Source organism: Neorhizobium sp. T25_13, from assembly GCF_002968675.1.
Lineage (GTDB): Bacteria > Pseudomonadota > Alphaproteobacteria > Rhizobiales > Rhizobiaceae > Neorhizobium > Neorhizobium tomejilense.
Genome location: NZ_PVBI01000013.1, coordinates 1 through 56,493 on the forward strand (window position 1 = coordinate 1; position 56,493 = coordinate 56,493).

Sequence of the window (56,493 nt, forward strand, 5' to 3'; positions counted from 1 at the left end):
GAGCGGGGCCGTCCGGAAACGAGAAGCCGGAACCATCCGGACGGACGCATGGAGCGAGGAGGCGCCCATGACGTCGGTACTTGTCATGCTGCTATGCGTGGCCGCGCTTCTGGCGACAGCGGCGCTCGCGGTTTTCATGGCCCGATCGAAGCAGGCAACGCCTGCCATTTACGGCCTGAGCCTTTTCATCACGGCTGTCGCCTTTGTAGCCGGCCTGGTGCAGCTCGTCTGGCTGCCCACCGAGGTTTCGACCCTCGTGCTTCCCTTCAGCCTGCCTTGGCTCGGGGCGCATTTCAGGCTCGACCCGCTGGCCGCCTTCTTTCTTCTTGTCGTCGATCTGGGTGGTGCCTTCGCCAGTCTCTATGGCCTCGGCTACGGACGTCACGAACATGCGCCCCACAGGGTCCTGCCTTTCTTCCCCGCGTTCCTTGCCGGCATGAACCTTGTGATCCTGGCGGACGACGCATTCACGTTCCTGCTGTCCTGGGAATTCATGTCTCTGGCCTCATGGGCGCTGGTGATGGCGCATCATCGCGACGCCGAAAACCGTCGGGCGGGCTATCTCTACATCGTCATGGCGAGCTTCGGCACACTCGCCCTGCTGCTTGCCTTCGGCCTCATGGCCGGGCCGGGCGGCGCCTATGGCTTCGCCGCCATGCGGGCCACGGAACACACGCCGTTCACGAGCGGCCTCGTCCTTGTCCTGCTGCTGCTCGGTGCCGGCTCGAAAGCCGGTCTCGTGCCGCTGCATGTCTGGTTGCCCCTGGCGCATCCGGCCGCACCCAGTCATGTCTCGGCCTTGATGAGCGGCGTCATGACCAAGGTTGCCGTCTACGGTTTCATCCGCATCCTCTTCGATCTCGTCAGCACGCCGGTGTGGTGGTCGAGCCTCCTCGTCCTGCTGATCGGCAGCGGCACCGCCGTGCTCGGCATCCTGCATGCCCTGATGGAGCGGGATCTCAAGCGCATGCTTGCCTATAGCACGATCGAGAATATCGGCGTCGTCTTCGTCGGCCTTGGACTGGCGCTGGCGTTCAAGGACGCCGGCATGGAACTGGCGGCTGCGCTTGCCATGACCGCCGCGCTTTTCCATGTCCTCAACCATTCGTTCTTCAAGAGCCTCCTTTTCTTCGGCGCCGGTGCCGTCCTGACGCAGACGGGCGAGCGTGACATGGAAAAGCTCGGCGGCCTGATCCACCGCATGCCGGTCACCGCCTTTACCTTTCTGGTCGCCTGCGTGGCGATTTCGGCGCTGCCGCCCTTCAACGGCTTCGCGTCGGAATGGCTGGCCTTCCAGGCGATCCTGCAAAGCCCCGACCTGCCCCAATGGGCGCTGACCATTCTCGTGCCGGCCGTCGGCGGATTGCTGGCCCTGTCGGCGGCGCTGTCGGCGGCCTGTTTCGTCAGGGCGTTCGGCATCGCCTTCCTTGGTCGGCCGAGAACGGACACGGCCGTGAATGCCTCGGAAGCGGATCGCTTCTCGCTGGCGGCCATGTCCATCCCGGCGGGTCTGTGCCTGTTGGCCGGCATCCTGCCGGGGATCGTCATCGACGGCCTCGCGCCGGTGACGCAGCTTCTCGTCGGCGGCCGGATGCCGGCGCAAACCGACATGCCGTGGCTGTCGATCGTGCCGGTCACGGAAAGCCGCAGTTCCTATAACGGCCTGCTCGTCTTCCTGTTTATCGGGTTCTCGGCCTGGCTCGCCGCCGGTCTCGTCCACCGTTTCGCTTCGCGTACCCTTCGCCGGGTGCCGGCCTGGGACTGCGGCTTTCCGCAGATCGACGCCACGATGCAATATTCGGCCGGCAGCTTCGCCCAGCCGGTCAGGCGGGTCTTCGGGACGCTGGTTTTTCGCGCCCGCGAGCGGGTCGACATGCCGCCACCCGGTGCGCTGAGCCCGGCACGCTTTGCATTGGAGACCCATGATCTCGTCTGGGAAGGTCTCTACCTGCCGATCGCCGGCGCCGTGGGTTACGTGGCCGAGAAGCTCAACTATCTGCAGTTCCTCACCATCCGGCGCTATCTGAGCCTCGTCTTCCTCGCGCTCGTCTTCCTGCTTCTGGTGCTGGCGTTATGGTCCTAATGCGCGATCTTCTTGTCCAGGTCGTCCAAATGGCGCTCGTCGTGGCGCTTGCGCCGCTGCTGACCGGCTTCGTCCGCAAGGCAAAGGCGCGGCTCCTGCGCCGGCGCGGAGCATCGGTCATTCAGCCCTATCGCGACCTGTCGAGACTTCTGCGCAAGGAGGCGGTGGTGGCGGAAAACGCATCCTGGCTGTTCAGGATGGCGCCCTACCTGATCTTCGCGGCGACCTGGGTTGCCGCCGCGGTCATTCCCACCTTCGCGACAGGCCTCATCTTCAGCTGGACGGTCGATCTGATCGCCATCATCGGCCTGCTCGGCAGCGCCCGCTTCTTCCTGGCGCTGGCGGGCATGGATGTCGGCACCAGTTTCGGCGGGATCGGATCGAGCCGCGAGATGCTGATCGCCACGCTCGCCGAACCGGCGATGCTGCTGATCATCTTCGCGCTGGCCCTCATCGCCGGCTCCACCCAGCTTTCGACGATCGCCGCCTTCATGACGTCCCCGCAGGTGGGATTGCGCGTTTCGCTGGCCGTGGCACTGATCGCCATCATCATGGTCGCGATCGCCGAAAACGCCCGCATCCCGATCGACAATCCGGCGACGCATCTGGAACTCACCATGGTGCACGAGGCCATGGTGCTCGAATATTCCGGCCGGCATCTGGCGATGATCGAGCTCGCGGCCATGCTCAAGCTGCTGCTCTATCTCTCCATGATCGTCTGTATCTTCGTGCCCTGGAACCTCAAGGGCCCGGAGGCGGGATACGCGGCCTACCTCGCTGGCTTTGCCTCCTACGTCGTCAAGCTTGCGGTCGGCGGCGCGATGCTCGCGCTGTTCGAGACGGCGACGGCCAAGATGCGTGTCTTCCGGGTGCCGCAGTTCCTCGGCGCAGCGCTGATGCTCGGCCTGCTTGCCACGCTGCTCAGATTCGTATCGAGGAGCTTGTGATGCAGGGACCGGTCTATTTCGACATCGCCCACATGCTCGCCGGCGGCCTCGTCCTGGTCAGCATGATGATGCTCTACCAGGACCGGCTCTATGCGCTGCTCAACGTGTTCGCCCTGCATTCGCTGCTGCTCACCCTTTCGGTCGCCTGGCAGGCCTTCATCCAGGGCGCCCCGCATCTCTATGTCACGGCGGCGATCGCACTCGTCTTCAAGGTCGTCGTCATTCCGGTCGCGCTCCATCACATGATCCGCAAGCTCGGCATCCACCGGGAGATCGAGACGGTGGTCGGCATAGGCCCCACCATGCTGGCCGGCATCGGCCTCGTGGCGCTGTCGATCGTGGTGATGCTGCGGGTGACGCCCGAAGCTGACCCGCTGACCCGCGAGGACCTCGCCTTCGCACTCTCCGTCCTGCTGCTCGGCCTGCTGATCATGGTGACGCGGCGCAATGCCGTCAGCCAGGTCGTCGGCTTCATGTCGCTCGAAAACGGACTGGTGCTCGCCGCGACCGGCGCCAAGGGCATGCCGCTGGTGGTGGAGATCAGCGTCGCCTTCTCGATCCTGATCGCCTTCATCGTCATCGGCGTCTTCCTGTTCCGCATCCGCGAGCGGTTCGACACCGTCGATGTCAGGGCGCTCGACGACGTCAGGGGAAGGCGGCGGAAATGAACGCATCTTCCCTCTTCGCCTTCGATGCGGTCGCGGCCATTTTGGCGATCCCGGTCGTCGCGGCGGCGCTGCTCGCGCTCATGCCTGGCTACAAGGTGACGGCGCGCATCAACGTGGCGGCCAGCCTGCTGACGCTCGTCGCCGCTCTTTCCCTGTTCGTGACCGAGCGGCCGGCGCCGGGCCGGTACCTGCTGGTCGACGACCTCAACATCGTCTTCATCGTCCTCAACACCTTCGTCGGCTTCACGACCAGCCTGTTCAGCGCCAGCTATATCGCCCACGAACTGGAGACCGGCCGGCTGACGTCGGCGAACCTGCGCTTCTACCACGCCATGTACCAGATCATGATGTTCGGCATGAACCTGGCGTTCGTCTCGAACAATATCGGCCTGATGTGGGTGGCGGTGGAACTAGCAACGCTCACCACCGTGCTGATGGTCGGCATCTACCGCACCCATGAGGCACTGGAAGCGGCCTGGAAATACTTCATTCTGGGCAGCGTCGGCATCGCCTTTGCGCTGTTCGGCACCATTCTCGTCTATCTCGCAGCACAGCCGGTGGTAGGAGAAGGTTACGACGCCATGGTCTGGACCCTTCTCGTCGAGCGGGTCGCTGACTTCGACCCCGCGCTGCTCAACGTCGCCTTCGTCTTCCTGCTGCTCGGTTACGGCACCAAGGTCGGCCTGGCGCCGCTGCATGCCTGGCTGCCGGATGCGCATGCCGAGGGGCCGACGCCGATTTCCGCCGTGCTGTCGGGACTGCTCCTGAATGTCGCGCTTTATGCCGTGCTGCGCTTCAAGATCCTGCTCGCCGCCAGTCCGGAAGCGATCAGCCCCGGGCCGCTGATGATGACGATGGGGCTGGCGTCGCTGATCTTCGCGGCGTTCATGCTGTACCGGCGCCGCGACATCAAGCGTATGTTCGCCTATTCCTCGATCGAGCATATGGGCATCATCGTTTTCGCCTTCGGCCTCGGCGGCCCGCTCGCCAATTTCGCCGGGCTGCTGCATATGGTCATGCATTCGCTGACCAAGTCGGCGATCTTCTTTGCCGTCGGCCACATCGCCCAGATCAAGGGAACCCAGCGGCTTTCGGCGATCCGCGGCCTCACGGAAACCCATCCGGCCCTCGGCTGGGGTCTGGTGATCGGCGTTGCAGCCATTGCCGGCCTGCCGCCCATGGGCGTCTTCATGAGCGAGTTTCTGCTTGTCAGCTCCACCTTCGCGCGGCAGCCCCTGCTGGCCGTGCCGCTGGTGTTCGGGCTACTGGTGGCGTTCGGGGCCTTGCTGCTGCGGCTGACGGGCGTCGCTTTCGGCCAGCCGCGCGGCAGCCGGAAGCCGGCCGAAGCCTCCTATCTGCCGATGTATTCGCATCTCGTGCTGGTCCTGATTGCCGGCATCTATCTGCCGCCGCCGCTGGTCGCCTGGTTCCAGCATATCGCCAACCTGCTCCGATAAAGGACTGTTCGTCATGCCGGCCCTGATCGCCATCGCCCCGGAGAGCCGTTTGGTCCAGCACCATTGTCCATGGCCGCGTGTCGTCACTGAGGCGGCGGGCTGGATTACCGCAGCCGAGACCCTTGCGGACAGGCAAAGGACATTGCTCGGGCTCTGGGGAGAAGCCGATGCCGTGCACATGGCGCTGTTCGACGAGGCCGACGGCACCGCCGGCGTCATCAGCCTGGAAGGGCTCGAAGGCAATTATCCTTCGGTGGCTCGCCGTCATCCTCCCGCTCTTCGGCTGGAGCGGGCGCTCCGGGACCTGACCGGCCTCGAACCGGAGGGCCTGCCTGACAGCCGGCCGTGGCTCGACCATGGCCGCTGGAACCTGCGCTTCCCGCTGGGTGAGAAGGTCATCGGACTTGCGGAAGCTGCACCTTACGAATTCCTGCCGGCGGAAGGCGAAAGCCTGCACCGGATCCCGGTCGGTCCGGTGCATGCCGGCATCATCGAGCCGGGACATTTCCGCTTCACGGCCAACGGCGAGACGGTCGTCCGCCTCGAAGAGCGCCTCGGTTATGTCCATAAGGGCATCGAAGGCCTGATGACGGGGGCCGATCTCGGCAGGGCACTCCAGCTTGCCGGCCGGACTTCGGGCGACAGCGCGGTCGCCTATGCCTATGCCTTCTCGCGGGCGGCCGAAGCGGCGCTCGGGCTCGACATCCCGCCGCGAGCAGTCTGGCTCCGGGCGCTGATGGCCGAGCTGGAACGGCTCGCCAATCATCTCGGCGATATCGGCGCCATCTGCAACGACGCCGCCTTCTCGCTGATGCTTGCCCATTGCGGCGCGCTGCGTGAGCGTGTGCTGAGGGCCGCCGATGCCGCTTTCGGCCATCGCCTGATGCGCGATCGCATCGTGCCCGGCGGCGTTGCCGCCGATCTCGACGAAGCCGGTGCGGCGAGCCTGCGCGCGCTGCTTGCCGAGATCCGCAGAAAGTTTCCGGCGCTGGTGGATCTCTACGACAATACCGCTTCTTTGCAGGACCGGATGGTGGGCACAGGCATTCTCGCGCCGGATCTGGCCCGTCTTTACGGCGCCGGGGGCTATGTCGGGCGTGCGTCGGGTCGCGCCTTCGATACCCGGCGCGCGCTGCCCTATCCGCCCTACGATGCTCTCCGCTTCGATGTGCCGGTACTCGGCCAAGGAGACGTCAATGCGCGCATCTGGATCCGCATCCGTGAGGTCGAGCAGGGGCTTTCGCTCATCGAACAGATTCTCGGCCAGCTGCCGCCCGGCCCCGTACGGCATGACGTAGCCGACAATGGGGGGACGCGCGAAGGCATGGCCGTCGTGGAAGGTTTCCGCGGCGATATCCTTGTCTGGCTCAGGCTTGCCGGCAACCGGGTGGATCGCTGCCATCTGCGTGATCCTTCCTGGTTCCAGTGGCCGTTGCTGGAAGCCGCCATCGAAGGGAACATCGTTGCCGATTTCCCGCTCTGCAACAAATCCTTCAACTGCTCCTATTCCGGCCACGATCTCTAACGGAGGCAGACAGCCATGCGCAGGCTCCTTTTCGAAAGTCTGATTCGGCCGCCGCTCACGGAAGCGGCCCCGCGACAATCCGATGCGGCGATAGAGGAGCTTGCCACGGCCGTCGACAGGTCGGCCCGCCGCCGGCTTGGCCGCAGCCTGTCGATCCGCGCCGTCGACGCAGGCTCCTGCAACGGCTGCGAACTGGAAATGCACGCGCTGAGCAACGTCTTCTACGACATCGAGCGTTTCGGCATTCGCTTCGTCGCCTCGCCGCGGCATGCCGATGTGCTGATGGTCACCGGTCCGGTGACGCGGAACATGGCCGAGGCGCTGGAACGGACCTACAACGCCACGCCCGGCCCCAAATGGGTCGTGGCGCTCGGCAGTTGCGCCCGCGACGGCGGCTGCTTCGCAGATAGCTATGCGGTCGTCGGCGGGGTTTCCAAGGTCGTGCCGGTGGACCTTCATATTCCGGGCTGCCCGCCGCCTCCGACAGAGATTCTGAAAGGCCTGCTTGCGTTGCTCGATCAGGCTGACAAGGGAGCACGCGTTTCGTGAGGATACTCCAATGGCTCGACGCCTTCAGACCACAGGGAGGATGACAGGTATCCGGAAGGGACCGGTCGCGGCGCTGTCTTCCTGGTTCGCCGCCGTCCGGAACTTGCTGTGGCCGGAGCAGCCTCCGCGTCCGCCCCGGCGCCGGGAACCGGCAGCCGAACCACCGGACCCGGCCACGCGGCATGCGATCGACCGTGTGGAGAAGGTTTTTCTCCGGGATTTCAAATGGGTCTTCCGCAGGATGCCGCAGCCGGACACAGGCATCGATGCAAGGGTGGAAATTCTCGACGGAGGCAAGCCCACCGGCCGTTGCATGGCCCTGCAGATCCGGTCCGACACATCCTGTATCCGCGGGGAAGGCGGCTATATTCACCAGGGCAAGAAGGCTCATCTGAATTATTGGGCGAAACATGCGCTGCCGGTCTATGTGATCGTCGTCGCTTCGGAAGATCTTCCGATTGTCTGGCAGCGCATCGAGCAGCCTTTCTGCCGGGAAACGCAGACCGAATGGTCGATCGCCGTCCCTGACACAAATGCACTGGACGCCTCGGCGCGGCTACGCTTTGAAGAAGCCGTTCCCGCCGATCCGGAATCTGTCATGCGCTCGCTCTTCGCGCTCGACCGCCCCCTGATGGAAGAACTGCAAGACAGGACAGCATTCTTCCTTTGGGACGAATGGCTCGGCCCGCCTTCGACCTTCGGCAATTTGCGTATTGTCATCGGCGACGACCCGGAAGAAAAGCCGGATGTGGAACTGGCCTACCATCTCCATGCCGACGGTCTTCACGATATCATGACCACGCTTTTTCCCTGGGTCAGCTATACCTATGTTGCGCCGATCTCCGAATATTCCGAAGAGATTGCCGTGCATGTGCTGGAGGCAGAGCTGCGCCCGGAAGCCTATGCCTATATCGAGGCCGAGAACTTTCTGGAGGCGGGCTACCCTCAGGAAGAGGAACCCCCGATCCCGGCCCCTGAGGATTTCATGACGGCTGAAGAGGAACGGGAGTTCTGGCGCAGCCGCGGAACATCCCGCAGCCCCCAGGACCGGCAGGATTAAGCGTGGTTCGACGCAATCAGACGGATGGCTTGGCCAAGGCTGGCATCGGCACGCTTAGGATCGCTAATCCCTGTAGCTCTCATCCTCGTCATCATCGCGCAGATCGACCAAGTCATCTTGTTGGCGAGGGCGATCGCAACGACATGCGTGCCAGCCATGAGTTCTCGGGAGACGTTTTGCGGCATGCCCAACGAATCACAGCCATCGCGACGATGATTGGAAGCCGCCGGATGTCGTGTTGGCCATCTTCGACGTTCGGCCGAGCACCTGTTTTCCACCGGATTCGTTCCAGGTTGCCGGCTACGTGATCTATCGTTGCGTTATTGGCAGGCCTGACCATCGCTCACAACTAATTGGAATCCATCTGCTTCTTGGGTGCCAGGATCGAAATGAGCTTCCAGCCGAGTAGTAGAGCGGCAAGGGCAGATAGGATCAGCCAGGTCACGTTGCCGAGGAGGTCCGCGACCATCTGGACGCTTTTGCTGAATGCAAGTCCGAGCCCCATATAACCGGCAACCCAAACCGCCTCGCCCAAGATACCCCAAGTTGAGAACCTGATCCACGAATAGCCGTTCATACCCGCAAACACATTGATCCAGGGACCAAGGGGGCTGAGCAACCAGCGGCTCAGGAATATGCCTGCATCTCCCCATCGATTTTCAAATTTCTCGGCTCCTCGGAGCGCTTTCTTCAGCCACCCGGTCTTTTCCGCGGTCTCGAACAAACGGGTCGAGGCCATGCGGCCCAGGAGATATCCGCCCTGATCACCTGCGGCAGCGCCGGCAAGTCCCGCTGCGAAGAAAGGCAGAAACGTCAACTCCCCTTGCTCGACGAAAGATCCGATAGCGAGCATGATGAGCGAGGTGGGGAAGGGCACTCCGAAGCAGTTCACCATGAGGATCAAGAACAGGGCGACAGCGCCTTGTTCATTGACGAGGATGACCAGTTGCTCCGCCATTCTATTGCCCTGTGCGAACGCCGCCGGTTTCAGAAGCCTGCTTGCGATCGGCGGCGATGGCTGCTTCGAGAGCCTTTCGTGCCTCCTCGAATGATTTGCCTTGCTCGGCGGCGACTTCGCTCAGGGGACGTCGGTCGCGGATGCCGATCGGAAGCCCCAGCGCGGTCTGAAGAACGACCGGGGAGACCCCATAAGAATGAGCCACATAACCGAGCGGCATCCATCCTTCGATCGGCTCGTTTTGGTGGGCCGACCAATAGATCGTACGGACAACGAGACGCACCGCAAGTACGCCGGAAACGGTTGCAGCCAGCAGGAAAGCTGAAAGCAAGACCACGAAAAGTTTCCGTTCGCGAGGACCCTTCACAGATATCACCCAATCGGCTTGCGCAGCGTCAATTGAAGCCGCGCAAGCGCTATCGATTTTCGTCCCGTAGCTGGACATATCCGGTCAAGACTGCACATACGCCGTTCAGAACCCGCGGTCGCGGCGATGTTCCCAAGGGCTGACATAACCATCCTTGTCCGCATCGGCAGCCTTGTGGCGAGCTTGTGCCGCGTCCATGAACTCAACTTTGCTGACGGCGTCGTTCTTGTCCGGATCTATCTCGGCGAAACGGGCTTCCCGTCTCGCTTGCATCGCAGACTGGCGCTGCTGGTTCCAACCCCACTGGGCCCCCATTCGCACGGCAAGATATTCTTCCTTGGTGATCTGGCCGTCGTCATCGGCATCCATCGCGATGAAGACGTCGTCTGCCGTTGCGGCCGCCTCGTCATCGCTGATCCTGCCGTCGTCGTTCTGATCAATGATCTTACCACGGCCGAAGCCGGGAAACCGGCCACCGGACCCATCCATCACGCCTGGCCCCAAGTGCCAGCCGTTCCAACCACCGTTCCATTGCGCAAAGGCACCGGTAGCGGCAAAGACTGCAAACGCGGTAACGGATACGCGGATGACGTTCTGGACGTTCATGTGCTTTCTCCTTGGTATGTTCCCCAAAAGAAGAAATCATCCGTACAGTCACCACATTGATGTTGATCAACCACCGGGAAGCCTGCCCGCCTGTACGTATTCTTTGTTTGCGATTGATCTGAATCGCAAAGCAAAGCAGCGATGTTTCGCCATCGTCTCCCCGATAACCCCAATAAGGAGACTCGAAATGAACGGCCATCCCTCGGTCTGGCCGCGCCGCGAAGATCTTGCTCAATCCCTCAGCAGGTCAATCAGCTAGGTCAATTTGAACGACGTCGTCGCCGTTGTCGACGCCAATGAGCCGGCGATCCAACTTTGTGATTTCCGACACTCTACGGCAAAATCCGGTTTCGTCCTGGGGACGTTGCGCGTCGTGTCCTCGAGGGCACTCTGACCCCAGAAAAGGGTCAGGACATGCTCGGCATTGAAGACGCCACCGAAATGCCGAGCTTTGTTTCTGCCTGGACGGGCGTGGGTTGGCCCGCGGCCAATACCACTAAAAAGCCTGAGATTCACTCGTTGCTTGGCTCTTTAAAGGCCTGTGGACAATGCACGGTTTTAAGCTGCTGACTCTATGCTGACCCTCAGGGGTGAAAATCAGTGCGTGCAATGTCTCAGGAAATCGTCATAATGTACTGAATTTATTAGAAATATTTATTGGTGAGAGCGTCGGGGTTCGAACCCGAGACCTACTGATTAAAAGTCAGTTGCTCTACCAGCTGAGCTACGCTCTCCCGCGGCCGCGGATGAGCGCGTCCTTGAAAGTGCGCGGAACATAGGCAGGTGACCCCTTGCGGTCAACCCGCAAAAACAGCAAAAATGCGGCTATCTGACGCTTTTCCGCCGCCGTGCGAAAAGGTGATTGGCATTCGCCGCGTTCGGCCATTACCTCAAGCGCAAGACGCGGGCTCCCGGAAAGCCCGCCATTCGGAGCCACACGTGTCGATTGCCGAAATATCCCTGCTGAGCGCCCTTCTTGCCGGCGCATTGTCGTTTCTCTCTCCTTGCGTGCTGCCGCTCGTGCCGCCCTATCTCTGTTATATGGCGGGCATTTCGGTCGAGCAGTTCCGCGGCGGCGGAGCGGCGGTTATCGATTCGGGGAGCGGGACACGGCGGGCGGTGCTCAAGTCGGCATTGTTCTTCACCCTCGGGTTCGCCACCGTCTTCGTGGCGCTCGGGGCCGGCGCCTCGACGATCGGCGTGCTCTTGCGTCAGCATCTCGATCTCCTGTCGAAGCTCGGCGGCCTGATCATCATCGTCATGGGGCTGAATTTTCTGGGGGTTTTCCGGATAGGCCTTCTCGCCCGCGAAGCACGCTTCCAGGGCGGCGGCCAGCCGGCGACGCTCTCCGGCGCCTATGTCATGGGACTTGCCTTCGCTTTCGGCTGGACACCCTGCATCGGCCCGGTGCTTGGCGCCATCCTCGGCGTCGCCGCATCCCGCGACACGGTCGGCGAGGGAGCGGCATTGCTCGCCATCTATTCTTTGGGCCTGGCTGTGCCGTTCTGGATCGCCGCTGGCTTTTCCGGCGCGTTCATGCGGTTCCTCACCCGTTTCCGCCGCCATCTCGGCATGGTCGAGAAGGTCATGGGGGTCTTCCTGATCCTCACCGGGCTCGCTTTCATCTTCGGTTTCGTCACTTCGGCCGCAATCTGGTTCCAGCAGACCTTTCCAATCCTGATGCAAATCGGCTAACGGAAAAACGTCTTCCAATATGGCCCGCTCATTCGGGCAGGGAACCGATGGCCGATATCATTGCATTGCTGCTGCCCTTCTTCGGCCTGATCTTCATCGGTTATCTGGCCGCGAGAGCGACGAAACAGCCGGCCGAAGCGCTCGGCTGGATGAATACGTTCATCATCTACGCGGCTCTGCCAGCGCTGTTCTTCAAGCTCGTGTCCCGCACCCCGGTCGAGCAGCTGACCCGCGCCGACTTCATCTTCGGCGAGATCGGCGCGACCTACCTGGTCTTCTTCGTTCTCTTCCTGATCGGCTTCTTTTTGCGTCGCAATTCGTTTGCCGATTGCACCATCCAGTCGTTTGCCGGCGCCTACGGCAATATCGGCTATATGGGACCCGGCCTGGCGCTGCTGGCTTTCGGTGAGGCGGCAGCGGTGCCGGTGGCGCTGATCGTCTGCTTCGAGAACGCCGCGCATTTCATCGTAGCACCTGCGATGATGGCGGTGGCCGGCGGCGACAAACGCCCCGTCAGCCATGTGGTCGGCGATATCGTCCGGAAAGTCGTGCTGCACCCGTTCATCATCTCGACGGCGCTCGGATTCTGCTTCGCTGCATTTGCCGTGCAGCCGCCTGCTGCCTTCCAGCGGCTCATCGACTACCTCGCCCAGGCGGCGGCCCCTTGCGCGCTTTTTGCCATGGGGGTGACGCTGGCGCTCCGGCCGATCAAGCGCGTGCCGGTGGAGATCAGCTATATCACGGTCTCCAAGCTGATCGTGCTGCCGATGACCACCTATGCGGTCCTGTCGCTGATCGGCAATTTCGATCCCGTTTGGATCTATTCCGCGACTTTGCTTTCAGCGCTGCCGACGGCGACCAACGTTTTTGTCATCAGCCAGCAATACGGCGTCTGGCAGGAGAGGGCGTCGGCGAGCATCCTGATCATTACGGTCGCATCGGTGGCAACGCTGCCGGTGCTGCTTTACCTCATCAACTCAGGCGCGTTACCGCCGGATCTCTTTCCGTAAGGCATCGACGACGGCACGCAGGCCACGACCCGGTTCGATACCTTCCCGCATCAGCAGATTGCGAAGCGGCGGCGCGTAGCTGAGGATGTGCAGGCCGGCGGCGCGCAGCATCTGGACGGGCAGGAAATCCGACAGCAGCGAACGGTTGAGGAGATCGACGCCGACCGTGCGGCTGACGATGTCCGGGCCGCGGCGCCGGTTGAAGCGATCGCCTGCATCCGCAGGGACCGGACGGTCGCCGGTTGCGGCGAGCAGGTCCGAAAGCGCGATGATGTCGCGCAGCGACAGGTTGAGGCCCTGCGCTCCGATCGGCGGAAAGGCATGCGCGGCCTCGCCGATCAGCGCCAGCCGGCCCTTGCCGAACCGCTCCGCCATCAGGCTGGAGAGCGGCCATGCCTGTGCCTTGCCTTCGACCTTCACCTTGCCGAGCATCGACTGCATGCGGTCTTCGACCAGCCGCGACGATTCCTCGGTCGGAAGTTCGACGAGACGGCGGGCTTCATCCGGCTTCACCACCCAGACGAGGCTGGAGCGCAGGCCGGGCAGGGGAACCTGGGTGAACGGTCCGCTTTCCGTATGGACCTCGGTCGAGACATTGCCGTGCGGCAGACTGTGGCCGAAGTTCAATACCACCGCCGACTGGGGATAGGACCAGCGGCGCACGCCGATGCCGGCCGTCTCCCGCGCTTTCGACTGGCGGCCATCCGCACCCACGACGAAATCGGCGCTGGCAATCGTGCCGTCCGACAGCGTCAGCATCACTCTCTCGGCCGAGAAATCGAAAGTCTCGACGGTTTGGGCGACGTTGGTAATATTGCGTTCTGCTGCCACCGCCGCATCCAGCGTTTCCGACAGCGCCCGGTTCGGTATGTTGTAGCCGAAGGCGTAGAGGCCGACATCCTGCGCCCGGAACTGCGCCGTCGGCGCGCGCAGCAGCCGCTTGGTACCGTCGACGATCTGCATGACCGAAAGCGGCGCGGCGGAAGGCGCGATGTCCTCCCAGACGCCAAGTCGTTCAAGAAAGCGAATGGAGTGGTCCATCAGTGCAGTCGTACGCTCGTCGGTTTTCTCGGAGGAGGGCGCGATCATCGCCACTTTGCGGCCGGCACGCGCGAGCGCCAGTGCGGCAACCGATCCGGCCAGTCCCCCGCCCACCACGGCGATCTCGAAATGCTGCATGTCCGTCGTCCTGCTCTGCAAAATGTACTCTCGATTATCTAGAGCTTCGTGGCGGGCATATCCATGGGGCACGGCAGCGCAGCATGGAAAAAGCAATGCTCCATGTCTTGCGGCGGGGCCAAGCCGGTTGCAATGCGCGGTGATTGGCCGCATATCTCGCCGGATAAGGGAAAGGCGGGACTGACGCGTGATCAGACGAATCTTCAATTACAAAAAAGTTCCGTATGCCGAAATTCGCGCCTTCTCGGTTCACCTGCTGACGGCATCCGGTTCGTTCCTGGCTTTCCTCGGGGTCGTCGCGGCAGCCGAGCATCGCTTCGTCGACATGTTCTGGTGGCTGGGGCTGGCGCTCCTCGTCGACGGCATCGACGGACCGATCGCCCGCAAGGTGCGGGTCAAGGAAGTCCTGCCCAACTGGTCCGGCGATACGCTCGACAACATCATCGACTACGTGACCTACGTGCTGTTGCCTGCGTTCGCGCTTTACCAGAGCGGCATGATCGGGGAGCCATGGTCCTTCGTTGCCGCAGGCGCGATCGTCGTCTCGAGCGCGGTTTATTATGCCGACATGGGCATGAAGACGGACGAGTACTTTTTTTCCGGCTTTCCGGTCGTCTGGAACATGGTCGTGTTTACGCTATTCGTCATCGATGCAAGCGCCACGGCGGCTCTGGTCGTGGTCTCCGTATCGGTTGTCCTCACCTTCCTGCCGATCAACTTTCTGCATCCCGTCCGCGTCAAGCGGCTCCGCCCGCTCAATATGGCCGTCGGCCTCATCTGGTGCGCGCTCGGCGGCTATTCGCTGCTCCTGCATTTCGATACACCCGACTGGGTCGTCTACGGCGTCGTATTGAGCGGCATCTACCTCTATTGCATTGGCGGCGTTCTGCAGCTTTTCCCCAGTCTCGGAAAATAGTTGGGCGTTCCGGAAACGCCCTTTTCTTTAGTGTTGTGCGAAGCAACAAAAACGGTATCAATATCAGTCGAATGTCCGGAGGGATCGCCGGATGTCGTCAAAGTCAATACGTCGCGTTGCCCTGAAAAACCTCGAAGAAGGTAGGTACGCGGTGAACGAGGGGGTTCAGTGACGTTATCCGAGGGTCCGGCGACCGTTCCGCTTCTGTCGGTTCGAGGTTTGACCAAGCTTTTCGGCAGCTTCGCGGCTTGCAACGCGATCGATTTGGATATCGCTCCCGGCGAAATCCACGCATTGCTCGGTGAAAACGGCGCCGGCAAATCGACGCTGGTAAAAATGCTCTTCGGTGTGCTGCAGCCAAGCGCCGGCCAGATACTCTGGCAGGGCGCGCCCGTGACGATCGCCTCGCCGGGCGAGGCCCGCCACCTCGGCATCGGCATGGTCTTCCAGCATTTCTCGCTGTTCGAGGCACTGACGGTCGCGGAAAACATCGCGCTGTCGCTCGACCCGAAGATTTCGCTCGCCAGGATCTCGGACGAAGCGGCGTCGCTTTCCAAGGCATATGGCCTGCCGCTCGACCCCCAGGCGCATGTGGCGGACCTGTCCGTCGGCGAGCGCCAGCGCATCGAGATCGTCCGCGCGCTGCTTCAGAACCCCAGGCTGATCATCCTCGACGAGCCGACTTCGGTCCTGACCCCGCAGGAGGCCGACCGGCTGTTCGAGACGCTGTTCAAGCTGAAGGCCGAGGGCCGGTCGGTTCTCTATATCAGCCACAGGCTGGAGGAGGTGCGCCGCATCTGCGATCGCGCCACGGTCCTGCGCCATGGCAAGGTCACCGGTGCCTGCGATCCGAGCCACGAAACGCCGGCCTCGCTCGCCCGCATGATGGTCGGCTCCGACGTTGCCGAAGTCCATCGGGACAATGCGGCGGCACTCGGCGATATTCGCATCGAGGTCAGCAATCTTTCTGTTCCGGCGCGCACGCCCTTTGCAGTCTCGCTGAAGAACGTCGCCATGAAGGTCCGCGCCGGAGAAGTGCTGGCGATCGCCGGCGTTGCGGGCAACGGACAGGGCGAACTCTTCGATGCGCTTTCGGGCGAATATCCGGTCGCCGAAGACGGGGCGATCCACATCCGGGGCAAGGCGGTCGGCCGCACCGGAATCAACGGCCGCCGCCTGCTTGGCGCCGGCTTCGTGCCGGAAGAGCGCCACGGCCACGCCGCCGTCTCCGCCCTGGCGCTTTCGGACAATCTCCTGCTCGCTCGCAGCCAGTCGGACAAGAAGGCCTTTCTGTCCGGCGGCGCGTTTTCCGTCATCCGCTTCGACGCCATTCGTTCCGCCACGCGCCGCATCTGCGAGGCGATGGATGTCCGCAAGAGCGGCGAGGATCCGCAGGCGGGCTCGCTCTCCGGCGGTAATCTCCAGAAATTCATCGTCGGGCGCGAGCTTGACCGGCAGCCCTCGGTGCTCGTCGTCAACCAGCCGACCTGGGGCGTCGATGCCGGTGCCGCAAGCCGCATCCGCCAGGCGCTGATCGATCTCGCCAGATCGGGCTCGGCGGTCGTGGTGATCAGCCAGGATCTCGACGAGATTTTCGAGGTGGCGACGAATATCGCCGTCATCTCCGAAGGCAGTCTCTCCAAGGCCTATCCGGCCGGCACGCTGACCTTGGAACGCATCGGTCTGCTGATGGGCGGTATCCACGAAAGCCATCCCATTCCGGAGACGGCGCATGCGCATTGAGCTCCAGAAGCGCGCCCGCGTCTCGACGCTGTTCTCGGTCCTCTCGCCGCTGCTGGCGCTGGCGCTGACGCTGCTTTTCGGCGCCATCATGTTCTGGTTGCTCGGCAAGAACCCGGTCAGCGCGCTCTACAGCTTCTTTATCGAGCCGTTGCTGGAAGTGTGGTCGCTGCACGAACTGGCGATCAAAGCGGCTCCGCTGATCCTGATCGCGGTCGGCCTGTCGGTATGCTACCGGTCCAACAACTGGAATATCGGCGCCGAAGGCCAGTTCACCATCGGTGCGATCACCGGTTCGATCCTGCCGGTTCTCTATCCCACTTGGCATTCGCCGCTGATCCTGCCGCTGATGCTGATCCTCGGGATGATTGGCGGCGCGCTTTATGCCGGCATACCGGCGCTGCTGAAAACCCGTTTCAACACCAACGAGATTCTGACCAGCCTGATGCTGGTCTATATCGCCCAGCTTTATCTCGACTGGCTGGTCCGCGGCCCATGGCGAGATCCACAGGGCAACAATTTCCCGATCACGAAGAGTTTCCAGATCGAGGCGGTACTGCCGGAGATCCTGTCGTCCGGCCGCGCTCACTGGGCCTTCATCTTCGCCATCGTCGCCGCCGTGGCGCTCTGGTTCATGATGCGCTTCATGCTGAAGGGCTTCGAGGTCTCGGTGCTCGGCCAGTCGGAGCGGGCAGGGCGCTTTGCCGGCTTCTCCGCCCGCCGCATGGTGTGGTTTTCGATGCTGCTGTCGGGTGCGCTTGCCGGGCTTGCCGGCATTTCGGAGGTCTCCGGCTCGATCGGCCATGTCCAGCCGGTCATCTCGCCGGGCTACGGTTTCACGGCGATCATCGTCGCCTTCCTCGGGCGGCTCAACCCGCTCGGGATCATCGCTTCAGGCCTCGTGCTGGCGCTGACCTATCTCGGCGGTGAGGCGGCGCAGCTGTCGATCGGCATTTCGGACAAGGTCAGCCGCGTCTTTCAAGGGTTGCTGCTCTTCTTCGTGCTCTCCTGCGATACGCTGATCCACTACAGGATCCGGCTGATCTTTGCAGGCGCGAAAACGGTGGAGGTGAAGGGCTGATGTTCGAAGCAATCCTTCTCACCGTCATCACCGCATCGACCCCGCTGGTTCTCGCCGCACTCGGCGAACTGGTGACCGAGCGCTCCGGCGTGCTGAACCTCGGCGTCGAGGGCATGATGATCATGGGGGCGGCCTGCGCCTTCGTGGCCGCGCAACTGACCGGCTCTCCTTATATCGGCATCCTCGCCGGCATTCTGGGCGGCGGGATCTTCTCGTTGCTCTTCGGTTTCCTGACTCTGACGCTGGTGGCCAACCAGGTCGCCACCGGCCTTGCGCTCACCATCCTCGGTCTTGGGCTTTCCGGCCAGATCGGCGAGGCCTTCGTCGGTCAGCCGGGCATCAAGCTGCAGCCGATCGTCTTTCCGTTCCTTTCGGACATCCCGTTTTTCGGTCGCGTCCTCTTTCGTCAGGACCTGATCTTCTATGTATCGATCGCGCTTGTCGTCGGCATCAACTGGTTCCTGTTCAGGAGCCGGACCGGGCTGAAGCTGCGGGCGATCGGCGACAGCCATGCCTCTGCCCACGCGCTCGGCATCAACGTCATCCGCACCCGATACCTGGCGGTCATGTTCGGCGGCGCCTGCGCCGGACTTGCCGGCGCCCAGCTTTCGCTTGTCTATACACCGCAATGGGTGGAGAACATGTCGGCCGGCCGTGGCTGGATCGCGCTCGCGCTCGTCGTGTTCGCCTCCTGGCGGCCATGGCGGGTTCTGGCCGGCGGGTACCTGTTCGGCGCCGTCGGGATCGGCCAGTTGCACGCGCAGATCGTGGCGCAGAACCTCGGCATCGTCATCCCGTCGCAGTTCCTGTCCGCACTTCCTTATGCGGCGACTATTGTCGTGCTGATCATCATTTCGCATAATCGTCGCACGACGCTCATCAATACGCCGGCCTCGCTCGGGAAACCCTTTGTCCCCGACCGGTGACCGCGGAACCAAAAACAAAACGTCTTCAAGCCAATAGAGGTTAGGAAATGAAGAAACTGATTATCGCCCTTGCCGCATCGGCCGCCCTGATGGGCGGTTTTTCGACCGGCGCCGTGGCTCAGGAGAAGAAGAAGGTCTGCTTCATCTACGTCGGATCTAAGACGGATGGTGGCTGGACCCAGGCCCATGACCTCGGTCGCCAGCAGCTCGACAAGGCACTCGGCGCCAAGATCGAAACGCCCTTCCTCGAAAACGTGCCGGAAGGCCCGGATGCGGAACGCGCCATCGAGCGCATGGCCCGCTCCGGCTGCTCGCTGGTCTTCACGACGTCCTTTGGCTTCATGGATGCCACCGTCAAGGTCGCCGCGAAATTCCCCGATGTGAAGTTCGAGCATGCGACCGGCTTCAAGGCTGGACCGAACCTCGCGACCTACAATTCGCGCTTCTACGAAGGCCGCTATATCCAGGGCCAGATTGCCGCGAAGATGTCGAAGAAGGGCGTCGCCGGCTACATCGCCTCCTTCCCGATTCCGGAAGTGGTGATGGGCATCAACGCCTTCGAACTGGGCGCCAGGTCGATCAACCCGAACTTCAAGCTGAAGGTCGTCTGGGCCAATACCTGGTTCGACCCGGGCAAGGAAGCCGATGCCGCCAAGGCGCTGATCGACCAGGGCGTCGACATCCTGACCCAGCACACCGATACGACCGCTCCGATGCAGGTCGCCGCCGAACGCGGCATCCTCGCCTTCGGCCAGGCCTCCGACATGATCGCGGCCGGCCCGAAGACGCAGCTGACCGCCATCGTCGACACCTGGGGCGCCTATTACATCAAGCGCGCCCAGGCACTGCTTGACGGTACCTGGAAGTCCGAGCAGATCTGGGATGGCCTGAAGGACGGCATCCTGACCATGGCGCCCTATACCAACATGCCTGACGACGTGAAGGCGATGGCGGAAGAGACGGAAGCCAAGATCAAGTCGGGCGAACTGCATCCGTTCACCGGCCCGATCAACAAGCAGGACGGCACCGCGTGGCTGCCTGCCGGCGAAAAGGCGCAGGACGGCGTCCTGCTCGGCATGAATTTCTACGTCGAAGGCGTGGACGACAAGCTGCCGAAGTAGGAAAAGCGGCCGGAAACGATCGCGGTATCGTTTCGACGACACGCTTATCTCAGCGACCGGGAATGGTCGGCGTAATAAAAAAGGGCGGTCCGTGGACCGCCCTTTCTGTTTCGACCTTTGGGCTGTCAGGCAGCCAGCGAGGCGATGTCGATGACGAAGCGATAGCGCACGTCGCTCTTGATGACGCGTTCGTAGGCTTCGTTGATGTCCTGAATATTGATCTTCTCGATTTCGGACGTGATGCCGTGCTCGCCGCAGAAATCCAGCATTTCCTGAGTTTCCTTGATGGAGCCGATCATCGAGCCCGAAAGGCTCTTGCGGCCGCCGATGACCGAGAAGGCATGGACCGGGACCGCATGTTCCGGGACGCCGACGAGCACCATCGAGCCGTCGAATTTCAGGAGGCCGAGATAGGCATTCCAGTCGATCGCCGTGCCGACCGTGCAGATGATCAGGTCGAACGTGCCGGCGAGCTTGGTGAAGGTCTCGGCGTCGCTGGTGGCGTAATAGTCCTTGGCGCCGAGCCTCAGGCCGTCTTCCTTTTTCGACAGCGTCTGGCTGAGCACCGTGATATCGGCGCCCATGGCCGCGCCGAGCTTGACGCCCATGTGGCCGAGGCCGCCCATGCCGACGATCGCGACCTTCATGCCGGGACCGGCCTTCCAGTGGCGCAGCGGCGAATAGAGGGTGATACCGGCGCAAAGCAGCGGGGCGCCGGCGTCGAGCGGAATATTGTCAGGGAAGGAGAGGACATAACCTTCCTTGACGACGATCGCATCCGAATAACCACCATAGGTCGGCGTCGTGCCGTCGGCCTCGACGTCGTTATAGGTCTGGGTGAGGCCCGGCAGGAAATGTTCGTAGTCGAGATCGCGGGTGGCGCAGCCGATGCAGGAATTCACGAAGCAGCCGACGCCGACACGGTCGCCGACTTTGAACTTGGTGACACCAGCGCCGACGGCCGAAACGACGCCGGCCACTTCATGACCCGGCACCATCGGAAAGCGGGAATTGCCCCATTCGTTGCGGGCCTGGTGGATGTCCGAATGGCAGACGCCGCAATACTGCACCGAGATGACGACGTCGTCGTCATTGGGTTCGCGGCGCTCGAAGGTGAAAGGCGTCAATGGTTTCGACGCGTCGGTCGCGGCATAGCCTTTTGCAATAGCCATGGGAGCTCCATTCATCTGTTGGGGTTGGGAGGGAATTGGACGCGCGGACTATGCCTCCGGACCTCGCAACGGCGTTAGAGCGATCCTGCGAGCTTTTTGCACGATCCTGCAAAAGTGATCGCTCGCCTGTTGGTTTCAGGAGCAAGTCGGCATAGGAAAAGCGGTCACCTGCTCATTCCGGAGGCTCCATGACACTGCCCTTCAATCCCTATCACGAGGCGGCCTCGATTGCCGCGCGGCACGTTCAGAAGGATGGGGAAGTGTTCACGGCCGTTGGAAATCTGATGCTCAGCCGGCGGACGGTCCCAACCGCACCGCTCTATATGGACTACCGGCCCTGCCTCGGTTTGGTCCTGCAAGGCACCAAGAGCGTCAAGCTGGGGGACGAGATGATCGCCTACGGCGTTGGCGATTACCTTCTCACCTCGATCGAATTGCCGGTGACCTCGCGCGTCACTGTCGCAAGCCCGCAGGTGCCGCACCTATGTTTCGCGCTTGCCATCGATACGGACCGCCTGTCCGCGCTGCTGGAGCGGGTAGACGTTCCACGGCCTGGTTCCGACACGGATGCCATGCGCGGTATCGTCTCCAACGTCGCGCCTCCGGAATTGCTCGATGCAGCCACGCGGCTGCTTCGCCTCCTGGACCGGCCGGCTGACATAGCGGCCATGGCGCCGCTCATCGAGCAGGAAATCCTCTATCGCGTGCTTTGCGGGCCCGACGGCGCACGGCTTGTTCATATCGCGACCGCCGAAAGCCGCAGCAACCGCATCGCCCGCGCCGTCGCCTGGCTGCGCGCCAATTTCCACCGCACGCTGCGGATCGAGGACCTTGCGGACCATGTCGGCATGAGCCCGTCCTCGCTGCACCATCATTTCAAGTCGGTGACCGCGATGACGCCGGTGCAGTTCCAGAAGAAGCTGCGCCTGCATGAGGCGCGGCGGCTGATGCTGCTGGAGGGCCTCGATGTCGGCAGCGCCGGCCACCGGGTCGGCTACCAGAGCCCGTCGCAGTTCAGCCGCGAATACAGCCGGCTCTACGGCATATCGCCGCTGCGTGACGTGGGTGCGATCCTGGCCGCGGCGGAATAGCGAGGCCTAAAACCCTCGGGGATCAACCGGGGAATTTCAGCGCCTTGTCGTTGCGGCACTGGGCGAGCTTGAGCTGCTTGAACGAATAGATTTTGGTGATCTGTCCGTCGCCGTCCGTATCGACCTTCATACAGGCGCAGGCGTAACCGTAGCTGCCGTTGGTGCGGACATAGTCGCGCTCCGAAATGTCCGGGATGAGATCCATGCCTTCGGGCTCGTCTTCGCTTCCCTGGGTGCGGATCGTCCAGGTGGCCTCGGCGTCGTCCAGCCACCAGTTGCCGGGCGTCGGATTCTGGATCCAGCCGCAACGGTTGTCGGCGGCATGGGCAACAGCGGCAAGGGCAAGAAAAGCGAAGGCGGCGATGGCGCTGTATACCCGGTTCATGAATGTCCTCCTGATCGTTCGGGCGATTGTATCGGCTCCGGGAACGTCTAGCTTAAAAACCTTCATCGTTGATGATCGGACCTTAAAAGAACGGGCTTGACGGCGGCGGCGGATGCTTTATACGAGCAGAACCGTACCGTACGGTACGCAAAAGGATTTAAAACCGTGAGAGCCGACACCTCCGACATGCCCGAATTTTCGCCGCGCCAGAACGCCGTTCTGGAACAGGCGCTTCGGCTGCTCGTGGAAGGCGGCGAGAAGGCGCTGACCACCTCCGGTCTTGCCCGCGCCGCCAATTGCTCCAAGGAAAGCCTCTACAAGTGGTTCGGCGACCGCGAAGGCCTGCTGGCGGCGATGATCGCCCATCAGGCGAGCAAGGTGCGCACCTTCGAACGTTCCGGCGAACGGCTGACCGCCGATCTCCTGCGTGACCATCTCGAACTTTTTGCCCGCGATCTGCTGGTCGTCCTGGCCGGCGACGTTTCGCTGGCGCTGAACCGGTTGGCGATCGGCCAGGCGACCCGGGAAGGATCGAAGCTCGGGAAGCTTCTGCTCGAACACGGCCGCCGGCAGATCGACCGCCGCGCCATGGCGCTGATCGACCAGGGAAAAAGGGCAGGGCTGCTGCGCTTCGACAATGCGGATGCCGCCTATCACACGCTTTACGGCCTGATCGTTTCCGACCTGCATGTGCGCATGCTGCTCGGCGAGCCCGGCCTCAAGGACAATGCGCGCCAGGCGGAGAGGGCGGTCGGTGCCTTTCTCACGCTGCACGGCACGCAGAAACAATCGGCGGACGCGCTCGGCGTCTCCGCTGGACGATGACAATCATCAACAGACCTCACGCATAGGGAAGGAAAAATCGATGCGCGTTTATTATGATCGGGATGCCGATATCAACCTCATCAAGTCCAAGAACGTTGCCATCATCGGCTACGGTAGCCAGGGTCGCGCGCATGCGCTGAACCTCAAGGACTCGGGCGCCAAGAACGTCGTGATCGCACTCAAGGCCGGTTCCGGAACGATCAAGAAGGCGGAAGCCGACGGCTTCAAGGTGATGACCGTTGCCGAAGCCGCCAAGTGGGCCGACCTGATGATGATGGCGACCCCGGACGAACTCCAGGCCGACATCTACAAGGCCGAAATTGCCGGCAACATCCGCGACGGCGCCGCAATCGCCTTTGCGCACGGCCTCAACATCCATTTTGGCCTCATCGAGCCGAAGACCTCGGTCGACGTGGTCATGATCGCACCGAAAGGCCCGGGCCACACGGTTCGTGGCGAATACCAGAAGGGCGGCGGCGTTCCTTGCCTCGTTGCCGTTCACCAGAACGCTTCCGGCAACGCGCTTGAACTGGCTCTCTCCTACGCCTGCGGCGTCGGCGGCGGCCGTTCGGGCATCATCGAAACCAATTTCCGCGAAGAATGCGAAACCGATCTCTTCGGCGAACAGGTCGTTCTCTGCGGCGGTCTCGTCGAGCTGATCCGCGCTGGTTTCGAAACCCTGACCGAAGCCGGCTATGCGCCGGAAATGGCCTATTTCGAATGCCTGCACGAAGTGAAGCTGATCGTCGACCTGATCTATGAAGGCGGCATCGCCAACATGAACTACTCGATCTCCAACACGGCCGAGTGGGGCGAATACGTCACCGGTCCGCGCATCATCACCGAAGAAACCAAGGCCGAGATGAAGCGTGTCCTGAAGGACATTCAGACCGGCAAGTTCACCTCGGACTGGATGCAGGAATACCGTGCGGGCGGCTCGCGCTTCAAGGGCATCCGCCGCATGAATGACAGCCACCAGATCGAGGAAGTCGGCGCCAAGCTGCGCGGCATGATGCCCTGGATCGGCAAGAACAAGCTGGTCGACAAGAGCGTCAACTAAGCTTTCAAGTTCGGGGGTGGAGCTTAACGTTCCGCCCCCGGTTTCTGAACATAGGTGACATGCGGCAGATGTTCGAAATGCCGGTCGCAGGTCAGAAGATCGGCATCGAGGAGCCTTGCCGTCGCGTAGATGATGGCATCGGCGGCCGAGAGCTGAAAACGGCGGGAAACTTCGGCCGCATCCAAGGCAATTTCGGTGCCGAGTTCAACAACGAGGCATTCGGTTGTATAGGAAATGAAGCGGTCGGCAGATTCCTCGCCCTTCTCCCGCATCAGCCATTTGCACATTTCCATTTGAACGATCGTCGGCACGACTATTTCGTGCACTTCGGGAATCTCGTCTGCCAGACGTGAAGCCAGAGGACTGTCGATCAGCCATTCGATCCATGCCGAGCTGTCGACCACGCGCATCAGTACCGATCGTCCCTGTCCCGGTAATTGCTCGTGTCGGCGCCCTTTGCTATTCCTCGCAATTCGTCTCGTGTCGGCACCGGGACGAGAACGACGCTCTTTCCTTTTGGAACGAAGGCAAATTGCTGCCCAGCTTGCCAGTTATGCCTTTCACGGATTTCCTTGGGTATGGAAATCTGGAATTTGGACGACAAGGTCGCAACTGCCATGATCTTACCTCCGGCGCATCGATCGCTTATTGGTAAGATAGGTCGGTTCGTGGTAAAGCACAATGGTCCAAAAAAACTGCAGCAACCTCGATAGGTCAGTCTTGCTGACCTATCGAGGTTTGTGTAAAGTTCGGACAAAGAAAATTGAAATAAGAGGAAACATCCCGTGCTTGATTGGGAACAAATCTTTGCGACGCGCTCCAGCCGCATGCGCGCCTCTGAAATCCGCGAACTGCTGAAGCTGCTCGACCAGCCTGATATCATCTCTTTCGCAGGCGGCATTCCCGATCCGGCGCTGTTTCCGGACGTGGCCTTCAAGGAAGCCTATTCGGACATTTTTTCCAGTGCCCAGGTGGGGGCGGCGCTGCAGTATTCGGTCAGCGAAGGCTATAAGCCGCTGCGCGAATGGATCGCCAGCGACGTCGCCAAGATCGGCATCGACTGCACGCCCGATAACGTGTTCATCACGTCCGGATCGCAGCAGGCGCTCGATTATCTCGGCAAGCTGTTCCTGTCGCCGAACGACACGGCGCTGGTCACCTGGCCGACCTATCTCGGCGCGCTTTCGGCCTTCAATGCCTACGAGCCGAATTACGACCAGCTGTCGCTGAACGGCAATCGCACGCCGGAAGCCTACCGCGACACCGCGGCCAAGACCGGCGGCGCCGTCAAGTTCGCTTACCTTTCGGCCGACTTCTCCAATCCGACCGGCGAGACGGTTGACCTGGCCGGCCGCGAAAAGCTGCTGGCGCTTGCCGACGAACTCGACATCGCAATCCTTGAGGACGCCGCCTATCAGCACCTGCGGTATGACGGCGAGGCCATTCCGCCGATCATGGCGCTCGACATCGCCCGCCGGGGCGGTATCGAAAACACCCGCACGATCTACAGCGGCAGCTTTTCGAAGACGCTGGCGCCGGGCCTGCGCGTCGGCTTCGTGGTCGCGGCGATGCCGGTTATCCGCAAGCTTGTTTTGATGAAGCAGGCGGCCGACCTGCATTCCTCGACGATCAACCAGATCGCCATCGAGCACGTCGCCTCGCGCGGCTTTGACGCCCAGGTCGCCAAGATCAGGTCCGTCTACAGCAAGCGGCGCGATGCGATGTTGGCGGCACTCGACAAATACATGCCGAAGACCGCCACCTGGACGCGCCCGGAAGGCGGCATGTTCGTGTGGGTGACCTTGCCGGAAGGCATGGACGGTGCCGAGCTGCTGGCGAAATCGATCGCCACGGAAAAAGTTGCCTTCGTTCCAGGCAGGGCGTTCTACGCGGACGGCAGCAATGCCAATACGCTGCGCATGAGCTTCTCCTGCGCTGACGAGGCGATGATCGACGAGGGTATCAAGCGGCTCGGCCGCCTGATCTCCAACGCGATCCGCGCTGCTGCCTGAGCCTTCGAAAGCCTTTGACGAAAAAGCCTGCCGCAGAACGGCAGGCTTTTTTGTTGGTGCATAATGCTTTCCGCTGTCCGGCTAGTCGGCGGCAAGCACGATCAGCATGTCGCTGTCCGAATAGGTGGTCACCTCGGACCGGGGCGGATTGACCACCACGCCGCCGAGATTTCTGAGGTCGGCATCGCCCGGCCGCTGGCGGCGGTGGCCGATGGCAATTTCGCCGCGGCGAAGGGCCGCGAGCGCCACCGTGAAGAAATTCACCGGCTTCGAGATGTCGACATAGTCGCTCATCGGCCGCATGTAGATCTCGGAGCCGGCCTCATCCAGAAGCTCGTTGAAGATTGCCGCCATGGATTCGTTTTCGGATGCCTGGGCCAGCATCAGGCTGACCAGCTTGTTGCTGACGACGAAATCCTCGGCGCGGGTCACTTCCGCCAGCTCGCGGTTGCGCACGTCGATCATTTCGCTGACCACGCTGATGTGCTTGCCGGCCTTTTCGCCGATCTTGCGGAGCTGCAGCAGGGTGATCAGCGTGCGGGTGTCGGCCGATTGCGCCATCATGCTGTCGCTGTAGCCGAGAACCAGGACGTGGTCGTAGGACGGGATATCGAGTGCATCGAGTGCCGAACGGCTGCTGGTGTCGATCACCCGGTGATCGACCGCGAGCAGTGCCTTGTCGAGGTGAAGTGCTGCAATCTCGTCTTCGAATTCCGGCGTGTCTGCGGCGATCATCAGCCGCGAGCCGGGGGCCACGTAACGGACGAGTTCGGTCGCGATGATCGGGCCACGGCGGTTCCAGCCAAGGATCAGCGTGCGTTCGGCAGTCTTGCCGCGTTTGACGATGGCCTTGATGGTATTCTTGTCGATGCCCATGTCGCCGGACCAGGTTTTGATCGAGTCGTCGTCCTCGGCGATGATGACCGCGCGGTCGCCGGCGACGATCACCTGGTTCGGGTCCGGGTTGAGGCGGATTGCGCCGTCCTTGTCGCAGAGGCCGATCAGCGTGCTGTTCTCGTAAGCGAGCACCGCATTGCCGAAGGACTTTCCGACGAGGCCGGGCTGTTCGAGCGTGTAGATCTCGCAGCCGTCGAAATCGAGCAGTTCGGAATAGACCGCGCTCAGGCCCGCCTGCCGGCTGGTATGGACGACGATGCGGGCGATCAGGTCGTCGGCGAGCACCAGTTGCATCTCGCCGCCGCCGACGATCCTTGCTACTTCGGCATTGTCGGCGCCGCGGATTTCCGCAGCGATCATGTATTTCTCGGGCCGCCGGTTGGGATCGTTGACCAGCGCAAGCACCGTCTTGATCACCTGCGGGTCCGCGTCCTCACCTTCCGGTGACAGCACGATGATCGACCGCGACGTCTGCGGGTTGACGATGCCGAGATCGTAGAGATCGGTCGGATCACCGCTGCGGCAGATGATCTTGGTGTTCTTGCGATCGACGACCTTGGTGGCGATCTCGTCTTCCATCTCCACCTTGTCCTTGTTCGCCATGATGACGATGCGAGGATTGCGGCGGCTCTGGTTGGCGATGATGAGTTCCGAGATGACGTCGAAGATCGAGGGCGACCAGTTGAGGATGATCGTGTGCTCGGTTTCGAGTACCCGCGAGCGGCCCTTGCGCAGCTCGTCGAGCTTTTCCTCGAGGCCGGACGAGATGACGCCGATCAACGCGGAGAAGACGAAGATGCCGGCGAGCGTGACCAGCAGCATGATGATGCGGAAGCTCCAGCCCTGGTCGGCGCCCATGGTGCCGGCATCGAAGGTGCGCATCAGCGATTCCCACGTGCCTTCGATGAAGCCGAGCGATTCTGCGCCTTCCGGAGCGATGCCGGTTATGGCGAGTATCGCGCCGGCGATCATGATCACGATCAGCGATATCAGCGCCAGCCAGCCGATCAGCGCGATCGCGCCGCCCGCCATGCTCTTGTCGAACCCATAGCGCAGTCGTGCGCCCCAGTTGTCCCGGCTTTTCATTCAGTGCCCCCGAAATATACCCTGGAGCACGAGATGGCAGGATTTGGTTGCGAAACAATTGAAGTAGCGGGGTCCGGCAGTGCCGTTGTGCCGGAATGATCGAATAACAGTAAATTTAGTCTTCGTATTTCGGTCGCCGCTGGTAAAACATGCTGGAAGATCGGCGTTGCCCCCAGCCTGTCACATGGCTGTCAAGCAGGAATGCTTATCGTCCGCAGCTTATGTTCGAACAGGGACGCTCCGATGAAGAACCTTCTTTCCGCTTTCACCGCCCTCGTGGCTTTCGGCATGATTGCCGGCGCCGCCGAGGCCGCCGATCTCGTGCTCTATACCAGCCAGCCGAACGAGGACGCCCAGGCGACTGTCGACGGTTTCAAGGCTGCCAATCCGGGGCTCGACGTGCAGTGGGTGCGTGACGGGACGCCGCAGATCATGGCCAAGCTCAATGCGGAGATCCAGGCCGGCAATCCGGCAGCCGACGTTCTGCTGATTGCCGACACGGTGACGCTCGAGCGCATGAAGCAGGCAGGCCAGCTGATGGCCTACAAATCCCCGGAAGCCGCCAATTACGACAAGGCCCTCTATGACGCCGACGGCTTCTACCATTCGACCAAGCTGATCACCACCGGCATCATCTACAACACCCAGGCCGCGATGAAGCCGACCAGCTGGGCAGACCTTGCCAAGCCGGAAGCCAAAGGTCTCGTCACCATGCCGAGCCCGCTCGCCTCGGGTGCCGCCCTCATCCACGCACAGACGCTTTCCGGCATCCCCGGCCTCGGCTGGGACTATTACAAGAACCTCAAGGCAAACGGCGCGATTGCAGCCGGCGGCAACGGCGCGATCCTGAAGTCCGTCGCTTCGGGCGAAAAGGCCTACGGCTTCGTCGTCGACTACCTGCCGATCCGCGAAAAGGCGAAGGGCGCTCCCGTCGAATTCGTCTTCCCGAAGGAAGGCGTGTCTGCGGTGACCGAGCCGGCAGCGATCCTTGCCTCCACCAAGCATGCGGACAATGCCAAGAAGTTCATCGACTACGTGCTCTCGCAGAAGGGCCAGGAAGGCTTCCTGAAGCTCGGCTACATCCCGGCTCGTAACGGCATGGCCGTACCGGCCGGCTTCCCGGCGCGCGAGACGATCAAGGTCCTGCCGATCAATGCCCCCGAGGCGCTCAAGAGCTCCGAGAAGGACGTCAAGGGCTTCGCGGATATCTTCGGCATCAAAGGCTGATATAAGCGCCATATGACGCGACCTCAAAAACAGGGAAACAGCCAGCCACGCTGGCTGTTTCCTTTTGTCGTAACCGTGATCTTCTGCCTGAGCGTGCTGCCGCTCGGTCGGCTTGCCGCGACCGGAATCATGTCCGCCTTTCGGGGCGGGGCGAGCGAACTTCTGTCCGACCCGGGCCTGTGGCGGTCGGTCTACGATACGCTGTCCACCTCTTTCTTCGGCATGATCGCAGCCGTCGTTCTGGGCGGCGGCTTCGCGCTGCTGCTGACGCTGTTTGACATCCGGGGCAAGGCTCTCCTCGGTTTCCTGCTCATGCTGCCGACGATGATCCCGCCGCAGGTGACGGCGCTTGCCTGGATCGGCATGACCGGGCCTTCGAGCGCGCTCCTGAAAGCGATCGGGCTGGCGCCGCCTCTCGGTTCACCGCAGCCGCTCTATTCGATCGGAGGCATCGCGCTGCTCTACGGCGTACAGAATGCGGCCTTCGTCTACCTGTCGCTGCGTGCCGGGCTGCTTGCGCTGCCGCGCGACGCGGTGGAGGCGGCGAGGCTTTCCGGCGCATCGTCCTTTCAGGTGCTGAAGGACGTCATCCTGCCTTTGTCGCTGCCGGGTCTCGCGGCAGGCGCGGCGATTGCCTTCGTTTCCTGCGTCGGCAATTTCGGCATTCCGGCAATCCTCGGCATTCCCGCCGGGATCTATACGCTGCCGACCCTGATCTATTCGAAATTCGCGGCTTTCGGTCCCCGCACGTTCGCGGACATTTCAGTCCTGTCCGGCCTGATTGCGATCCTGTCGGTGATCGGGCTGATGGTCGAGGCACGGGTATTGCGCGGCCGTGACTATCGCGTCATCGGCCTGTCGGGGCAGGTGGCCGTGTTCCGGCTCGGCACGTGGCGCTGGTTTGCCGAACTCCTGCTCTGGCTGACGATCTTTCTGATACTCGCCATGCCGCTCATCGCTCTCGTCGCAAGCTCGCTGGCGCCTGCCTACGGCGTGCCGCTCAGCCCGGCGACCATTACCATCAAGGCCTATGAGGAAATCCTGTTCCGCCAGGCCGCGACGCGCATTGCGTTCACCAATTCCCTTTCGCTGTCGCTCGCCACCGCCTTCGGTCTCCTGGTGGTGACGGTGCTGACCGGCTATTTCCTGGTGCGCAGCAAGAGCCGGTTCGTGGGCCTCATTTCGGCGCTCGCGGAAATCCCCTATGCGCTGCCGGGCATCGTGCTGGCTGTCGCCTTCATCCTGCTGTTCGCGGCGCCAATTCCGGTAATCGGCATCTCCATCTACGGGACGATCTGGATCATTCTGATCGCCTATTTCTCGAGTTTCTTCGCCGTCAGCCTGAAGCCCGTGGTCAGCGCCTTCCGTCAGCTCGATCCTTCGCTCGAGGAGGCGGCGCGGCTTTCCGGAGCAGGGTTCGCGCGCCGGCTCGTCGATATTCTCGTGCCCCTGGTGGCACCGGCTGCGGGCGCCTCGGTGATCCTCGTGTTCCTGATCGCCTGTAACGAGCTGACAGTCTCGGCGCTCCTCTGGTCGGCTGGCACCCAGACGCTTGGCGTGCTGATCTACAATCTCGATGACAGCGGCAGCTTCAACATCGCGGCTGCACTCTCCGTCCTTGTGGTCATCATGGTGATCGCGATGATGGTGGTGCTGGAACTGATGGCGAAACGACTGCCGAAAGGTGTGGTACCGTGGCGAAGCTGATCCTCAACCGCCTCTCCAAGACGTTCGACACAGGCGGCCGTGCAGCCGTCAACGACGTGTCGCTGACGGTACGCGAAGGCGGCTTCCTGGCGCTGCTCGGGCCTTCCGGTTGCGGCAAGACGACGGTGCTCAGGATGATCGCCGGTTTCGAACAGCCGAGCGACGGCTCGATCCTGCTCGGCGAGCGCGTTCTGGCGGACGCAGCCGAGATGGTGCCGCCGGAACATCGCAACATGGCGATGGTCTTCCAGTCCTATGCGCTCTGGCCGCATATGAGCGTTGCGGAAAATGTCGGTTACCCTTTGAAGGTGCGCGGCATTCCGGGCGAGAAACGTGCACGCAAGGTGACGGAGGCGCTTGCCGCCGTCCGCCTCGAAACCTACGCGGACCGCCGTCCGGCGGATCTTTCCGGCGGCCAGCGGCAGCGCGTGGCACTTGCCCGCTGCCTTGTCACCGAGCCGGACGTCGTGCTGCTCGACGAGCCGCTCGCCAATCTCGACCGGCACCTGCGCCAGGAGATGGAAGAGACGTTTCGCGAGTTTCACGCCCGATCCGGTGCGACGATGATCTATGTCACCCATGACCAGGCGGAAGCGATGGCGCTTGCGACCGATGTCGCGGTGATGTCCGAGGGCCGGCTGCTGCAGGTGGCGACGCCGGAGGAAATCTATGCGCGGCCGGAGGGCCGGTTGGTCGGCGGCCTCGTGGGGCAGGGGGCGATCCTCTCGCTACCGTCACCGTTCGGTGACAGGCGGCTTTTCGACTGGCCCGCCATGCAGGAGATCCTCGCCGGACTGGCGCAGGAGCCGCGTGCCGACATCCTCGTCCGTCCGCAGGACGTCGAAATTGCGGCGGAAGGACAGGTGGCCACCGTCCTCTCGGTGCTGTTCGAGGGCGAACGTTATGCGCTGCGTCTCGCTCTGCCGGACGGACAGGCGTTGCGCGCTTTCAGCCGCCAGCCGGTCAAGGTCGGCGATCGCCTGTCGATCGTGATCCGCGCTGCCTGGAGATTGTAGCCAGGCGTCGCCGTGGTTATGGTGTTGGCCAAGAAAAAGGAATCCCTCTCATGTCGCTGCGTCTCGGCACCTTCAACATTGAAAACCTGATGACGCGCTTCGATTTCTCCGGCTGGCGCAATCAGCTCCGGCAGGACCGGGTGCTTCGGCTCTACGACGTGCAGGACAAGGCGGTCTACCAGCAGCTCGAGCAGGCCCGGATGATCGCCGAGACCGACGACACGCGGCAGCTTTCGGCGCTGGCGATCGCGGAAGCGGACGCCGACATCCTCTGCCTGCAGGAAGTCGACAGCATGCCGGCCCTGCAGGCCTTCGAATACGGATATCTCTACCGCATGGTCGGCAACGGCTATCGTCAGAAATATCTGGTCGAGGGCAATGATTCGCGCGGCATCGATGTCGCCGTCCTGATGCGCGAGGAGACCCGCAGCGGCGAGAAGATCGAGGTACAGGACGTGCGCAGCCACGCCATGCTGACCTATCAGGACCTCGGCCTCTTCAACGACGAACTGGCGCTCAGCAACCAGGCGCATGACAAGATCTTCAAGCGCGACTGCCTCGAACTGGAGCTGACGATCGGGTCCAAGCCGTTCTCGCTCTTCGTCGTGCATTTCAAATCCATGGGCAATGCCCGCGACGGCCAGGACGGTCGCACCGGCACGATGGCGATCCGTGTGGCGGAGGCGAAAGCGGTGCGCCAGATCGTCGAGCGCCGCTTCGGCGAGGGGCGGACGGCTGACAAGAACTTCGCCATCTGCGGCGACATGAACGATTATCAGGAAAAGATACAGGTGATCGGCACCCGCCGCGAAGGATACCAGTTCGAACCGCGGCGCGAAGAGGTGAGTGCGCTGAATGTCTTCACCGACGACGGCTTCGTGGTGAACCCGACTACACGCCGCGACGTGATGGATCGCTGGACGCTTTATCATGCGCGCGGGCCGGAGGAGCAGCACCTCTGCCAGCTCGATTATATCTGGCTGTCGCCGGCGCTCGCCGAGCACAACGCCGATAGCGTGCCGGAAATCATCCGTGGGGGCCAACCCTATCGCACCGTCTTTCCGCCGGGACAGGAGGTGGAACGGTTTCCGCGCATCGGCTGGGACCGGCCGAAGGCATCGGACCATTGCCCCGTCGTGATGTCGCTGGAGCTTCGATGACCATCCAGACGATCAGCGGCTGGCCGCCTGAAAATACCGTCTTCGAGGTCAAGGCTTTCGATCTTTCGGTCCTGCCCGGAGCGCATCCGATCTATCTCGCGCACCGGGACGAGATCGAGGAGAACTGGGCGCGGGAATCAGCGGCTAATCCGCATCTCTTCAACGGCCAGATGGTGCTGCAGAACAGGCTTTCGTTTCGCGATGGCGTGATCATCGGCGAGGCGCACGTCATCCCCTATTCGACGCTTTTATGGTGGCGGAGACAGCCCGATCCGACCGGCGCCTTTCACCTCTTCGGCTTCGCCGTGCCCGTCTCGTCCGATGGGGCGATCATCGCCGTCCGGATGAGCGAAAGGACCGCCAATCCCGGCCAGGTCTATTGCGCCGCCGGTTCGCTCGATCTTCTGGACATCGTCGACGGCAAGCTGGATCTCGAGGCCAATATGCGCCGTGAAGTGCGAGAAGAAACCGGCCTCGATCTCGCCGAAGCAAAGGCCGACCGACGGCTCTTCGCCTGCTACGGCGGACACCGAGTCGTGGGCTTCCGCTTCTATCGCTTCGACCTTACGGCGCAGGAGATGCTGGCGCGCATTGCCGACCACATGGTGCATGACGAGGAAAAGGAGATTGCCGGAGCCGTGGCGATCCGCTCCGCCGATCGCGGCGCGCATCCCTACAGCCCGTTGATGTTCCCGATTCTCGACCTGTTTTTCGGTCATTCGAAGGGCTGAACAGGGTTGCTTTGAGCCGACCGGTCGGGCAGTTTGGCGCCATCGAAACACGGGGAGGTGTGGTTGGCCCGTCGCTACAGCATCTATGACGTCTTCACCGACAGACGACTCGCCGGCAATCCGTTGGCGGTGATTGTCGATGGAGACGACCTTGTCGACGACAAAATGCAGGCGATCGCCAGGGAGATGAATCTCTCCGAGACGGTGTTCGTCCAGTCTTCCGCGAATGCAGCCTATGCAGCCCGCCTGCGCATCTTCACGCCGGGCCGGGAATTGCCTTTTGCGGGGCATCCGACCATCGGAACGGCAGTGGCACTCGCCGAACTCAATCACAGGTCCGGACACGGCGCTGGACAGCCCGACATGGATCTTGTCTGCGTGCTGGAGGAAAATGTCGGCCCGGTGCGCTGCGCCGTACGGCTTCGGGCCGGCGAGGCCGGATTTGCCGAATTCGACCTGCCGAGAAAGCCGGTGCAGATCGAGCTTCCGCTCGACCGGCAGGGGCTTGCCGATGCGCTGAGCGTCAAATCGACGGATATCGGTTTCGAGAACCATGTCGCCTCCATCTGGAGCGCCGGCGTGCCCTTCCTGATGATTCCGCTGCACAATCTGGCGACGGTGCAGAACCTCGAATTCGACACGGCATTGTGGGAAAAGTCAGCGCCGTTCGTCGAGGGCGCGCTTGCATCGGCATACGTCTATTGCCGCAGCGGCGTGAACCATCAGGCAAAGTTCCATGCCCGGATGTTCTCGCCGGACATGGGGATTTCCGAGGATCCGGCCACGGGCGCTGCCGTTGCCGCACTCTCCGGCGCGATCCGACATTTCGATGCGCTCCCGGACGGCCATCACCCGGTGCTGGTGGAGCAGGGGGTGGAGATGGGGCGTCCGTCCCTGATCCATCTGCATATCGACGTGAAGGAGGGAGAGATCGCCAGGGCCCGCATCGGCGGCCAGGCGATCAAGGTTGCGGAAGGCACGCTCTATCTTTGAATTTCGCTGCTTGTCGATGATTGCGATATTGTGACGCAGTAAGACTTTGAAACTTTTCGTTTTTGCGTCGCTATCGAGCTGCGGAGAGGTTTCCGTCAGGCGCAAGATCCGACTTGGCGGATTTTTTGCCCGCTCGGGCGAATAATTTTCACCGAGCCGCTGGACAAGCCGAAAGATCCCCTTTATACGCCCCTCACACCACTGGCGAGCACGCCTCGCACAGATGGTTCGGGTGATTAGCTCAGTTGGTAGAGCAGCTGACTCTTAATCAGCGGGTCGTAGGTTCGAGCCCTACATCACCCACCATTCTTTCCAACGATATCAATTCGTTGTGCATCAACATTAAAGATCATCTTTAAGTCCAAAAATCATGCTGTGATCACAGAGGCCCCTCTGAAAGATCATATGCAAAAGCGTTTGCACGCGTAGATTTGGCGTTCCGAATTTCTATGGATAACACCTTTGAAACACCCCATCGGTGAAGCAAGGGGTCTTCGGCGCAAAGCCGAGAGCGGCCGACGACCTTGGTGACGTTGGCGAGAAAATGCTCGCAGTAGGCGACATCGTCAGCGGCTGGAGAGCAGTGGTCGAAGTTTCCAGGGAAGTTGGTGCCTTGTCGCCGGGAGGCTCCAGCGGCAAGGCTTTGGATCCAACGATCATCTACGGCAATGTGTATCGAACTGCGAAACGCCGGCAGTGCGTTTCCTGCGTCCGGAGCAAACCGCCGGCGGAAATGTCCTACGAATATACGGTCGTAGTGCGGTCGATGTACCCCATTTCAACGAATCTGGATTTGATGACGTCGGAAATCTTCTGGAGGCGGGTAAGTTGACGCCACGACGAAGCTGACACGATCAACGCAAGTGCAGGAAGGACCAGGACAATCAACCACCAGCCGGCCAGGAGAATGTAGACGCACAAGAGCGCAAACAGCACGGTTGCAATCTTCGAGAGCAGCAGCAGTCCTGTGGAAACTCCGCGCTCAATCCCGTAGGTGTTTTCACTGGCATAGCCAAGAACAAGGTTCCTGAAGTGGTGACCTGTAGACTTGCCGCCGAGGATGACCGGCTTGTCAAGCATCTGTCCCTTTTCGTGCATGAAGGCAATTGTAGCGATCGGGGGCTTGGCGAGGTTCAGAGCGACTGCGCTCGTCAAGAGCTTCGGAGTGACCATCAGCGAGACTGCGACATCGTTCAGCCGGACTTTGGAGCCGTCGGCACGCTGCAATTCGATGTGTGTGTAGAACCGGCTATTTCCATATGAGCGGTTTTCACCGACTTCGATGATCTCACCGGTCTCGAAGATAACGTTCTTCATCCGAGAATTCCTTCAGGCTTGATAATTGTATAATGTTGAAATTTACTGCAATCCGTCACTCGGACAGATCGAAAACGAGCCTGGCATTCGGACCTTTGTCGCTGTATCCGACGACGTTGCAGCCTTCCCTGACAGGCGCCTTGCCCAAAAGCGTCAAATTTCCGCCTTGGTAATGGCCGCTGACGAGGTACGGCGCCGGAGCGCAGCCTTTCTTATAGGTGTAGGCGACCCCCGAGAACCACTCGTTGGGGACCTCCCAGCCACGGACAAGCACGGTGTCTTCCGTGATCGTTCCGGCCAGAGATGGTTTGGGCTCTGCATAGACGATGATGTGCTGGCGCTGATGGTTGAACATCACCGACTTGTTGTGGCCGATGTGTTCTCCATACTTTTCGTCGTTCGGGCCTAGCTTAAACGTCTGGTCGACCGGAATGGTTTTGTAAGGCCATCCCATCGGACATAGCGTAAGCCACAGGCCGCCGAATTCGCGACCTCGATCGGCATCCGACATACCGAGACGCTTGCCTGTCGCAGCGTCTTTGACGCTGACATACCCCTGAAAATTCTGGTTCTTAGTCTCGGGGCCGTCGAAAAGGTAGTGCTTGCCATCGGTCCAGAGATCGCCCGTCTCGCAATTGGCGGTGGCTTCGTAGACATGATCAGCGGACGATTCAAGCGCGTCGGATACGCAGTTCTTCTTCCCAGGATACCAGTTCTCACACCACGATTTTGCCGACTCCGGTGTGACCTTCGCCTTCATCGTGGACTTTGTCCCGCCGTAATCGCTGGCCTCGGTGATGATCGCGGTGGTCGTCTGCTTGAATAAAGGGTACTCATCGCCGATCGGCGCGGGCGGCATTGAAGGGATGGTCGCGGATAAGAAAATCGCGGCGGACAAAAGTGGCATGGCAATGTTTTCCGGATTGAAGATGGTCGTCGATAGCGGCGACCATAGACCGGAAAAGCTGCGGAAGAATTTCGCGTATACCTAGAAATCTTTGCCGACGATTATCCGCGCATCAACCTTTCCGAACTCGTTGTAACGTTTCCGCCAAAACGCAACAACGGCCGCACTTGTTGCCGCTCTCCGCCGGCAGGGCTACTTTCATCTCCAATCCTGTTTCTTTTGCTCCCCCGGCGGGAACTCCGGCGCCTGATCGGCATTTGGTCTGAAAGACGAAATGGGAGCGCGGTCATGAAGCTAATCCTTTTGCTTTTGGGCAGCCTTGTCCTGCTCGTTCTGGTGTTCCTGAGCGGCGTGATCATCACCGCGAACGTGATCGCCGTGCCCGAACCCCATAAGTTCGCCCATATGGATACGCCGGACCTGTGGACGTCAAAACCGAAGGCCGTCGACACCGCCGGCCCGGATTATAAGCGCCTGCCCACCGCGACGCCTCCGGCTTCGGTTGCAGCCGATACGCGGGAAACGCCTGCTGTCCAGCAGACTGCCGCAGGGGTAGCCGTCGACAATACAGTGACCGGGTCCATCAATCCGCAGCAGCCGGCCTCCGTGCCGCAGCCGCAGGCCACCTTGCTGCAACCACAGGACGAGCGCAAAGCCATGGTCGATCCCGCGCAGGCGGACTGGTGCTTCGCGCGGTACAAGTCCTACCGCATCGAAGACAACAGCTACCAGCCCTTGAGCGGCGGCCCCCGTCGGCAATGCCGGGCACCAGGCGCTGCCACGACCGGGACTGTTGGCGCCGCACAGTTGCCTGACCGCCCGCAAGCCCCGCCGATGCAGGACGAATTGCAGCCGCTTCCGGAGATGCTGGCTGCCCGCGCCAACCAGCGAGCCGGCGACGGCGAGGCAGGTTATGCACAGTCGCAGGCGATCGATGCCGACGTTCCGGCCGGATCCCATGAGGAATGGTGTTTTGCCCGTTACCGGTCCTACCAGGCCGAGGACAACAGCTATCAGCCCTTCGCCGGCGGCCCGCGCCGCCAATGCCAATCGCCTTTCGGCTGATCACCAGCTCAGGCGGCGCGTTGGACGAGGGTCTTCGCCATCATCATATGCACGCCCTTGCAGCCGTTGACGGTCTGGGTGATGCGCAGGTCGCCGGCGAGGCTGCAGAGCGTATAGGCATCTTCCCGCGACAGGCCGCCTTTTTCGCCGAGCAGCACGATCATGTCGCGCAGCGCCATGACGGCGCATTGGTCGAGATCCGGATCCATGCCCATGGTGATGTAGTGCGTCGGCGTTTCAGCCCGTGGATAGACGAAATCGAGATCGTCGCGCACGGTAAGCTGGAAGGTGCCGCGCAGTGCCGTCTCGATCGCGGTGATGCAGACCTCGCCGTCGCCCTGCGCACCATGACCGTCCCCACAGGAAAACAGCGCGCCCTCGTTGAAGATCGGCAGATAGAGCGTGGTGCCGGCAACCAGTTCCTTGTTGTCGATATTGCCCGCGTGCGAACGCGGCATGATCGAGGTGATGCGGCCCCAGTTTGGCGGCGGAGCGACGCCCATGACCCCGAAGAAGGGCGCCAGCGGCAGGTCGAGACCCCAGGGCAGGCGGCCGACATTCCTCTGTTTGTCGAGCGGGATGGTGATCATCCGCGGCGTCTCGAAATCATAAGGGAGCGTGCCGGCAAGCGGGCGGATGACGTTATAGCCCCAGTCCTGACGCAGCTCGACGTCGAGGATCTTCACCTCCAGGACCTGGCCAGGCTTGGCGCCGCGCACAGCGACCGGTCCGGTGAGGATATGGCCCTGCATGATCGGCCGGCAGTTTTCGTGAATTTCGAGATGTTCGGGAAGGATGGTGAACCCTTCCTTGGGCAGAACTTCCGCAGGGCCGGAGACCGTGTCGATCACCACCGTGTCACCGCTGTCGATCGTCAGCACCGGCTCGCGGGCGGCGTCGAAATAACCCCAGGCGCAGGTTTTGGAAGAGGCGGAGACGTGATGTTTCATGGCCGGGCTCGCTTGTCTGATCCGGGGAGAGACTAGCCGATTTTACATCGCACGCCAGTCCGCAAATCGAGCCCGGCTTCCTCTCCGCGCTTTGGCGCATGAGCCATTCTCGAACCCTTCTCGCTCACACCGTTCCGGCGGTTTCCGGCCTCGTCGCTGCGATGCGGCGTTCGGTCTGGCGCAGGCAGAGCGCCAGGACTAGGCCGAGGCCCGTTGCTGCGGCAATGTAGAACGGCGCGCCCTGCCAGCCGGATGCCGCAACGATCGAGGCGAGCAGCATCGGTCCGAAGACCTGGCCGATATTGGACCCCTGCATGACGAAGCCGCTGAACGTTCCGACGAGGTCGCGGCGCGGCGCATAGACGGGCAGCGAGCCCATGATGGTCGCCGGCAGGACACCGCCCGACACCGCGTAGAGCACCGAGGCTCCGTAGCGCATCCAGAGCGGAAAATCATGGCCGAAAACGACGAAGGCGGTCAGCGTCAGCATCACGCAGGGTCCGGCGATCAGCACCCAGCGCGGGGCGCCCCAACGGGCGAAGACGCCGCCGACCACGTTGCCGACGCCGTTCGCGAGCACTGCGAGCGCGGTCATGATGGACGCAGCCGTCAGGCCTGTTCCCATTTCCTCGATCAGCAGTGTCGGCAGGAAACCGAAGACGGACATGAAGCTGGCGCTGTAAGCGGCAAAAATACCCGACAGTATCCAGGACATCGGTCGGGAGGCTGTGAGGCCGACGGCCGTCAGCAGCGAGGTTGTCGGATGTCCCGTAGCCCGCGGTTTCGGCACCTTCATCGTCAGCAGCGCGACCATCGGGACGACGCTGAGCAGGGCGGCGAAAATCCACGAACCCTGCCAGCCGAAGCTCGGCAGCAGGAAGGGTGAGATCATCATCATCACCGCGACGCCGACTGGCATCCAGATACCCCAGAGCGCAAAGGCAAGGCCGATGTCGCGTAGCTCGACCGAAGCAGCAATCAGGCCGGGGGCGGCGACCGAGACCATGATGAGGCCGACGCTTTCGAGCACGCGGCTGGCGAAGATGACGGTTTCCGACTGGGTGACGGCGCCGATCAGGCTGCCGGCGATCAGCAGGGCAAGACCGAGGATCATGGCGCGGCGATGGGTCAGGTAATCGGTGAAACGGCCGATCAGGATGCCGCAGGCGGCGCCGAGGGCGCTTGAAAGCCCCATCAGCCAGCCGGCGGCCACGAGGTCGATGCCGAGCTCGGAGCGCAGCAGCGGGATGGCGGGCGGAACCTTGCCCACATGCAGGGCAGCAGCGATACCTGCCAGAACAGCGATTGTGACATGTCCCCAACGAGTCATGCGGTCGGTATTCCATTCATCGAACAAACGTCCGGGCGCTTTATCATCCCCGTACGTTCCGAGGCATAAATTCCTTCGCGGAGGGCATGATTTCTCGGCTTGCGCAGTGGACGATGAAAGGGCTCGCCTTCTCGGGCGACGCCTCGCCGAGACGGTGATACTCAGTCGCAAGACGCCGGCCGCCAGTCAGGCCGCCGTCGCCGCATCATAAGTAAAGCCTAACTCGCCTTGCGCATCTGCTCGCGGCTTTCCTCGACCTTGAGGTTCTGAACCAGCTTGGCGAGCCAATCGACGAAGACCCGCACCTTGTTGGAGAGGTGGCGGGTCTGCGGATAGACGATGTAGAGGGGCAGGGATCCGCAACGCCAGTCGGAGAGCACTTCGACAAGTTCGCCCTTCTCCACCGCCTCCCTGACCATGAAGCGCGGCGATTGCACGATGCCCATGCCGGATATGGCCGCGTTCACATAGGTGCGGGCATCGTTGACAGAGACCACGTAACGGGGGGTGATTTCCACGTTTTCGTCGTCGCGGTGGAATTCCATGGATCTCACCCGGCCGGACTGGGCACTCAGGTAGCCGACGGCCAAATGGTCTTCCTGCAGGTCCTGCGGGCGTTCGGGCGCCCCGAATTTGTGGATGTAGAGCGGTGCCGCATAGGCGGACATGCTGATCTCGCCGACCTTGCGGGCAATCAGCGACTGGTCGGTCGGGGTGCCGGCGCGCAGCGCGCAATCGACGTTTTCGGCGATATAATCGACCAGCCGGTCGCCGACGCCGATATCGAGCCTGATCTGCGGAAAACGCGTATGGAAATCGCATAAATTCGGAATGACCAGCAGATCGGCAAAGGCGCCGGCCATTTCCACCCGCAGCCGCCCGGACGGCTGCCTCTGCGAATTCGAGATGCTGCCGTCGAGCTCGTCGAGCTCGGAGATGATCTGCATCGCCCGCTCGTAATAGAGCGCGCCGTCGGTCGTCACCATCACCTTGCGGGTCGTCCGGTTGAGCAGCGTCGTGCGCAGATGGCTCTCGAGGCTCTGGACGAGATTGGTCACCGTCGTTTTGGGCATATTGAGGGTCGCCGCAGCCCGGGTAAAATTACCGGTTTCCACGACGCGAACGAATACGCGCATTGCCGAAAGCTGATCCATTGTGCTGATTCCTGCTGCGCCGCAACATTGTTCCGAAATATGGAATAGTGTTGTCGAATGCCGTGAGCTTGTGTGTTTGCACCCGAATAATAATATCAGGTTCAAGATTGACGGCAAGTACCCCGCTTTTACTAGGGGTTTGTCGGAGGATTTTTCAATGACCGCGCAGTGGGAAAACATCGCATTTGAGAAGTCGGCCATGCCGGCTGTGCCGATGCGTGTCTATGAAGGAGCCGCCAAGGCCAAGGCTCCGCCGCTGGTTCTATATCTGCGAGGTGGGGCGTTTCTCAATGAGCAACGCGGCGAAAACGAACGTCCAGTTGCAAAAGCACTGGCCGAGTCCGGGGCCGTGGTACTCGAAGCTGATTACAGCAGCGTCTCGCAGAACATGTTTCCGCAGGCGATGGAATGCGCTTTTGCGGCGCTTCAATGCCTGGCCGGCCGGCGCAAGCAGTTCGGCAGCGCGAAGTCCCTGCTTTTCGTGGCGGGTGACGAGGCTGGCGGCAATGTCGCGGCCGGCGTGGCGCTGAAGGCGCGCGATCTGATGCCGGGCGAACTGAGCGGCCAGATCCTGCTGTCGCCGATGATCGACCCGATGATGACGACGCAATCCTTCCGCAAGGCGGACGAGATCGGCATGGGCGAACGCTGGGCCGAGGGCTGGAGCCATTATCTCGGCTCTCATTGCGGGTTCCAGCATCCTTATGCGGCACCCTGCCTCTGTTCGCGGCTTTCGGGTGTCGCGCCGGCTCTCATCGTGACATCGGAAGACGATCCGTTGCGCGATGAAACGCTCGGTTATGCGGCGCGTCTGAGTGAGGCCGGCGTTTCGGTCAGGCGGAAGATTTTCCCGGCCAGCTGTGGCTGGACGGGCATTTACAGAGAAGGCGACGGCGAGTGGATGACAGCGCTTTGTGCCGAATTCACGGGCTTCGCCAAAGAGTTAAGTTAGTAGCATGATTTATTTTGAAGGCAAATAACGGCCCATTCCCAAGGCCGTAAGGAGACTATCAATGACCTCGAAGATCAAAAGCTGGGCCCTGTGGGGCACTGGACTGAGCACGGCTGCACTGATTGCCGGTGCTTCGGTTTATCTCGATCTGCCGCAGGGCGCCCATGCCGCGCCTGCGACGGCTGCTGCTGCTCCGGCCGTCCCCGTGACGGTCGCCACCGTCGAGCCGCGCAACGTTTCCACCTGGCAGGAATTTTCCGGCCGGTTTGAAGCTGTCGACCGCGTCCAGATCCGGCCGCGCGTCACCGGCGCCATCCAGTCGGTGCATTTCCGCGAAGGCGGACTGGTGAAGCAGGGCGACCTGCTCGTCAGCATCGATCCGGAGCCCTACCAGGCGGCGGTCGCTCAGGCCGAAGGCCAGGTGGCCTCGGCGCAGGCGAGGGTGGAACTTGCCAACACAGAACTGGAGCGTGGCAAGAACCTCGTCTCCAAGAGCACCATCTCCCAGAGCGATCTCGCCCAGCGCCAGAGCGCTCAGAGTGAGGCGCTGGCCAATCTCCAGTCCGCCAAGGCGGCGTTGAAGACGGCACAGCTCAATCTCGACTATACCGAGATCCGGGCACCGATCGCCGGCCGGGTCGGCAAGTTGGAAATCACCGTCGGCAACCTGGTAGCGGCAGGTTCCGCCTCCGCCCCGCTGACGACGCTGGTTTCCTCCGATCCGATCTATGCGAGCTTCGACGCCGGTGAAGAACTAGTGTCCAGCACGCTCGCTGATCTTCCGCTCGTCGATGGCGTACCGGCGATCGAACAGGTGCCGGTCGAGGTGAGCACGCTCGCCACTAACGGCACGCCGATCCGCGGTAAGCTGCAGCTCATCGACAACGAGGTGAATGCCTCGAGCGGCACGATCCGTGTGCGCGCCGTCTTCGACAATCCGGGCGGCAAGCTGATCCCGGGCCAGTTCGTGCGGGTCCGCATGGGTCAGCCGAAGGCGCAGGATCACCTGATGGTCAGCGAAAAGGCCGTCGGCACAGATCAGGACAAGAAGTTCGTCTTCGTGATCGATGCGGCCAATACCGTTGCGTACCGGCAGGTGGAGCTGGGTACGGCGGTCGATGGCATGCGGATCGTCGAGAAGGGCCTCAATCCGGGCGACCGGATTGTCGTCAACGGTCTGCAGCGCATTCGTCCGGGCGCGGTTGTCCAGCCCCAGGAAGAGGCGAAAGTCGCCAACAAGTAATGCTCTGAGCGGCGGTTAGTCCGCCGCTCTCCAACACTCATCCAGTTCCGGTTCGTGGAGCTTGCGGCCTTGTTGGCCGCGAGCCGGGGCCGTTTCGCCTCTTGTTCAACCCCGGAGAGAGGGCTTTGACATGAATATTTCCAGGTTTTTCATCGACAGACCGGTCTTTGCGGCCGTGCTGTCGATCCTCATCGTGGTCGCAGGCCTGATCGGCATGCGGTCCCTGCCGATTTCCGAATATCCGGAAGTCGTGCCGCCATCGATCGTCGTGCGTGCCACTTATCCAGGCGCCAACCCGACCGTCATCGCCGAGACCGTCGCAACACCGCTCGAAGAGCAGGTGAACGGCGTCGAGGATATGCTCTACATGTCGAGCCAGGCAACGTCCGACGGCGTGCTGACCTTGACTGTCACGTTCAAGCTGGGCACCGACCCAGACAAGGCGCAGCAGCTGGTGCAGAACCGCGTCAGCCAGGCGGAACCGCGCCTGCCGGCGGAAGTGCGTGCGCTCGGTGTCACGACCGTCAAGAGCTCGCCCGACTTCATCATGGTCGTCAATCTCGTCTCCGACCGGTATGACATCACCTACCTGCGCAACTATGCGACGCTGAACGTCAAGGACAGGCTCACCCGTATCCAGGGTGTCGGCCAGGTTCAGGTGTTCGGCGCCGGCGACTATTCGATGCGCGTCTGGATCGATCCCCAGAAGGCGGCCGAGCACTCGCTTGCCGCAAGCGATATCTCGAACGCGATCCGTAGCCAAAACGTCCAGGCGGCCGCCGGCATTATCGGCGCATCGCCCAGCCGGCCGGGTGTCGACCTGCAGCTTAACGTGAACGCCCAGGGGCGCCTGCGCACCCCGGAGGAGTTCGGCAACATCATCGTCAAGAGCGGCGAAAACGGCGAGATCACGCGGTTGCGCGACGTCGCCCGTATCGAGCTCGGCGCGGCGGATTATACCCTGCGCTCGCTGCTTGACGGCCAGCCGGCCGTCGCCGTTGCCGTTCTTCAGGCACCCGGTTCCAACGCGATCGAAATCGCCGATAACGTCCGTTCGACGATGGACGAACTCCAGAAGGTGATGCCGGAAGGTGTCAAATACGAGATCGTCTACGACACGACCAAGTTCGTGCGCGCTTCGATCGAGAAGGTCATCGAGACCTTGCTTGAAGCGATCGCGCTCGTCGTGCTCGTCGTCATCCTGTTCCTGCAGACATGGCGCGCCTCGATCATTCCGCTGATTGCCGTTCCCGTCTCGATCATCGGCACGTTTGCGGTCATGTACGCCTTCGGATTCTCGATCAACGCGTTGACGCTGTTCGGGTTGGTGCTGGCGATCGGTATCGTCGTCGACGACGCGATCGTGGTGGTCGAAAACGTCGAGCGCAATATCGAGAACGGCCTAAGTCCGCGTGATGCGACCTACAAGGCCATGAAGGAGGTCTCCGGCCCGATCATTGCGATCGCGCTCGTGCTGGTCGCGGTCTTCGTGCCGCTCGCCTTCATCAGCGGCCTGTCCGGCCAGTTCTACCGGCAGTTCGCGCTGACGATCGCCATTTCGACCGTCATCTCGGCGATCAACTCGCTCACCCTGTCGCCGGCGCTGGCAGCCCTTCTGCTGAAGGACCATCACGCCAAGAAGGACTGGTTGACGCGGTTCATGGACGTGATCCTGGGCTGGTTCTTCCGCGGCTTCAACCGCGCGTTCGGGGCCGCCTCGAACGGCTACGGACGCACGGTCGGCGGGCTGCTGTCCCGCAAGAGCCTGGTGATGATCATCTACTTCGCGCTTGTGGCGATGACCTACAGCATGTTCAACGCGGTGCCGGGCGGTTTCGTGCCGGCGCAGGACAAGCAGTACCTGATCGGTTTCGCTCAGCTTCCGGACGGCGCAACCCTCGACCGTACGGAAGAGGTGATCAAGCGGATGAGCGACATCGCCCTGGAGCAGCCCGGCGTCGAACACGCCATCGCGTTCCCGGGCCTGTCGATCAACGGCTTCACGATCGGCTCGAACGCCGGCATCGTCTTCGCGGTGCTCGACGATTTCGAGAAGCGCGAGACGCCGGAGCTTTCGGGTGGTGCCATCGCCATGGCGCTGAACCAGAAATACGCCGGCATCCAGGATGCGTTCATCGCCATGTTCCCGCCGCCGCCGGTCAACGGCCTCGGTCAGACGGGCGGTTTCAAGCTGCAGATCGAGGATCGTGCCGGCCTGGGCAACCAGGCTCTGGACGAGGCGGCCAAGGCGGTCATCGCCAAGGCCTACCAGGCGCCGGAACTCGCCGGCATCTTCTCGAGCTTCCAGATCAACGTGCCGCAGCTCTACGCCGATCTCGACCGCGCCAAGGCCGAACAGCTTGGAGTGTCGGTGACCGACGTCTTCGAAACGCTGCAGGTCTATCTGGGCTCGCTCTATGTCAACGACTTCAACGCCTTTGGCCGCACCTACAGCGTCCGGGTTCAGGCGGATGCGCAATTCCGCGCCAAGCCGGAAGATATCGGCCAGTTGAAGGTTCGTTCGCAGTCCGGCCAGATGATCCCGCTTTCGGCCCTCCTGAAGGTAGACGCGCAGACCGGTCCGGAACGCACGACGCGCTACAACGGCTTCCTCTCCGCCGATGTCAACGGCGGTCCGGCACCGGGCTTCTCGTCGGGCCAGGCTCAGGCCGCGATCGAAAAGATCGTCGCGGAGACGCTGCCTTCCGGGATCGACTACGAATGGACGGACCTGACCTACCAGCAGATCCTCGCCGGCAATTCCAGCATCGTGGTCTTTCCACTGGCGCTGCTGCTCGTCTATCTCGTGCTCGCTGCCCAGTATGAAAGCCTGACGCTGCCGATCGCGATCATCATGATCGTGCCGATGGGTGTGCTTGCGGCCTTGACCGGCGTCTGGCTCACCGGTGGAGACAACAACATCTTCACCCAGATCGGGCTCGTGGTCCTTGTGGGTCTCTCGGCGAAGAACGCGATCCTGATCGTGGAATTCGCCCGAGAACTGGAGTTCCAGGGCAGGACGCCGTTCCAGGCGGCGGTCGAGGCAAGCCGGCTGCGCCTGCGTCCGATCCTGATGACGTCCATGGCCTTCATCATGGGTGTCGTGCCGCTGGTCGTCTCGACCGGTGCGGGTGCTGAAATGCGCTCCGCCATGGGTATCGCGGTGTTCTCCGGCATGATCGGAGTGACGTTCTTCGGCATCTTCATGACACCGGTCTTCTACATGCTGGCACGTTTGCTTACCGGCAGCCGCCCTCTGCGGCAGCACGGTACGGAGGAGGCGGCTCCCGCTCTCTCTCCAGCGGAGTAAGGTCTACCTCCGGCGCCGCGCGGGTTCTTTCCACCGGGAACCCGCGCGGTATTTTTATGTCTAGAGGGCACCGCCGTCGACAATGATTGTCTGCGCCGTCATGGCGGCGGAGGCATTCGAGGCGAGGAACAGGCAGGGTTCTACCAGGTCTTCAGCCACCAGCACCCGCTTCAAGGACTGGCGCGCCACCATCGCCGTGATGCTGTCGTCGTTCAGCCAGAGTTTCTTCTGCCGTTCGGTGACGATCATGCCCGGCAGGATGGCGTTGACGCGGATGTTTTCCGGCCCGAGCTTTCCGGCGATGCTCTTGGTCAGGCCGATGATCCCGGCCTTGGCTGTCGCATAGGCGGGCAGCCCGCCCATGTTGAGCAGGTAGGCGATCGAGGAGAAATTGACGATCGCACCGCTGCCGGCCTTGCGCAGGTGCGGGACAGCCGCTTGCGAGACGAAGAACATCTGCTTGATGTTGATCGCCTGGGCGTTGTCCCAATATTCCTCGGTGACCGTCTCGAATTCGTGGCGGTCGTCCCAGCCGGCATTGTTGACCAGCACCGACAGCGACCCGAGTTCCTGCGCGGCCTTGTCGACGGCGGCTTTCGTTTCCGCGACGTTGCGCAGATCGGCTTTCAGGTAGAGGACCGGATACCGGACGGTCTGGGACAGACGTTCGACCAGTTCGCGGCTCGGCTCGTCCGCAATATCGATGAACGCGACCTTGGCGCCCTGTGCCGCAAAACCTTCCACCAGCGCGGCGCCGATGCCGGAACCGCCACCGGTGATCAACACGCCGCGATCTGCTAGGTCCGCATGCCGTACAGAAATATTGGCCAAAACACCCTCCTTGTCCGGCTTCGTCGCCAAGTTCTATCGCTTCGATGCGGGAAGACAAGGATGCACGACAAACTCTCGCCATCTGGGCGCGCAATGGTCTGGCGATGACCATTGCGACAGGAATAGCGGTCGGCGTCGGGCTGGGCACGGTGCTCGGGACAGCCGTTTTCGACAATATCGGCATCGGTGTTGCCGTGGGCATCGCGATCGGCGTTGCCCTGTCTCAATTCCTGCGTTCGCGATCGAAATAGCCCGAACGAGATTGCGGTTCCTTGCCGGCAATTGCCTTTCGACATCATTGCATTTACTCGGAATGCGGCAGTTCCGGCCATATCCCCGAGTCGGAATCCGACGCTAAAGGAACTTTCCGTGCCTCTTCCCGCCGCCGACCTCTCCCTTCCCGAAAAAACCTATGCTGCTTTCCTGTTCGACATGGACGGCACGATTCTGAATTCGATCGCGTCCGCCGAACGCGTCTGGGGACGCTGGGCGGCGAAGATGGGTTTCGACGTGGAGGCATTCCTGCCGACCATGCATGGCAAGCGCGGGATCGACACGATCAGCGCACTGAACCTGCCGGGCGTTGATCCGGTCGCTGAGGCCGAGGGCATCCTGCGCGGCGAGATCGAGGATGTCGAAGGGGTCGTGCCGATCCCTGGCGCCGTGGAATTCCTCTCCGCGCTGCCTCCGGAGCGCTGGGCGATCGTCACGTCGTCGCCGATCGAGCTCGCCAAGGTGCGGCTTGTCGCGGCCGGCATTCCGCAGCCGCGCTACATGGTGACCGCTGAAGACGTCACTGTCGGCAAGCCCAATCCGCAAGGTTATATCCTGGGTGCTGAACGGCTCGGCGTCAGCCCGTCGGACGTGTTGGTATTCGAGGACGTGCCTGCCGGTATCCAGGCGGGCGAGGCGGCAGGGGCCGACGTCATGGTCATCACCGCCACCCATTCCCATCCGATCGAAACCGGGCATTCGAAAATACCCGGCTATCTAGATGTGGTGCCGCATATCGGCGAGGACAGCCGGCTTTCGGTCCGCCGCAAGGACTGAGCGTCAGGCGGGCTGGGCCGACGCCCGCATGATGCTGATCGTCGCGAGCCAGAGCACGACCCCGAGGCCGAGCAGGCAGGCGGCAATCAGATACTGGACCGGATCCCGGCCGGTCCATGGGCCGGCGAGGAAGGCACAGGAGATCGCACCGAATACCGGCAGGATGGTCGGCGTGCGAAAATGCCTGTGCTCGACGGTATCCTTGCGCAGCACCAGCACCGCAACGTTGACGATAGCAAAGACGCAGAGAAGCAGCAGCGCCGTGGTGCCGCCGAGCGCCGGAACGCCGCCGGCAAACAGGATCAACGCGACCGCCAGCAGCGACGTGAAACCGATCGCGATATAGGGCGTGCGACGGCCCCGATGGACCCTGCCGAGCACCTGCGGCAGAACCCCTTCGCGGCTCATGCCGTAGATCAGGCGGCTCGCCATCATCATGTTGATCAGCGCGGAATTGGCGACCGCGAACATGGTGATGACCGCGAAGATGCCGATCGGGAAACCGGGGGCGCCGGCCTGCACGACCTTCAGCAGTGGCGTTTCGCCCTGGCCGAGTTCATTGGCCGGTACCAGCGTGATCGCCGAGATCGCCACCAGCACGTAGATCAGGCCGGTTACCGCCAGGCCGGTCAGCAGCACCTTGGGGAACATCCGGCTCGGCTCCTTGCATTCCTCGGCCATGTTGACCGAGTCCTCGAAACCGACCATGGCGAAAAAGGCGAGGGTGGTGGCCGCGATCACCGGCCAGAAGACACCGCCATCGTTGGGCGCCGCAAAGGTCCAGGCGCGGGAAACGTCACCCTGGCCGCCGGCGATCGCCCAAAAGCCGATGCCGATGATGATCAGCAGGCCGGTCAGTTCGACCACGGTCAGCAGCACGTTCATCTTGACGCTTTCCCCGACGCCCCGAAAATTGATGGCGGCAACCAGAGCGATGAAACCGACCGCGATCAGCGGTACGCCCCAGGCCCCAAGATCGAGGCTGAGCGAGGTCGCAAAGTTGGAGGCGAAGGCCCGCGATGCGGTCGCCGCCGAGGTAATGCCCGACGACATCACCGCAAAGGCCACCAGGAAGGTGACGAAGTGGATGCCGAAGGCCTTGTGGGTATAGAGCGCGGCACCGGCCGCGCGCGGATATTTGGTGACCAGTTCGAGATAGCTGAAGGCGGTGAGGAGGGCGACGACGAAGGCGATCAGAAAGGGCAGCCAGACCACCCCTCCGACTTGCTTGGCCACCTGGCCGGTCAGGGCATAGATGCCCGTCCCGAGAATATCCCCGACGATGAACAGCAGCAGCAATCCGGGTCCCATCACCCGGTGGAGTTCCGTCTTCTGTTCGCCCAATTCAGCGGCCGGCTTTTTCATAAACTCCTCCTGATGTTATCGATTCCCTCCGGGAGATTGTTCAATGGGAACAAACGCCGGTTGTTCCCGAAAAAATATAGAGGGTCTCAGGCCGTTCCGTCTCCAGCCGGAAGACGTAATTTAGAAATCCTCGCTAAAATCTTGCACTCGGTGCAAATATCTCCTAAATGTGACGGTGTAGGCGCTGCACTGCACAATTCTGCGGCCGATATGGGTATTTTTCTCGAACGGAGGTTCCGATGCCTTGGAATTGCCATGCGGGCTGTCAAGGTCGGCGGAATACTCGATTGCATTTTCAAACCGGTGAGTCTCTGACCATGACAGCAGATGCCGCATTCTCCGATTTCCTGCATTTCTTCCGTTCGTGGATCAGCAACCCATTGCGGGTTGCGGCGGTGGCGCCTTCGGGGGATTCGCTCGCGCGGCTGATGACCCAGGAGATCGCTCCCCTCGACGGTCCGGTCATCGAACTCGGTCCGGGCACCGGCGTGTTCACTCGTGCGCTGCTGGCGCGCGGCGTTGCCCAATCCGACCTTACCCTGATCGAATACGGTCCGGAATTCGTTCCCGGCCTCCAGCGGCGGTTTCCGGAAGCGCGAGTTCTGCAGATGGACGCGGCAAAGCTCGCCCATGAAGATATTTTCGAGGGCGAACCGGTCGGCGCGGTCATCAGCGGCCTGCCGCTGCTCTCCATGTCGCCGCGCAAGATTACCTCGATCCTCGGCGGCGCCTTTACCTATATCCGTCCGGGCGGTTCCTTCTATCAGTTCACCTATGGCCCGCGCTGCCCGGTGCCGCGGCCGATCCTCGACCGGCTGGGCCTGAAGGCCGTGCATATCGGCCACACCGTGCGCAACCTGCCGCCGGCTGCCGTCTACCGGATTTCCCGCCGCAAGCCGCTGGACCTGACGCGGGAGCGTTCCAGATATCGTGCCGAGGCAGAGGCTGGTCCGGTCCACAATGCCGACGAAGCGGGCGGCTGAACAAAATCGGATGCAATGACCAGGACGACTGATGGCGCCAAGGAAGGCCGGCGGGAAATCAAGCGCCGGCAGACCCGCGAACGCATAGAGGAAGCGGCGATGAGCCTGTTCCTCGAGCGCGGTTTCGACGCCACGACCATCGAGGAAATTGCCGAACGCGCCGAGGTCTCGAAACGCAGTTTCTTCGACTATTTTCCGTCCAAGGAAGAGGTCGTGTTCGCCTGGCAGGACGGTTTTGCCGATCACCTGATGGCGGCGATCGCGTCCAGGCCAGCAGACGAGCCGGCGGTCAAGGCCGTGCAACACGGCCTCGTCAGCGCCATCGTCTCGGCAGCGGACGAAAGGGCGATGGCGCTCGGAGAACTGATCCGTCGCACGCCGGCACTGAAGGCCCGCGACCAGCTCAAATATGCAAAGCTCGAGCTGAAGCTCACGGAAGCGCTGAAGGCTCGAAGCCGGAGCGACGAGGAGCGGCTGCGCGTGCGCCTGCTCGCCGCTGTCGTCATAGGCGCCTTGCGGGCGGCCGGAGAACTCTGGAGCGAACAGCCGCCGGGCACCTCGCTCGAAACCTTCGCGCATCAGTTCTTCGGCGATTTCTGGAAGACGCTCGCCGATTTCGGCAACGAGGGGCAGGGGCGCTGATCAGATCAGGCTGAGCGTCGCGGCCGCGAGCACCACGTAGCGCAGCGCCTTGCCGATGAACACCAGGATCAGGAAGGTCGGCAGCGGTTCCTTGAGCACGCCGGCCGCGACCGTGATCGCGTCACCGCCGATCGGCAGCCAGCTCAGCAGCAGCGACCATTTTCCGTATTTCCGGTACCAGGCCTGCGCCTTGTCCAGCTTGTCCTCGCCGACCGGAAACCAGCGGCTGTCGCGAAACCGCTCGACGCCCCGCCCGAGCAGCCAGTTGACTGCAGCGCCCGCCGTATTGCCGACCGAAGCAACCAGCAGCAAACCGACGAGCGAATACCGGTCGGCCAGGATAAGCCCGACCAGAATCGCTTCCGACTGCATCGGAAAGATCGTGGCGGCGATGAAGGCGGCGGAGAACAGGCCTGCATAGGCGGCGAAATCGAACATGATGGAGCTATAGCCGAGCCGAATGAAAAAGGGCGGATGAAAATCCGCCCTTTCTGTTTTCACACCAAGAAGGCTCAGGCCTGGCTGGGACGCTCGCCGTCGCCGACGGCCTTTTCGCCGGCGGTTTCGGTCTGCGCCTTGTGGCGGGTGCGCCAGTCGCCAAGGAAGAGCAGGATCGGCGCCGCGATGAAGACCGACGAAAGTGCTGCGACGGCGATACCGAAGACCATCGGCACCGCGAAGCTTTCTACAGCACTACCACCCCAGATCGCCATCGGCAGCAGGGCCAGGAAGGCGGTTGCCGAGGTATAGAGGCTTCGGGCGAGCGTTTCGTTGATCGACAAGTCGATCACGTCGCGCAACGACATCTTCTTGTAGAGCCGCATGTTTTCACGCATGCGGTCGTAGACCACGACCTTGTCGTTGACGGAATAACCGACCAGCGTCAGCAACGCCGCGATTGCCGTCAGGTTGAAGTCGAGACCGGTCAGCGCGAAGAAACCGATCGTCTTCGTCACGTCGAGGACGAGCGTCGCGATCGCGCCGACGGCGAACGGCCATTCGAACCGCGCCCAGATGTAGATCATCATGGCGATCGAGGCGAGACCGACCGAGAGGAAGCCGGCGGTGGCGAGCTCGCCGCTGACCTTCGGGCCGACGACTTCGGTGCGTTCCACCTTGGCGGTCTGGTCGATCTTGGTGATCTCCGCCTTCAGCTTCTCGACGGCTACCGTCTGAGCCTGCTCGCCGCCGGGCTGGCGCTCGACGCGGACAAGCACGCGGTTGTTGCCGCCGAATTCCTGCAGGGCCACTTCGCCCAGGCCGAGCTCTCCGAGGCCGGAGCGGAAGGCTGCGAGGTCGGTCTGCTGCGTGGTGGTGACTTCCATCTGGATGCCGCCGCGGAAGTCGACGCCGTAGTTGAGGCCCGGCGTGAAGAACAGCACGACCGAGGCGATCGACAGGATGACCGAGACGCCGATGCCGAGGAAGCGGCCCTTCATGAAGTGGATATGGGTGCCGTCCGGAACGAGCTTGATCGGCAGCAGCGGCCTGATGTCGATCTTCTTCAGCTTCCTGCGGGCGGTGATGAACACCATCGCGACGCGAACGACCGACACGGCCGTGAACATCGAGATCATGATGCCGAGGCCCATGGTGACGGCGAAGCCGCGCACGGGGCCGGAGCCGAACCAGAAGAGCAGGACCGTGGCGATTAAGCTGGTGACGTTACTGTCGACGATGGTCGAATAGGCGCGCTTGAAGCCCGCATCGATCGCTGCAAAGGCGCTGCGACCCTTGCGCGACTCTTCCTTGATGCGTTCGTTGATAAGGACGTTGGCGTCAACAGCAAGGCCGATGCCGAGCACGACGCCGGCGATGCCCGGCAAGGTCAGCGTCGAGCCGATCAGCGTCAGGCCGGCGAAGGTCAGGATGACGTTGATGAACAGCGCGACGTTCGCGAGAATGCCCCAGGTGCCGTAGAGAAACAGCATGAAGGCGACGACCAGGCCGAAGCCGATGAGGCCGGTGAAAATGCCCATTTCGATGGCGTCGGCGCCGAGGTCGGCACCGACGGTGCGTTCCTCGATGACGGTCAGCTTGGCGGGCAGGGCGCCGGCGCGCAGCAGCGCAGACAGCGTGTTGGCTTCGGAAACCGAGAAGCCGCCCGAGATCTGGCCCGAACCGCCGGTGATCGGCGTGCGGATAACCGGCGCACTGAGAACCTTGTTGTCGAGCACGATCGCGAAGGGACGGCCGACATTCTGCTGGGTGATCTGCGCGAAGCGGTTGGCGCCGGCGCTGTCGAAGCGGAAGTTGACGACGGGTTCGTTGGTCTGCTGGTCGAAGGCGGCGCGGGCATCCGTCAGGCGGTCGCCGGACAGTTCGACGCGGTCGAGGACCGGATACTGGTTGCCGCCCTCGTCGGCGAGCATGGTGACGCCGCCCTCGCCCTGCTGGCCGAGCAGATGGAAACTCATCTTGGCGGTCGAGCCGAGGAGCTGGCGAAGACGGGAGGGATCCTGCTCGCCCGGAAGCTGCACGAGGACGCGGTCCGATCCGACCCGCTGGATGGTCGGCTCGGCGACGCCGACCTGGTCGACGCGCTGGCGGATGATTTCAAGGCTCTGCTCGACGGCCGCGGTGATGTGCGAGTTGATGCCGGCTTCCGTCTGGGCGATCGAGATCGTGTTGTCGGTCGGCGTGGTGATCGCGAGATCGCTGCCGCCGACGCTCGTGCCGAGGCCGATCGGGTTGGCGAGCGTCTGGAGTTCCGTCACGGCTGCAGCGCGCTGGGCCGCGTCGCGCACCGCAACGGTGATCGTATCGCCGGACCGGCGGATCGCCGAAGTGTTGATGTTCTTGTCGCGCAGCACGCGGCGGGCGTCCTGCAGCAGGCTCTGGACGCGTTCGTTGATCAGATCGGGACGGTCCACCTCGAGCACGAGATGCGAACCGCCACGCAGGTCGAGGCCGAGTGCCACGCGGCTATGCGGCAGCCACGACGGCATGCGGTCGAGCGCCGACTGCGGAATCACGTTCGGTAGAGCGACCAGAATACCGAGAATGATGATGACGGCATAGCTCGCCACCAACCATGGGGAATTTCTCATATGTTTAATCCTGCTGAGCCCGAGCCACGCTCTGTCGAGCGGTTAGGGCAGAATGCTGATGTCGTTCAAGCGCTTGGCGCGCGATATCTCAGACGCGGGCCGGCGGCGCGCGCGCCAGCGAACCATGCCAGAACGGCGAGGCCGCCGGATGGGAAGACGGCTTCGAGGCGAAGGCCGGGACGAAAATCGGGAAAGTGATCTCGATGGCGCGGGCTTCCAGCGCACCGCCGCCCGCGTGCCAATGGGCGCCCGTTCCGTCCTTGCGGTCCATGGCTGCCAGTGCGCGCAAAGGTTCGCGCTTGGTGAGGTGCGGAGTGTCGCTGGTCCTGTCGGCCGAAAGAATGCCGCGGGGGAATTGGACGTCCTTGACGACACTCGACAGCAGGCCGAACAGCGCCGCGATCAGCAGAGCGGCGGCAAAGACCGGCCAGCGCGACAGGTGGCTTTCCTGTTCACGTCCGTTTCTCGTCCGCTTGTCCCGCGGAAACAGCGCCATCCGCATCAGCTCCGGAGCGTTAAAAATCCCGAAGTCTTTGCTTCGGAACGGAATGCCGCCTTCTAAAGGAGAGGTTGGAGGCGGTCAATCTCCAGTCGGCCGGGAGCGTAACGGCAGATTGCGGCGGCATTTGCGCCGATCACGGCATTGCGGATCTGAAATCGGCGCTTTTGCCGATCTGCCTGCATGAGACCATGAAGACGCCTCTCTATTTGTGGATCGGGTCCTTCCACAGGACTTCTTCCGGCTTCTCGATGGGTTCGATATCGAGATTGACGACGACCGGGTCCTGGCCGGAGCGGCAGAGCACGCATTCCAGCGTTTCGTCCGGACTGGCATTGATCTCCTGGTGCGGCACATAGGGCGGCACGTAGATGAAATCGCCGGGGCCAGCCTCCGCCACGAATTCCAGGTTATCGCCCCAGCGCATCCGCGCTTTTCCCTTGAGCACGTAGATGATGCTTTCGAGATCGCCGTGGTGATGGGCGCCGGTCTTGGCGTTGGCATGGATCGTCACCGTGCCCGCCCAGATCTTCTCGGCGCCCGCGCGGGCGTTATTGATCGCGGTCGCGCGGTTCATGCCGGGAGTCTGGGCGGT

General features: G+C 62.3%; 52 protein-coding genes, 2 tRNA genes and 1 pseudogene (1 of these 55 only partly in view). 33 read left to right on the top strand and 22 right to left on the bottom strand.

The annotated features are described in order from the left end of the window. Positions 1 to 67 precede the first annotated feature (67 nt). From hyfB to C5J22_RS24440, 7 genes are read left to right on the top strand one after another with little or no spacing between them, the layout of a single operon-like run. Positions 68 to 2,083 carry a hydrogenase 4 subunit B gene (hyfB, locus tag C5J22_RS24410; RefSeq protein WP_105440354.1) on the top strand — a complete coding sequence of 672 codons (2,016 nt, stop codon included), beginning with the start codon at positions 68 to 70 and terminating at the stop codon, positions 2,081 to 2,083. Next, entirely contained in the window at positions 2,074 to 3,030 is a 957-nt protein-coding gene (locus C5J22_RS24415; RefSeq protein WP_105440355.1) for a respiratory chain complex I subunit 1 family protein, read from the top strand. The genes hyfB and C5J22_RS24415 overlap by 10 nt, the downstream gene beginning before the upstream one ends. Further along, positions 3,030 to 3,698 (top strand): hydrogenase-4 component E, encoded by a 669-nt coding sequence (locus C5J22_RS24420; RefSeq protein WP_105440356.1) that lies wholly within the window; start codon positions 3,030 to 3,032, stop codon positions 3,696 to 3,698. The genes C5J22_RS24415 and C5J22_RS24420 overlap by 1 nt, the downstream gene beginning before the upstream one ends. Then, complete coding sequence (locus C5J22_RS24425; protein WP_105440357.1) at positions 3,695 to 5,155, top strand: hydrogenase 4 subunit F; 1,461 nt, start codon at positions 3,695 to 3,697, stop codon at positions 5,153 to 5,155. The genes C5J22_RS24420 and C5J22_RS24425 overlap by 4 nt, the downstream gene beginning before the upstream one ends. A gap of 13 nt (positions 5,156 to 5,168) precedes the next feature. Continuing rightward, positions 5,169 to 6,680 carry an NADH-quinone oxidoreductase subunit C gene (locus tag C5J22_RS24430; protein ID WP_105440358.1) on the top strand — a complete coding sequence of 504 codons (1,512 nt, stop codon included), beginning with the start codon at positions 5,169 to 5,171 and terminating at the stop codon, positions 6,678 to 6,680. 15 nt (positions 6,681 to 6,695) lie between these two features. Beyond that, the gene (locus tag C5J22_RS24435) at positions 6,696 to 7,229 is read left to right on the top strand and encodes an NADH-quinone oxidoreductase subunit B family protein (protein ID WP_105440359.1); all 534 of its coding nucleotides are present in this window, start codon (positions 6,696 to 6,698) and stop codon (positions 7,227 to 7,229) included. Positions 7,230 to 7,239: 10 nt separating this feature from the next. Further along, positions 7,240 to 8,289 (top strand): DUF4365 domain-containing protein, encoded by a 1,050-nt coding sequence (locus tag C5J22_RS24440; protein ID WP_245440519.1) that lies wholly within the window; start codon positions 7,240 to 7,242, stop codon positions 8,287 to 8,289. Here C5J22_RS24440 and C5J22_RS31760 read toward each other — a convergent pair. From C5J22_RS31760 to C5J22_RS24465, 5 genes and pseudogenes are all read right to left on the bottom strand, one after another. Continuing rightward, positions 8,286 to 8,571 (bottom strand): annotated as a pseudogene (locus tag C5J22_RS31760) (hypothetical protein); the annotation flags it as partial. The gene C5J22_RS24440 and the pseudogene C5J22_RS31760 overlap by 4 nt on opposite strands. Before the next feature lie 67 nt (positions 8,572 to 8,638). Then, complete coding sequence (locus C5J22_RS24450; protein ID WP_105440361.1) at positions 8,639 to 9,247, bottom strand: DedA family protein; 609 nt, start codon at positions 9,245 to 9,247, stop codon at positions 8,639 to 8,641. Position 9,248: 1 nt separating this feature from the next. Next, positions 9,249 to 9,692 (bottom strand): hypothetical protein, encoded by a 444-nt coding sequence (locus C5J22_RS24455; protein WP_172746768.1) that lies wholly within the window; start codon positions 9,690 to 9,692, stop codon positions 9,249 to 9,251. A 27-nt stretch (positions 9,693 to 9,719) separates the two neighbouring features. Next, positions 9,720 to 10,220, bottom strand: a complete 501-nt coding sequence (locus C5J22_RS24460) for an EF-hand domain-containing protein (RefSeq protein ID WP_105440363.1) — start codon at positions 10,218 to 10,220, stop codon at positions 9,720 to 9,722. A 658-nt stretch (positions 10,221 to 10,878) separates the two neighbouring features. Beyond that, a tRNA-Lys gene (locus C5J22_RS24465) sits at positions 10,879 to 10,954 on the bottom strand. Between the two features lie 205 nt (positions 10,955 to 11,159). Between C5J22_RS24465 and C5J22_RS24470 the strand changes: the two genes are divergently transcribed. Together C5J22_RS24470 and C5J22_RS24475 are read left to right on the top strand one after the other, a co-directional pair. Then, entirely contained in the window at positions 11,160 to 11,915 is a 756-nt protein-coding gene (locus C5J22_RS24470) for a cytochrome c biogenesis CcdA family protein (protein ID WP_105440364.1), read from the top strand. 47 nt (positions 11,916 to 11,962) lie between these two features. After that, positions 11,963 to 12,925, top strand: a complete 963-nt coding sequence (locus C5J22_RS24475) for an AEC family transporter (protein WP_105440365.1) — start codon at positions 11,963 to 11,965, stop codon at positions 12,923 to 12,925. Here C5J22_RS24475 and C5J22_RS24480 read toward each other — a convergent pair. Further along, entirely contained in the window at positions 12,902 to 14,104 is a 1,203-nt protein-coding gene (locus C5J22_RS24480) for a UbiH/UbiF family hydroxylase (protein WP_105440366.1), read from the bottom strand. The two genes, C5J22_RS24475 and C5J22_RS24480, sit on opposite strands and share 24 nt — an antisense overlap. Positions 14,105 to 14,291: 187 nt before the next feature. Between C5J22_RS24480 and pcsA the strand changes: the two genes are divergently transcribed. From pcsA to C5J22_RS24505, 5 genes are all read left to right on the top strand, one after another. Beyond that, positions 14,292 to 15,020, top strand: coding sequence for a phosphatidylcholine synthase (gene pcsA / locus C5J22_RS24485; protein ID WP_046667090.1), 729 nt, complete (start codon positions 14,292 to 14,294; stop codon positions 15,018 to 15,020). Positions 15,021 to 15,188: 168 nt separating this feature from the next. Beyond that, entirely contained in the window at positions 15,189 to 16,763 is a 1,575-nt protein-coding gene (locus tag C5J22_RS24490) for an ABC transporter ATP-binding protein (protein WP_105440367.1), read from the top strand. Further along, positions 16,753 to 17,841: an ABC transporter permease gene (locus tag C5J22_RS24495; RefSeq protein WP_105440368.1), complete on the top strand. Its 1,089-nt coding sequence runs from the start codon at positions 16,753 to 16,755 to the stop codon at positions 17,839 to 17,841. The genes C5J22_RS24490 and C5J22_RS24495 overlap by 11 nt, the downstream gene beginning before the upstream one ends. Next, positions 17,841 to 18,767, top strand: a complete 927-nt coding sequence (locus tag C5J22_RS24500; protein WP_046636356.1) for an ABC transporter permease — start codon at positions 17,841 to 17,843, stop codon at positions 18,765 to 18,767. Before C5J22_RS24495 ends, C5J22_RS24500 begins: the two co-directional genes overlap by 1 nt. Before the next feature lie 47 nt (positions 18,768 to 18,814). Then, positions 18,815 to 19,888, top strand: coding sequence for a BMP family ABC transporter substrate-binding protein (locus C5J22_RS24505; protein WP_105440369.1), 1,074 nt, complete (start codon positions 18,815 to 18,817; stop codon positions 19,886 to 19,888). Between the two features lie 125 nt (positions 19,889 to 20,013). Here C5J22_RS24505 and C5J22_RS24510 read toward each other — a convergent pair whose 3' ends face one another. After that, positions 20,014 to 21,060 carry an NAD(P)-dependent alcohol dehydrogenase gene (locus C5J22_RS24510; protein ID WP_105440370.1) on the bottom strand — a complete coding sequence of 349 codons (1,047 nt, stop codon included), beginning with the start codon at positions 21,058 to 21,060 and terminating at the stop codon, positions 20,014 to 20,016. A gap of 188 nt (positions 21,061 to 21,248) precedes the next feature. Between C5J22_RS24510 and C5J22_RS24515 the strand changes: the two genes are divergently transcribed. Beyond that, complete coding sequence (locus C5J22_RS24515; protein WP_105440371.1) at positions 21,249 to 22,151, top strand: AraC family transcriptional regulator; 903 nt, start codon at positions 21,249 to 21,251, stop codon at positions 22,149 to 22,151. 22 nt (positions 22,152 to 22,173) lie between these two features. Here C5J22_RS24515 and C5J22_RS24520 read toward each other — a convergent pair whose 3' ends face one another. Further along, positions 22,174 to 22,536 carry a DUF4087 domain-containing protein gene (locus tag C5J22_RS24520; RefSeq protein ID WP_105440372.1) on the bottom strand — a complete coding sequence of 121 codons (363 nt, stop codon included), beginning with the start codon at positions 22,534 to 22,536 and terminating at the stop codon, positions 22,174 to 22,176. A 186-nt stretch (positions 22,537 to 22,722) separates the two neighbouring features. Between C5J22_RS24520 and C5J22_RS24525 the strand changes: the two genes are divergently transcribed. Continuing rightward, on the top strand, positions 22,723 to 23,361 hold the full coding sequence (locus C5J22_RS24525; protein WP_105440373.1) for a TetR/AcrR family transcriptional regulator: 639 nt from the start codon (positions 22,723 to 22,725) through the stop codon (positions 23,359 to 23,361). A 40-nt stretch (positions 23,362 to 23,401) separates the two neighbouring features. Further along, on the top strand, positions 23,402 to 24,421 hold the full coding sequence (ilvC, locus tag C5J22_RS24530; protein ID WP_037082110.1) for a ketol-acid reductoisomerase: 1,020 nt from the start codon (positions 23,402 to 23,404) through the stop codon (positions 24,419 to 24,421). Positions 24,422 to 24,444: 23 nt separating this feature from the next. Here the strand turns inward: ilvC and C5J22_RS24535 are convergent, their stop codons facing one another. Both C5J22_RS24535 and C5J22_RS24540 read right to left on the bottom strand, forming a co-directional pair. Next, positions 24,445 to 24,831 carry a type II toxin-antitoxin system VapC family toxin gene (locus C5J22_RS24535; RefSeq protein WP_105403460.1) on the bottom strand — a complete coding sequence of 129 codons (387 nt, stop codon included), beginning with the start codon at positions 24,829 to 24,831 and terminating at the stop codon, positions 24,445 to 24,447. Beyond that, the gene (locus tag C5J22_RS24540) at positions 24,831 to 25,040 is read right to left on the bottom strand and encodes an AbrB/MazE/SpoVT family DNA-binding domain-containing protein (protein ID WP_046599786.1); all 210 of its coding nucleotides are present in this window, start codon (positions 25,038 to 25,040) and stop codon (positions 24,831 to 24,833) included. Before C5J22_RS24540 ends, C5J22_RS24535 begins: the two co-directional genes overlap by 1 nt. Positions 25,041 to 25,206: 166 nt before the next feature. On the opposite strand from C5J22_RS24540, the gene C5J22_RS24545 reads away from it, so the two are divergent. Then, complete coding sequence (locus C5J22_RS24545) at positions 25,207 to 26,433, top strand: PLP-dependent aminotransferase family protein (RefSeq protein WP_105440374.1); 1,227 nt, start codon at positions 25,207 to 25,209, stop codon at positions 26,431 to 26,433. Between the two features lie 81 nt (positions 26,434 to 26,514). Here the strand turns inward: C5J22_RS24545 and C5J22_RS24550 are convergent, their stop codons facing one another. Beyond that, positions 26,515 to 28,416: a hypothetical protein gene (locus C5J22_RS24550; RefSeq protein WP_105440375.1), complete on the bottom strand. Its 1,902-nt coding sequence runs from the start codon at positions 28,414 to 28,416 to the stop codon at positions 26,515 to 26,517. 243 nt (positions 28,417 to 28,659) lie between these two features. Here C5J22_RS24550 and C5J22_RS24555 point away from each other — a divergent pair, with 243 nt between their 5' ends. The 7 genes from C5J22_RS24555 to C5J22_RS24585 all read left to right on the top strand — a co-directional run bounded on the left by C5J22_RS24555 (position 28,660) and on the right by C5J22_RS24585 (position 35,556). Beyond that, on the top strand, positions 28,660 to 29,643 hold the full coding sequence (locus C5J22_RS24555) for an ABC transporter substrate-binding protein (protein WP_105440376.1): 984 nt from the start codon (positions 28,660 to 28,662) through the stop codon (positions 29,641 to 29,643). 12 nt (positions 29,644 to 29,655) lie between these two features. Then, a complete protein-coding gene (locus tag C5J22_RS24560) occupies positions 29,656 to 31,350 on the top strand; it encodes an iron ABC transporter permease (protein WP_105440377.1) in 1,695 nt (564 codons plus the stop codon). Continuing rightward, positions 31,338 to 32,366, top strand: coding sequence for an ABC transporter ATP-binding protein (locus C5J22_RS24565; RefSeq protein WP_105440378.1), 1,029 nt, complete (start codon positions 31,338 to 31,340; stop codon positions 32,364 to 32,366). The genes C5J22_RS24560 and C5J22_RS24565 overlap by 13 nt, the downstream gene beginning before the upstream one ends. A 50-nt stretch (positions 32,367 to 32,416) precedes the next feature. After that, positions 32,417 to 33,526: an endonuclease/exonuclease/phosphatase family protein gene (locus C5J22_RS24570; protein WP_105440379.1), complete on the top strand. Its 1,110-nt coding sequence runs from the start codon at positions 32,417 to 32,419 to the stop codon at positions 33,524 to 33,526. Further along, positions 33,523 to 34,257, top strand: a complete 735-nt coding sequence (locus tag C5J22_RS24575) for a DNA mismatch repair protein MutT (RefSeq protein WP_105440380.1) — start codon at positions 33,523 to 33,525, stop codon at positions 34,255 to 34,257. Before C5J22_RS24570 ends, C5J22_RS24575 begins: the two co-directional genes overlap by 4 nt. A gap of 63 nt (positions 34,258 to 34,320) precedes the next feature. Beyond that, positions 34,321 to 35,250, top strand: coding sequence for a PhzF family phenazine biosynthesis protein (locus tag C5J22_RS24580; protein ID WP_105440381.1), 930 nt, complete (start codon positions 34,321 to 34,323; stop codon positions 35,248 to 35,250). Positions 35,251 to 35,480: 230 nt separating this feature from the next. Continuing rightward, positions 35,481 to 35,556 (top strand) — tRNA-Lys (locus C5J22_RS24585). Between the two features lie 432 nt (positions 35,557 to 35,988). On the opposite strand, the gene C5J22_RS24590 is transcribed toward C5J22_RS24585, so the two are convergent. Continuing rightward, entirely contained in the window at positions 35,989 to 36,567 is a 579-nt protein-coding gene (locus C5J22_RS24590) for a hypothetical protein (RefSeq protein ID WP_105440382.1), read from the bottom strand. Between the two features lie 55 nt (positions 36,568 to 36,622). Next, on the bottom strand, positions 36,623 to 37,474 hold the full coding sequence (locus C5J22_RS24595; protein ID WP_105440383.1) for a hypothetical protein: 852 nt from the start codon (positions 37,472 to 37,474) through the stop codon (positions 36,623 to 36,625). A gap of 288 nt (positions 37,475 to 37,762) precedes the next feature. Here C5J22_RS24595 and C5J22_RS31765 point away from each other — a divergent pair, with 288 nt between their 5' ends. Further along, on the top strand, positions 37,763 to 38,539 hold the full coding sequence (locus C5J22_RS31765; RefSeq protein ID WP_105440384.1) for a BA14K family protein: 777 nt from the start codon (positions 37,763 to 37,765) through the stop codon (positions 38,537 to 38,539). Between the two features lie 8 nt (positions 38,540 to 38,547). Here C5J22_RS31765 and C5J22_RS24605 read toward each other — a convergent pair whose 3' ends face one another. The 3 genes from C5J22_RS24605 to C5J22_RS24615 all read right to left on the bottom strand — a co-directional run bounded on the left by C5J22_RS24605 (position 38,548) and on the right by C5J22_RS24615 (position 41,973). Next, positions 38,548 to 39,489, bottom strand: a complete 942-nt coding sequence (locus tag C5J22_RS24605) for an acetamidase/formamidase family protein (protein ID WP_105440385.1) — start codon at positions 39,487 to 39,489, stop codon at positions 38,548 to 38,550. 124 nt (positions 39,490 to 39,613) lie between these two features. Beyond that, the gene (locus C5J22_RS24610) at positions 39,614 to 40,819 is read right to left on the bottom strand and encodes a CynX/NimT family MFS transporter (RefSeq protein WP_172746769.1); all 1,206 of its coding nucleotides are present in this window, start codon (positions 40,817 to 40,819) and stop codon (positions 39,614 to 39,616) included. Positions 40,820 to 41,037: 218 nt separating this feature from the next. After that, positions 41,038 to 41,973 carry a LysR family transcriptional regulator gene (locus C5J22_RS24615; protein WP_105440387.1) on the bottom strand — a complete coding sequence of 312 codons (936 nt, stop codon included), beginning with the start codon at positions 41,971 to 41,973 and terminating at the stop codon, positions 41,038 to 41,040. A gap of 157 nt (positions 41,974 to 42,130) precedes the next feature. On the opposite strand from C5J22_RS24615, the gene C5J22_RS24620 reads away from it, so the two are divergent. The 3 genes from C5J22_RS24620 to C5J22_RS24630 all read left to right on the top strand — a co-directional run bounded on the left by C5J22_RS24620 (position 42,131) and on the right by C5J22_RS24630 (position 47,478). Then, positions 42,131 to 42,925 carry an alpha/beta hydrolase fold domain-containing protein gene (locus tag C5J22_RS24620; protein ID WP_105440388.1) on the top strand — a complete coding sequence of 265 codons (795 nt, stop codon included), beginning with the start codon at positions 42,131 to 42,133 and terminating at the stop codon, positions 42,923 to 42,925. A gap of 61 nt (positions 42,926 to 42,986) precedes the next feature. Continuing rightward, positions 42,987 to 44,168: an efflux RND transporter periplasmic adaptor subunit gene (locus C5J22_RS24625; RefSeq protein WP_105440389.1), complete on the top strand. Its 1,182-nt coding sequence runs from the start codon at positions 42,987 to 42,989 to the stop codon at positions 44,166 to 44,168. Positions 44,169 to 44,298: 130 nt separating this feature from the next. Further along, positions 44,299 to 47,478: an efflux RND transporter permease subunit gene (locus tag C5J22_RS24630; protein ID WP_105440390.1), complete on the top strand. Its 3,180-nt coding sequence runs from the start codon at positions 44,299 to 44,301 to the stop codon at positions 47,476 to 47,478. A 60-nt stretch (positions 47,479 to 47,538) separates the two neighbouring features. Here the strand turns inward: C5J22_RS24630 and C5J22_RS24635 are convergent, their stop codons facing one another. After that, on the bottom strand, positions 47,539 to 48,309 hold the full coding sequence (locus C5J22_RS24635) for an SDR family NAD(P)-dependent oxidoreductase (RefSeq protein WP_105440468.1): 771 nt from the start codon (positions 48,307 to 48,309) through the stop codon (positions 47,539 to 47,541). Positions 48,310 to 48,413: 104 nt separating this feature from the next. Here C5J22_RS24635 and C5J22_RS24640 point away from each other — a divergent pair, with 104 nt between their 5' ends. Both C5J22_RS24640 and C5J22_RS24645 read left to right on the top strand, forming a co-directional pair. Then, positions 48,414 to 48,560, top strand: coding sequence for a hypothetical protein (locus C5J22_RS24640; protein ID WP_172717028.1), 147 nt, complete (start codon positions 48,414 to 48,416; stop codon positions 48,558 to 48,560). A gap of 118 nt (positions 48,561 to 48,678) precedes the next feature. After that, on the top strand, positions 48,679 to 49,359 hold the full coding sequence (locus tag C5J22_RS24645; RefSeq protein WP_105440391.1) for an HAD family hydrolase: 681 nt from the start codon (positions 48,679 to 48,681) through the stop codon (positions 49,357 to 49,359). A gap of 3 nt (positions 49,360 to 49,362) precedes the next feature. Here C5J22_RS24645 and C5J22_RS24650 read toward each other — a convergent pair whose 3' ends face one another. Then, complete coding sequence (locus C5J22_RS24650) at positions 49,363 to 50,724, bottom strand: APC family permease (RefSeq protein ID WP_105440392.1); 1,362 nt, start codon at positions 50,722 to 50,724, stop codon at positions 49,363 to 49,365. Positions 50,725 to 51,041: 317 nt separating this feature from the next. On the opposite strand from C5J22_RS24650, the gene C5J22_RS24655 reads away from it, so the two are divergent. Next, a complete protein-coding gene (locus C5J22_RS24655) occupies positions 51,042 to 51,707 on the top strand; it encodes a class I SAM-dependent methyltransferase (RefSeq protein ID WP_105440469.1) in 666 nt (221 codons plus the stop codon). 15 nt (positions 51,708 to 51,722) lie between these two features. Then, a complete protein-coding gene (locus tag C5J22_RS24660; RefSeq protein WP_105440393.1) occupies positions 51,723 to 52,349 on the top strand; it encodes a TetR family transcriptional regulator in 627 nt (208 codons plus the stop codon). Here the strand turns inward: C5J22_RS24660 and C5J22_RS24665 are convergent, their stop codons facing one another. From C5J22_RS24665 to C5J22_RS24680, 4 genes are all read right to left on the bottom strand, one after another. Continuing rightward, positions 52,350 to 52,787, bottom strand: a complete 438-nt coding sequence (locus tag C5J22_RS24665; protein ID WP_046667163.1) for a YqaA family protein — start codon at positions 52,785 to 52,787, stop codon at positions 52,350 to 52,352. 74 nt (positions 52,788 to 52,861) lie between these two features. Beyond that, positions 52,862 to 55,399, bottom strand: a complete 2,538-nt coding sequence (secD, locus tag C5J22_RS24670; protein WP_105440394.1) for a protein translocase subunit SecD — start codon at positions 55,397 to 55,399, stop codon at positions 52,862 to 52,864. Between the two features lie 88 nt (positions 55,400 to 55,487). Next, positions 55,488 to 55,895, bottom strand: coding sequence for a hypothetical protein (locus C5J22_RS24675; protein ID WP_105440395.1), 408 nt, complete (start codon positions 55,893 to 55,895; stop codon positions 55,488 to 55,490). A gap of 208 nt (positions 55,896 to 56,103) precedes the next feature. Next, positions 56,104 to 56,493: the 3' portion of a cupin domain-containing protein gene (locus tag C5J22_RS24680; RefSeq protein WP_245282787.1), read on the bottom strand. Its footprint extends 120 nt past the window's final position; 390 of the gene's 510 nt are visible here — the last part of the coding sequence; the start codon falls outside the window, past its right edge; it ends in the stop codon at positions 56,104 to 56,106.

Bases quoted from the DNA above. Each gene is read 5' to 3' on its own strand.
- C5J22_RS24575 (WP_105440380.1), top strand. From the start codon at position 33,523: ATGACCATCCAGACGATCAGCGGCTGGCCGCCTGAAAATACCGTCTTC.
- C5J22_RS24615 (WP_105440387.1), bottom strand. From the start codon at position 41,973: ATGGATCAGCTTTCGGCAATGCGCGTATTCGTTCGCGTCGTGGAAACC.
- C5J22_RS24495 (WP_105440368.1), top strand. From the start codon at position 16,753: ATGCGCATTGAGCTCCAGAAGCGCGCCCGCGTCTCGACGCTGTTCTCG.
- C5J22_RS24425 (WP_105440357.1), top strand. From the start codon at position 3,695: ATGAACGCATCTTCCCTCTTCGCCTTCGATGCGGTCGCGGCCATTTTG.
- C5J22_RS24450 (WP_105440361.1), bottom strand. From the start codon at position 9,247: ATGGCGGAGCAACTGGTCATCCTCGTCAATGAACAAGGCGCTGTCGCC.
- C5J22_RS24605 (WP_105440385.1), bottom strand. From the start codon at position 39,489: ATGAAACATCACGTCTCCGCCTCTTCCAAAACCTGCGCCTGGGGTTAT.
- C5J22_RS24560 (WP_105440377.1), top strand. From the start codon at position 29,656: ATGACGCGACCTCAAAAACAGGGAAACAGCCAGCCACGCTGGCTGTTT.
- C5J22_RS24455 (WP_172746768.1), bottom strand. From the start codon at position 9,692: ATGTCCAGCTACGGGACGAAAATCGATAGCGCTTGCGCGGCTTCAATT.
- C5J22_RS24570 (WP_105440379.1), top strand. From the start codon at position 32,417: ATGTCGCTGCGTCTCGGCACCTTCAACATTGAAAACCTGATGACGCGC.
- C5J22_RS24420 (WP_105440356.1), top strand. From the start codon at position 3,030: ATGCAGGGACCGGTCTATTTCGACATCGCCCACATGCTCGCCGGCGGC.
- C5J22_RS24655 (WP_105440469.1), top strand. From the start codon at position 51,042: ATGACAGCAGATGCCGCATTCTCCGATTTCCTGCATTTCTTCCGTTCG.
- C5J22_RS24640 (WP_172717028.1), top strand. From the start codon at position 48,414: ATGACCATTGCGACAGGAATAGCGGTCGGCGTCGGGCTGGGCACGGTG.
- C5J22_RS24660 (WP_105440393.1), top strand. From the start codon at position 51,723: ATGACCAGGACGACTGATGGCGCCAAGGAAGGCCGGCGGGAAATCAAG.
- C5J22_RS24550 (WP_105440375.1), bottom strand. From the start codon at position 28,416: ATGAAAAGCCGGGACAACTGGGGCGCACGACTGCGCTATGGGTTCGAC.
- C5J22_RS24500 (WP_046636356.1), top strand. From the start codon at position 17,841: ATGTTCGAAGCAATCCTTCTCACCGTCATCACCGCATCGACCCCGCTG.
- C5J22_RS24415 (WP_105440355.1), top strand. From the start codon at position 2,074: ATGGTCCTAATGCGCGATCTTCTTGTCCAGGTCGTCCAAATGGCGCTC.
- C5J22_RS24460 (WP_105440363.1), bottom strand. From the start codon at position 10,220: ATGAACGTCCAGAACGTCATCCGCGTATCCGTTACCGCGTTTGCAGTC.
- C5J22_RS24435 (WP_105440359.1), top strand. From the start codon at position 6,696: ATGCGCAGGCTCCTTTTCGAAAGTCTGATTCGGCCGCCGCTCACGGAA.
- C5J22_RS24520 (WP_105440372.1), bottom strand. From the start codon at position 22,536: ATGAACCGGGTATACAGCGCCATCGCCGCCTTCGCTTTTCTTGCCCTT.
- C5J22_RS24650 (WP_105440392.1), bottom strand. From the start codon at position 50,724: ATGAAAAAGCCGGCCGCTGAATTGGGCGAACAGAAGACGGAACTCCAC.
- ilvC (WP_037082110.1), top strand. From the start codon at position 23,402: ATGCGCGTTTATTATGATCGGGATGCCGATATCAACCTCATCAAGTCC.
- C5J22_RS24595 (WP_105440383.1), bottom strand. From the start codon at position 37,474: ATGCCACTTTTGTCCGCCGCGATTTTCTTATCCGCGACCATCCCTTCA.
- C5J22_RS24475 (WP_105440365.1), top strand. From the start codon at position 11,963: ATGGCCGATATCATTGCATTGCTGCTGCCCTTCTTCGGCCTGATCTTC.
- secD (WP_105440394.1), bottom strand. From the start codon at position 55,399: ATGAGAAATTCCCCATGGTTGGTGGCGAGCTATGCCGTCATCATCATT.
- C5J22_RS24515 (WP_105440371.1), top strand. From the start codon at position 21,249: ATGACACTGCCCTTCAATCCCTATCACGAGGCGGCCTCGATTGCCGCG.
- C5J22_RS24665 (WP_046667163.1), bottom strand. From the start codon at position 52,787: ATGTTCGATTTCGCCGCCTATGCAGGCCTGTTCTCCGCCGCCTTCATC.
- C5J22_RS24555 (WP_105440376.1), top strand. From the start codon at position 28,660: ATGAAGAACCTTCTTTCCGCTTTCACCGCCCTCGTGGCTTTCGGCATG.
- hyfB (WP_105440354.1), top strand. From the start codon at position 68: ATGACGTCGGTACTTGTCATGCTGCTATGCGTGGCCGCGCTTCTGGCG.
- C5J22_RS24510 (WP_105440370.1), bottom strand. From the start codon at position 21,060: ATGGCTATTGCAAAAGGCTATGCCGCGACCGACGCGTCGAAACCATTG.
- C5J22_RS31765 (WP_105440384.1), top strand. From the start codon at position 37,763: ATGAAGCTAATCCTTTTGCTTTTGGGCAGCCTTGTCCTGCTCGTTCTG.
- C5J22_RS24480 (WP_105440366.1), bottom strand. From the start codon at position 14,104: ATGCAGCATTTCGAGATCGCCGTGGTGGGCGGGGGACTGGCCGGATCG.
- C5J22_RS24620 (WP_105440388.1), top strand. From the start codon at position 42,131: ATGACCGCGCAGTGGGAAAACATCGCATTTGAGAAGTCGGCCATGCCG.
- C5J22_RS24675 (WP_105440395.1), bottom strand. From the start codon at position 55,895: ATGGCGCTGTTTCCGCGGGACAAGCGGACGAGAAACGGACGTGAACAG.
- C5J22_RS24535 (WP_105403460.1), bottom strand. From the start codon at position 24,831: ATGCGCGTGGTCGACAGCTCGGCATGGATCGAATGGCTGATCGACAGT.
- C5J22_RS24430 (WP_105440358.1), top strand. From the start codon at position 5,169: ATGCCGGCCCTGATCGCCATCGCCCCGGAGAGCCGTTTGGTCCAGCAC.
- C5J22_RS24590 (WP_105440382.1), bottom strand. From the start codon at position 36,567: ATGAAGAACGTTATCTTCGAGACCGGTGAGATCATCGAAGTCGGTGAA.
- C5J22_RS24610 (WP_172746769.1), bottom strand. From the start codon at position 40,819: ATGACTCGTTGGGGACATGTCACAATCGCTGTTCTGGCAGGTATCGCT.
- C5J22_RS24505 (WP_105440369.1), top strand. From the start codon at position 18,815: ATGAAGAAACTGATTATCGCCCTTGCCGCATCGGCCGCCCTGATGGGC.
- C5J22_RS24440 (WP_245440519.1), top strand. From the start codon at position 7,240: ATGGCTCGACGCCTTCAGACCACAGGGAGGATGACAGGTATCCGGAAG.
- C5J22_RS24525 (WP_105440373.1), top strand. From the start codon at position 22,723: ATGCCCGAATTTTCGCCGCGCCAGAACGCCGTTCTGGAACAGGCGCTT.
- C5J22_RS24540 (WP_046599786.1), bottom strand. From the start codon at position 25,040: ATGGCAGTTGCGACCTTGTCGTCCAAATTCCAGATTTCCATACCCAAG.
- C5J22_RS24630 (WP_105440390.1), top strand. From the start codon at position 44,299: ATGAATATTTCCAGGTTTTTCATCGACAGACCGGTCTTTGCGGCCGTG.
- C5J22_RS24625 (WP_105440389.1), top strand. From the start codon at position 42,987: ATGACCTCGAAGATCAAAAGCTGGGCCCTGTGGGGCACTGGACTGAGC.